Consider the following 57,671-nt stretch of genomic DNA (forward strand, 5'->3'; position numbering starts at 1 on the left):
CAAGTCAACCCTTGTGATGCTAGTAAGTGCGTTAGGTGGACGAGAAGCCATTTTACGCGCGTATGCACATGCGGTACAAGAGAATTATCGCTTTTTCAGCTTTGGCGATGCTATGCTGATTAAGTAACAAGAAAGGGATATGAGTATGTCTGCTATTAGGTATGAACACATCAAAACATGTAAGCAATCAGGAGCTAGACTTGGCCGAGTCCATACACCACACGGGACATTTGAGACACCAATGTTTATGCCCGTTGGAACGTTGGCTACGGTCAAAACGATGAGTCCTGAAGATCTTCATCGTATGGATGCTCAAATTATTTTAAGTAATACGTATCATTTATGGCTTCGTCCTGGACATGAGATTATTCGTGAAGCAGGTGGCCTACACAAGTTTATGAACTGGGATCGTCCGATTTTAACAGATTCTGGCGGCTTTCAGGTATTTAGTTTGAGTAATTTGCGTAAGATTACAGAAGAAGGCGTAGAATTCCGCAATCATCTTAATGGAGCAAAGCTTTTTCTAAAGCCTGAAGGTGCAATGGAAATTCAAAATGCACTCGGTTCAGATATTATGATGGCTTTTGATGAATGCCCTCCATTCCAAGCTGAGCATGACTACATGAAAAAATCCGTAGAACGCACAAGTCGTTGGGCAGAGCGGTGCTTAGAAGCTCACGCTCGTCCGCAGGATCAAGGCCTCTTCGGTATTGTTCAAGGTGGAGAGTACGAAGATTTACGTAAGCAAAGTGCTCGTGACCTTGTTTCATTAGACTTTCCAGGTTATGCAATTGGCGGTTTATCCGTGGGAGAACCTAAAGATGTGATGAATAGAGCATTAGAATTCACAACGCCACTCCTGCCATTTGATAAGCCACGTTATTTAATGGGAGTTGGTTCTCCAGATTCACTTATTGATGGTGCTATAAGGGGAATTGATATGTTTGACTGCGTGTTGCCTACAAGAATTGCTAGAAATGGGACATGTATGACAAGTAATGGACGTCTTGTCGTGCGTAATGCTAAGTATGCGCGCGATTTTGGACCACTTGATGAGAATTGTGACTGCCATGTATGTCAGAATTATTCAAGGGCTTACATCCGCCACCTAATCAAATGTGAAGAAACGTTCGGATTTAGACTTACTACTTATCATAATCTACATTTCCTGTTAAACTTAATGGTGGACGTTCGCCAGGCAATTATGGAGGACAGGTTGCTCGACTTTAAAGAAGAATTTTTTGAGCAGTATGGTTTCAATAAGGCGAATGCTAAAAACTTCTAATTGTAAATTTGTGAAACAGATGATAGCCATATCGACTTTTGATGAGAGCGATGCAAGCTGACAATCTGGTACACCAGAAAGGGGGGAATTATAAATGGAACTAGCACCACTACTATCCATAGTTCTGATGATTGTTGTCTTCTATTTCTTTTTAATTAGACCACAACAAAAACGTCAGAAACAAGTACGTGAAATGCATAGCTCATTGCAACGTGGAGATAAGATTGTGACAATCGGAGGGCTTCACGGTACGATTGATGCGATTGATGAGGATACGGTTATTCTTCTAGTGAATGACAACCGTAAGCTTACATTTGACCGCGCTTCAGTTCGTGATATCGTTAGAGACTAGTAATAAGAAAAAGCACAAACCGGATAAGATCTGGTTTGTGCTTTTTTCTAGTTATGATTTCATGAGGTTAACCCCGATCATCCCACCAACTGCGCCTGTGAGTAGATAGCCGCCATGTAGCATAAACTGAGAACTTGTGAAGGCAACATCATAACCTAACGTTGAGATTAAATAAGCAACAAGGCTAAATAGAATGGCGGTTAAACCTCCTGCTAGCCAGCCCTTTGTTTTTGCCTTCGCTCCTGATACAAATCCACCAATGAACAAGCAGAAAAAAGCTAAAAATGTGATTAACCATTTTATTGAGTGTTCCGTATAGCTTGTCAGACTTAAAAAGCTTGCTAACAACAAACTGGCCAAGATTGCTCCTGCCATAATGACAACTAACCCACTAAAAACCGCCGGAATAAATGGACGATCATTCATTTGAGAGCCTCCCTTTGCTACATAGCCTATTGGTACAACTATATTCAGGCTTGACCAAGCTTAGAATGATTTTATGTAAAATATGTTTTTGGAAGATGCTTCATCACATGCTTTTAAGTAAAGTGGGGGACATTAGGAGCAAGAGGAGGCGGATTATGATGATTCATGAACTAGCAAGAGCTATTGCTATATTTGGCACACTTAGCTTATTTCAACTGATTGCAAGTCGAAACCATAGACACCCCCTGTTAGTCCTCAGCTTCACTGTATTCATTTTAATGTCCGGCCCACTCTTAAATACACAGCAAAATAGTATCCTGATTATCCTACTAAGCCTCATCAGCATACTTTTTATATATATGATCAAACGAATACGAAAGCAAACGACTGTAGAATTAAAAGAAACCGTAACTCCTGAACCAATGCCTTTACCAGTTATCATGGATGGTGAAATTCAATATTCACAGCTAGAGCAACTGAAACAAAATGAATTTTGGTTACGTAGGCAAATTAAAGACCTCGGTTACAGAGACATCAAACGGATCTCTTATTGCAGTGTACGTGGGGATCAGTTGTACTATATAGATGAAATGGACAAGAAATAGGTATATGCAGGAGGAGATGTGCGTATACCATTAAGCTATAAGTCCCATATGCTACTCATGAACGCTGATAATGAGGAGGGGAAATATGGGATCATCACTATACCAACAATGCTGCAACTATAAAGGCAGATACGTTAACATTCAGCATAAGAATGGTCAAAGCTATTACGGACGAGTAGTAGAAGTAGATGACAGACACGTTTATGTAGACATGGGACGTAACGGTAACGGTGGACGTGGTTACGGATATGGAGGCGGATATGGCTACTACGGTGGTTACGGATCCAACGTCGTACCATTTGCATTCGGTGCAATCGCAGGCCTTGCGCTAGCAGGTGCTTTTTTCTTCTGGTAGAAGAGTAGGTTTAAAATGCCGTGAGAGCTGAGCTCTTGCGGTTTTTTTGTGCTTTGTTAAGGGAGAAGAGGATATGGGATGGTGTAGGTGCGGTTTTTGTAGGTGCCGGTAAAAGAAGGACAGTTAGATGACAAAAGGGAGTGAGCAAGCTGTGGAGATTCTATTTTTAAAAAATGTCGTAAGCTACGATTTGTGATTGTGGGCTCTATTAAAAGAAAATAATCCTCTAAGCTTTGGAAGTGAGCATTCTTTGAAGTTTTACCGCACGTATCACATATCCAGACTCTTCTTCCTTTTTTACGTTGCATGCTAAGTTGCAGGCATGATGGACAATTGACACCGCATTCTAATTCAGTTGGCCCGATCTCGTATTTGGATAAGACTTCTATACTAGATTCAATGTGATTCTTTATTAAGGTTAAGACAAGCTCGTTTAATTTTTGGCTTGGTATACTGTGTTCTGGTTGTTTTCTCAAAATCTTTGATATTGAGTCAGGCAATCTGGCAGCATGAATAACTTGGTTCATCAAATGTTGATTAGTTGAGTCAACGACAATTCGAGTAGTAGGATCGCTAACAACAATTAAGTCAACCAATTGCAATAGTGGCCACTGATGAGAAGCAAGCCATTCTTTCAATTGATTCTTTTGCATTTGTGTTTGTAGGAGTGGGTAGTGGAAGACTTCTTCAGTAGTACGCGTAGTGCGAATCATTTGTTGAGTAAGCGGATTTAAGTAGAGGGATCCAGCAATATTTTTAACTTCTAAGATAATGATTAAAGATGGATTTATGAGAATCGTATCTATTTGAAAAAAATGTCCATTCTCACCTCTTAATCGAAGGTCATGTAAAATTGTAAGCTCCTTTTGCATCGACAAACTGTCTAAGTAAAAATCAAGTGACTTTTCACCTCGATATCCAATTTGTCTTTTAAGCAAGTCCTGTTTGATTAACGTAGCTTTAGGGTGATTCTCAGGTAACCTTCTCAATAAAGCTTCTAACTTAGAAATATACAGTGGCTTCGCTCTTTTTTTAGCAATTCTCAATTAATAACCTCCTTTATTTATGTGAATTTCGATAAAAATAGCTGTACTCCTTTATAAATTTAAAAAACATTTTAGAAGATTTAATACATCAGAAGAGGAGCAGATACATCGGCTAGAGTGAAAATACATCAGAAGAGGAGCAGATACATCGGCTAGAGTGAAAATACATCAGAAGAGGAGCAGATACATCGGCTAGAGTGAAAATACATCAGAAGAGGAGCAGATACATCGGCTAGAGTGAAAATACATCAGAAGAGGAGCAGATACATCGGCTAGAGTGAAAATACATCAGAAGAGGAGCAGATACATCGGCTAGAGTGAAAATACATCAGAAGAGGAGCAGATACATCGGCTAGAGTGAAAATACATCAGAAGAGGAGCAGATACATCGGCTAGAGTGAAAATACATCAGAAGAGGAGCAGATACATCGGCTAGAGTGAAAATACATCAGAAGAGGAGCAGATACATCGGCTAGAGTGAAAATACATCAGAAGAGGAACAGATACATCGGCTAGAGTGAAAATACATCAGAAGAGGAACAGATACATCGGCTAGAGTGAACATACATCGAAAGAGGAGCAGATACATCGTTTAGAAGAAAAATACATCGAGAAATGAGCCAATATTACAGCTAATTCAATATTAATGCTCATTCTCCAACCTCCACAAAGGTTAGAGAACAAGCTCATTTTTTAATTACTTTCCCAAACACCGCAAACCTCTTCACCTCACTTGCCTTCAGCAAATTCAACACAAACATCAATACAATGTAAATGCTGCCGGTCAAAGAGAGCTGGATCATTAGCTCGAGCAATGGATTGATTGCGAAATGAGCATACTTCTCGATCATCGTGCTTGCGTAAATGGTTCCTCCAATTAATACGACGAGCTTACCAATCATTTTTAGCTCGATGCTGAAGCCAGCGTTTTTGGCGATGGTTGCTAGGTGGAGCAGGGTGACGAGAACGAAGCCGATGACAATGGCTAGTGCTGCTCCCATGATGCCGAATTCCGGGCGGGTGGCGAGTACAAAGATGGCAGCGGTTTTTATGATGGCGCCAAATAAGCTGTTGTACATCGCTGGCTTGGCAAGGTCGAGTGCCTGAAGGGCAGCTTGCAGTGGACCTTGAATGTATAAAAAGAGGCAAAATGGCGCCATAATTTTTAGGAAGCCGGATGCTTCTGGTGCGTGATACATAAATGACATGATTTGTTCTGGATAAACGAGTAGGACAACCATGGCGAGTCCGCCGGCAATAAAGGAGAGGCGCATGGCTTGTTCGAGTCTGGCATGAATTAAGTGCTGTTGATTCTTAGCCGCTGCTTCGCTGATAGAGGGAAGCAGGGAGGTTGAGAGTGAAAAAGTGATGAAGGTTGGTAATGTTAATAACGGGATAATAAAGCCAGCAAGTTCTCCATATTGTTTGGTTGCAACAATGGTTGCGACACCTGCGATGGCTAGGCTTTGTGCGACAATAATAGGTTCAAAGAAAAGTGAAACGGTTCCGATTAAGCGGCTTCCTGTGGTGGGTAGGGCAATTTTCAAAAGTTGTTTTGATGTTTGTTTGCCTTCGCCTAAATACGCGAAAAACTTTCGGCGTAGCTTGAAGCTTTTTTTTCGTTTGAATAAAAACAGCATGTAGATCAGTGAGACAAATTCACCTGCGATTACAGAGAGCATCGCTCCTGCAGCGGCGTATTCAATACCTAGAGGTAAAAAGGCAGTGGAAAGCACGGCGACCAGCGTGATTCGGACAATTTGCTCAAGCATTTGCGAGTAGGCAGTCGGTTTCATATTTTGTCTACCTTGGAAATAGCCTCGCAGAACAGCGGAGACAGCGACAATTGGAACAATTGGTGCAACAGCAATCAGAGCATAATAGGCTCTGGAATCAGTTAATAGGTGAGATGCTACGTATGGTGCGGTTAAGATCATCGTTGTTGTAAATACTGCGCCAAGGCTAATGGTTATGGCAAGTGAAACCACTAAGATTTGTTTAATCTTGCTTGTTTCACCTCGTGCCTCGGCTTCTGCAACAAGCTTAGAAATCGCAACAGGAAGGCCCATTTGTGTTAACGTTAATATGAGAAGCATGGTTGGTACCGCCATCATATAAAGGCCTACACCTTCAGAGCCCATGATGCGTGCCATTACCATACGATTAATAAATCCAAGAATTTTGGTGACAAATCCAAGCCAAAATTAAGATGATCGTTCCCTTTAAAAATGTTTGTTTAGACATTGGTCACCCTGCTCTCTTAAAAAAATGATGGAAATTTTGTTTGATTATTTATATGCTTAGAGAGTGGTCAAGCATGACAAGTCGTTTGATACCCAAGTCTATTTTCTTGAACAAGGTACAAATAGAAAGAAGGATGATCAAATGGGAGAAAAGCAGCAGTTTGAAGTTTGGAAAGATGATATGGAGCCCGTTCTAGTAAGTAAGGTAGAAGAGTTTCATATGCTTGGATATGATAAAGCGACAAAGGATGAGATTTGGCGGTGTGTAACTGAACGACTACACAAGAAAAAAAGCTATGTACCTTTTTATACATTTACGGATGAATTATTAAATTTAAAAGTAAGTGTGTACATGACTTGGTTGACTGTGAATTCATATAAGGAACCAGAGAATTGGTTTTCTGACTTTGAAGAAGTAGATCAAAACTAGTCAATTTTTCGATTTTAACAAGAATGTGGTAGGATAGACAGAACGGTGTTTTATACATAAGGAGGCAAAGAAAGAGATGGTTAAAAAAGGCCGCATCTTTGCTTTTTTTCTGATTGTACTTGTTTTTGCTGCGGTGATTTCAACCACAGTGATGAGTATAACTAAGGAAACAAAGCTAGGGCTTGATCTTCAAGGGGGCTTTGAGGTTCTTTATGAAGTCACTCCAATTGATGATACGGAAGAAATAACTGAACAAACCTTATCGGCTACAGTAACGGCTTTAAATCAACGGGTGAATGTACTTGGGGTTTCTGAGCCTGTTATTCAAATCGAAGGAGACGATCGAATTCGTGTGCAGCTTGCAGGCGTAGAAGATCAAGAAACGGCTAGACAGCTGCTTGCAACAGAGGCTGAATTAACGTTTCGAGACGTAGACGATAATGTTTTACTTGATGGAAGTGACCTTCAACAAAACGGGGCAGCTTGGACAATTTGATCAAAATAATCGTCCAATTGTTACATTAAAATTAAAGGATGCCGAGCGATTTGCTGAAGTAACAGGTGACCTTTTACAAAGACCACCAGGTGAAAATGTATTAGTTATTTGGTTGGACTTTGAAGAAGGTGATTCTTATATGGAAGAGGCTACACAAGCTGAGCCGAAGTATCTGTCGGCAGCAAGTGTAAGTCAGGTTATTAATAGTCAGGATGTTCAAATTACGGGGGACTTTACACCTGAAGAAACAAAACATATCTCTGAAATCTTAAATGCTTGGGTCACTCCCGGTTAAGCTTGATGAGATGTTTTCTAATTCCGTTGGGGCATCTTTAGGTGAAAAATCGATGACTCAGACCGTTTATGCAGGTCTAATTGGGATTGGATTAATCTTTATCTTTATGCTGGTTTATTACCGTTTCCCAGGTTTTATTGCGGTTATAACGCTTAGTGTATATACGTATTTGGTTCTACTCATTTTTAATTTAATGAATGCAGTGTTGACATTGCCTGGTATCGCAGCCCTTGTTCTTGGTGTAGGTATGGCGGTCGATGCCAATATTATTACCTATGAACGGATAAGAGAAGAGCTTCGAGCAGGAAAGTCTACGATGTCTGCATTTAAGGCTTGGAACTAGACGATCGTTATCGACGATTCTAGATGCAAATATAACGACCATTTTAGCTGCAAGTGTCATGTTTTATTTTGGGACAAGTTCAGTGCGTGGTTTTGCGATTGTGCTTATTATTAGTATCCTGACTAGCTTCTTGACAGCTGTTCTTGGTTCGCGTTTATTGCTTGGCATGTGGGTCAGCAGTAAATTCCTTAATAAGCGACCAGGTTGGTTTGGAGTAAAGGAGCGTGATATTGATGAGCTTTAATGATCGAAAGTGGAATCTAGATTTTATTACGCACCGAAATAAATTTTTTGCATTCTCTATTATTTTTGTTATTGCTGGTATCATTTCTTTGTTTACACTTGGTTTAAATCTTGGGGTCGACTTTGAAAGTGGTTCGAACATTACGATTGAAACAAATGAATCCTTAACCAATGAGCAGATTCAAGATGATTTTGCTGCTATAAATGAAGACTACTCACCAACGATTACGTTGGCAGGGGAAAATAATGAGATTGCTACAGCAAGGTTTATTGATGTTTTAAATAATGATGAAGTTGCTGAAGTACGGGCATACTTCCAAGAAACGTATGATGCTGAACCTACTGTTAGTACAGTATCACCTCAAGTGGGGAAAGAGCTTGCTCAAAATGCCATATATGCGGTTTTGATTGCGTCACTTGGTATTGTCATCTATTTGGCTATTCGCTATGAATTTTTATATGGCGCAGCTGCAATTGTTGCTCTTCTCTACGATGCATTTTTTATCATTGCACTGTTTAGTTTTCTGCAAGTCGAAGTGAATGTACCGTTTATTGCGGCTGTTTTAACGGTAGTCGGGTATTCAATAAATGATACAATCGTAACCTTCGATCGCATCAGAGAAAACGTGAAGAAGGCGAAAGTTATCAAAGGTTTTGATGACTTGGCGAAAATTGTTAACACTAGTTTAATTCAAACGATTTCTCGTTCCATTAACACGGTTTTAACTGTTGTGTTTGCTGCTCTTTCATTGCTACTATTTGGTGGAGATGCAATCTTCTCATTCTCATTAGCATTAGTAATTGGATTAGTAGCAGGAACGTATTCTTCTATGTTTCTTGCGGCTCAATTGTGGTTGGTATGGAAAGCTCGTTATATTAAGAAACAGCGTTTAAAACCAAAAAACCCTTCTGAGGAAGAACCGATTGTGTAGATTTATGTGGGCTGGTTGAATAAACCAGTCCATTAATTTTTATCTATTAGGTTTTAAAATTAAGGTATTAAGGGTATTTACTAAGAGTGTGAATGTGTTTGATAAATAAGGAGTGAGATAGATGAGAGGACAAAGTGCATTTATTATTGGTATTATTGCCGCTATTATTATTGCTGTGTTTGCCGTTATTAACGTTGACGCAGTGCCGGTAAATTATTTATTTGGTACGTCTGAATGGCCGCTTATCCTTGTAATACTAGGTTCTGTATTTTTAGGAGCAGCTGTAGCCGGTGCCATGGGTATGGTTCGAATCTTAAAACTTCAATCAGAAGTGAAACGACTTCGCGCAGGTAATAGCATTAGTGGAAGTAGTTCTGACACGACAACACCACCGCGTAGCACAAAGTCAAAGACACCAGCAACGGATTCTACGAAACAGTAAAACAGGTACACATTGTCACCCCTTGCTCCCTCTTGTATAATAGGAGGGTCAAGGGGTGAAGTTATGTTAAAGCCACGAGCAAGATGGCAGGTTCAAACTCAGGATCAGACCGAGATTGACGCTCTTGCACAGAGCTGCCAACTTCCGCCGTTAGTTGCTAAACTTTTGTTGAATCGTGGAATGAGAGAGCAAAAGGATGTGCAACGCTTTTTAGATAAAGATGGATTAGACTTTTATGATCCTTATTTAATGGACGGAATGAGAGAAACGGTCGATCGAATACATCAAGCAGTAGAACAACAAGAACATATTGTCGTTTTTGGAGACTATGACGCAGACGGGGTTAGTAGCACGGCTGTGTTAATGCATGCCCTTATAGAAATTGGAGCAAAAGTGGAATACTATGTTCCAAATCGTTTTACTGAAGGCTATGGACCAAATGAACCCGCGCTTAGACGAGCAAAGGAAGAAGGTTGCGGTCTAATGATTACGGTGGACACAGGAATTTCTGCCGTTCATGAAGCGGATGTTGCAAAAGAGATTGGGTTAGATTTTATTATTACTGATCACCATGAGCCTCCGCCTGTGTTACCGGATGCCTTAGTTATTTTAAATCCAAAAAAGCCGGGCTGCCCATATCCATTTAAATCTCTAGCAGGTGTAGGGGTTGCTTTTAAGCTTGCTCATGCCTTGTTAGGTCGTGTGCCTGTGGATTTACTTGATATCGCTGTGATTGGCACGATCGCAGATTTAGTTCCCTTAGTAGATGAGAACCGATTGATTGCTCGATTGGGGTTAGAAGCACTCCAGGGATCGGAAAAACCGGGTCTAATGGCAATTAAAAAAGTATGTGGCTTTGGTGCAGATGCAATGGAAGCGGATCATGTTGGATTTGGTATTGGTCCTAGGATGAATGCAGCAGGTCGTTTAGATTCTGCAGACCCGGCAGTTGACCTCTTGCTTGCAGAAGATGCAGAAACCGCGACAAGTCTTGCTGAAGGTATTGATCAGTTGAACAAAGAAAGACAGGCCATTGTCAATGAAATGACCAAGGATGCGATTGAGTTTGTTGATGAATCGTATCCAGTATCTGAGAATAATGTATTAATTGTCGGAAAAGAAGGTTGGAATGCCGGGGTCATTGGTATCGTTGCATCTCGTTTGGTGGAGCGTTATTATCGCCCAGTAATCGTGATGAGCTTTGATTCTGAAAAAGGAAAAGCCAAAGGTTCGGCAAGAAGTATTGAAGGGTTTAACATGTTCCAAGAGCTCTCAAAAAACCGTGATATTCTGCCGCACTTTGGTGGTCATCCAATGGCAGCTGGTTTAACAATGGACTTGGATCTGGTAGATGAGCTGCGAGATCGTTTGCATAAGCAAGCAGATGAAGTTTTAACTGAAGAGGATTATAGTCCAATTGCCAAAGTTGATGTATTGGCACGTGTGGATGAAGTGACACTATCTGTGGTGAAGCAGTTAGAGAAGCTGGCTCCATTTGGAGTTGGTAATCCGAAGCCGAAAATTATGTTTGAGAATGTTCATTTAGGACAAATTAGGCGTATAGGTAGTGATTCCTCGCATCTGAAGTTAAGCTTAACGGAGCACGGTGCCACGCTTGATGGCATAGGGTTTCGAATGGGGCATCTTCATGAAGAAATCACACGTGCGGCGGCTGTTCAAGCTTTAGGGACTCTGTCTGTGAATGAGTGGAACGGGACAGTTAAACCACAACTCATGCTTGAGGACCTTGCTGTTCCAGAGTGGCAGCTTTTTGACTGGAGAAGCTTAAAACCGCCGCGTATTGAAGAGCGAGTTCATGAACTTTCTTCAGATAACATGGTCTGTGTTGCTTTCCGTGGAGAGGAATCAGAGTCATTAGTATCTGGATTACCCATCGTTCACACAGAATCGTTTCAATGGACACAACATTCTTTAACAGACAAATACTTAGTTTTATTAGATGTTCCAAGAGAACAGAAACAGCTTAAGGAATTGTTTGAGAAAGCAGGAAAACCAAGTCGGGTTTACTCGATATTTTATCAAAAAGAAGATTCATTTTTCTCTTCTAATCCATCAAGAGACGATTTTAAATGGTTTTATGCGTTAATTCGCCAACGACAACAGCTGCCATTTAAAAAACAACAAAAACAAATTGAACATCATAAAGGTTGGTCTTCTGGCACCGTTCAATATATGGCGGATGTGTTTGAGGAACTTGGTTTTATCGAGTGTTCAAACGGGGTTGCAGTTGCTGCAGCACAGCCATCAAAAAAGGACTTAACGCAATCCTTGATTTACCGCAGTAAATTAGAGCAAGCAGATTTAGAAAATGAGTTTGTCTATTCATCGTATGATCAATTACGAAACTGGTTTGAGGCAGCATTCACTGTAGCCGATGAAGCCAACCATAATGTGAAGGAGCAAGTATAATGGACTTTAAACAATATATTACAATCGTAGAGGATTACCCAAAAGAAGGCATTCGTTTTAAGGATATTACAACATTAATGCAAGATGGACCTGCATATAAGGCAGCCATTCAAGAGCTTGGAAAATATGCTGCAGATCTTGATGCAGATGTCATTGTTGGGCCAGAGGCAAGAGGTTTTGTTGTAGGTTGTCCATTAGCGGTTGAAATGGAAAAAGGATTTGTTCCGGTACGTAAAGCTGGTAAGCTTCCTAGAGAAGTACTTTCGGTTGATTACGGTTTGGAATATGGAAAGGATAGCTTAACCATTCATAAAGATTCCATTACAAAAGGACAAAAGGTCTTAATCACTGATGATCTTCTTGCAACTGGTGGTACAATTGAGGCGACAATTAAAATGGTTGAAGAACTAGGTGGAGTGGTTGTAGGGATTGCCTTCCTTATTGAATTGTCATACTTAAACGGACGTGATCGTTTAGCAAACTACAATACATTCAGCTTAATGACTTATTAATTTATCAAGAGAATGACTTGCGATTCGTGCGAGTCATTCTTTTTTTACCCTATTCTGCCTTAAAATACAGAAAAAAGGGTGAATTCCAGTCTTAATGGACACATCCGCCAAAATTCTTCAGTATATGACTTTACAGAGGTGGTTGAAATCAAGGATAATAGGAGGAAATATTGTTTCGTGAATAAGGTGATGGAATGACCATAGATCAGGTGATTGAAAAGGCAAGTGAATATTTAGGTGAAGAGGACATAGCCTTTCTCCGGAGAGCCTATGAATATGCCGAGAAGCATCATGGCGGCCAATATAGGAAGTCTGGGGAGCCCTATATTCTTCATCCGATACAAGTAGCTGGAATTATAGTCGGCTTGCAACTGGATCCTAATACGGTAGCGGCGGCTTTTTTACATGATGTTGTAGAAGACACAGACGTAACCATTGAAGATATTACCTCGGAATTTAACGAGGAAGTTGCCATGCTTGTAGACGGAGTAACGAAGCTTAAGAAATTTAAGTACAAGTCTAAGGAAGAGCAGCAAGCAGAAAACCATCGTAAAATGCTTGTTGCAATGGCAAAGGATATTCGTGTCATTTTAATTAAACTTGCAGACCGTCTGCATAATATGCGCACGTTAAAATTTATGCCTCCAGCTAAACAGAGGGTAACCTCAAATGAAACGTTGGAGATTTTTGCGCCTTTAGCTCATCGTTTAGGAATATCTGCAATCAAGTGGGAGCTTGAAGATATCGCGCTCCGTTATCTTGATCCACAGCAGTATTATCGAATCGTAAACTTAATGAAAAAAAAGCGTGCAGAACGTGAGAGCTATTTAGATGAGGTCATTGAACGAATTAATGACCAGCTAAAAGATATGGACGTAACCTGTGAATTGTCTGGACGCCCAAAACATATCTACAGCATATACCGGAAAATGGTGATCCAAAATAAACAGTTTAATGAAATTTATGATTTATTAGCTGTTCGTATTATCGTCAAAAATATTAAGGACTGTTATGCCGTTCTTGGTGTTATTCACACCTGTTGGCGCCCAATGCCAGGACGATTCAAGGATTATATTGCGATGCCTAAGGCCAATATGTACCAATCCTTACACACAACGGTTGTAGGACCATATGGTGATCCACTAGAAGTTCAAATTCGTACGGATGAAATGCACCGAGTGGCTGAATTTGGGGTCGCCGCGCATTGGGCTTATAAAGAAGGTAAAGTCGTTGCAAACCAGACTAATTCATTTGAGGACAAACTGACATGGTTCCGTGATGTCATTGAATCTCAAGTTGATACAAACGATGCACAAGAATTTATGGAATCAATGAAAATGGATTTGTTCTCAGATATGGTTTTTGTCTTCACTCCAAAAGGGGATGTTGTAGAATTACCACGAGGATCCGTTCCGTTAGATTTTGCATACCGAATCCACAGTGAAATTGGCAATCGCTGTATTGGTGCGAAAGTAAACAGTAAGATGGTTCCATTGGATCACGAATTAAAGACCGGGGATATTGTAGAGGTCATGACCTCTAAGCACTCATATGGACCGAGTCAAGATTGGCTTAAGATTACTCAATCATCTCATGCTAAAAATAAAATCAAGCAATGGTTTAAAAAAGAGAAACGAGAAGAGAATGTTCAAAAAGGGCGAGAGATGCTTGAAAAGGAAGTCAGGCTACTTGAGTTTGACCCTAAGGAAGTACTCACCGCTGAAAATATCGCTGAGGCTGCATCTAAGTTTAGTTTTGCCGGTGAAGAAGATATGTTTGCAGCAACCGGATATGGTGGCATAAGTGCCAAACAGATTGTTAACAAGCTTACTGAAAAGGCGCGTAAGAAAAAGGATCAAGAACAAGAAGTGCAAACACTTGATGATGCTCTTTCAGATATGAAGTCTTTTACTCCTAAGAAAAAGACAAACTCTGGAGTGCGTGTAAAAGGAGTAGATAACCTTTTAATTCGAATCTCTCGCTGTTGTACACCTGTTCCTGGCGATGAGATTGTTGGCTTTATTACAAAAGGACGTGGAGTCTCGATTCACCGAGCAGATTGCCCTAATATTGTGTCAGAAGACGATAGCCGTTTTCTTGATGTAGAATGGGAAGGCGCTCAACAAGAGAACAAGGCCTATCAAGTTGATATTGAAATCACAGGTTTTGACCGTAATGGACTTTTAAATGAAGTTCTTCATACGATGACGGAATCTCGCACATCAATTAATGCTGTGACAGGACGATCTGATCCGAAAAACAAGATGGCAACGATTCACATGAGTATCTCCATTCAGAATCTTGCACATCTACAAAAAGTAGTTGAAAAAATTAAACAGCTAAAAGACATTTATTCTGTAAGAAGAATGATGCATTAAGAGGTGGGTTAGGTGCGAGTAGTACTTCAACGCTCAAAAAAAGCAAGTGTCATAATTAATGGAGAGCAAGTAGGAGCCATTTCTCGCGGTCTTGTTCTTCTAGTTGCCATTACACATGAAGATACAGAAACAGAAGTGGACTATATTGTTGAAAAAATTATTAATCTGCGGATCTTTGAGGATGATCAAGGGAAAATGAACCATTCTCTAGTAGATACAGGCGGTTCAATCCTTTCTGTTTCTCAATTCACGTTATATGGAGATACCCGGAAAGGTCGCCGCCCCAGTTTTACTGGAGCAGCAAAACCAGACCTAGCTGAGAAGCTGTATGATTTATTTAATCAAAAACTAGCGGACAAAGGTATTCAAGTTGCAACAGGCCAATTTGGAGCGGATATGGATGTTCAACTGATTAATGACGGACCCGTTACATTAATAGTTGAGAAATCAATCTAAGTTTCACTAGCATAAAAACCGAACCATTATGATGTGTATCTCACACATATGATGGTTTGGTTTTTTTGTTTAATAAAGATAAGAGGGAAAGGCTATAGTTTCTGACATATATATAGCACCCGCCAAGCGGTTAGAGTCTGCGTTAATGCGCTACGCCGGGAGCGGAATGATTACTGATTCTCTTTCTCTCATAAGTAACTTGAAACCAACCGATGAACGATCATCATCTGACAAGTAGGATCATTTGTCTTTATAAGTACTTCGTATCCTCCTTGTCTAAAGCTCTGTCTCATGTTTAAATATCAGAGCGCTTGTAAATAAATATTGATTTTTCCAAATCGACATAATACACTATATATGATAACGCTTTCAATTTAAAGAGGGGGGACGTGCTATTTGCCAACAATAAAAGATGTAGCTAAGCTATCTGGTATATCCAGATCAACTGTGTCCCGAGTTATAAATAACCACCCTTATGTGAATGAAGAAAAGCGGATGCGAGTTAAACAAGCGATGCTGGACCTCGGATATGTGCCTAATTCCTCAGCACAACGGTTGAGAGGCAGTAAGACAAAAACAATCGCAGTATTGATTTCACGCATTGTTAATCCCTTTTTTAGTGGATTAGTTGATGCGATGGATACTGTTGCAACAGAGGCTGGTTATAAACTGATTTTATGTAATACTCGTGGGAGCAAAGAACGAGAATTAAATTACTTGGATTTATTAAAAACAAAACAGGTTGATGGTGTTGTATTTGCTTCAATTGAAAATGATTGGAGTGACATCAAACCATATCTAGCCTATGGTCCAATGGTTTTATGTAATGAATATACAGATCAAACGGATATTCCTTCATTTCGTATTAATCATTTTCAAGCTACTATCGAGGCGGTTACGCACTTTATAAAAGAAGGGCGAACAAAAATCGCTTTTTGTCGTGGTGATGAAACCATTGGTTCAAATCTTGGTGTAGATCGAGAAAAAGGTTTTATTTCAGCATTAACTAGTCATCATTTATCTTTTAATAAGCAATGGTTATTTCGAAATGTCAGCAGTATAGAAGATGGCAGAAATGTGATGAAAAAAATTGAGCGAATGACAGATCGACCTGATGCGATCTTTACCGGAAGTGATGAAGTGGCAACTGGAATTATTGCAGAGGCCAAGATTTCCTCTATAAAGGTGCCGAAACATCTATCAGTCATTGGATTTGATGATCAGCAAATCGCCGGGGTTATAACACCAGGACTAACCACGATCCGTCAGCCAATTAACAAATTGGGCGAGCAAACCATGCAACATATGATTCACATACTTACTAATCGAATAAGCTTTTTAGGACACACAGAAGTGCTGACGACTGAATTTATCGTGCGAGATACGTGAGTTTTGTCACTCAGCACACAAATTATGAGAACGATACCACAAATAAAAATGTAAACGAAGGAGAGATCAAGATGAAAGTTACAGTATGGAATGAAAATCGTCATGAGCAAACAAATAAAAAGGTAAGAGAGGTTTATCCTGAAGGCATTCATGGCACGATCTCAGCTTTTCTAAAAGAGGCAGGTTATGAGACTGAAACAGCTACATTGGAGCAGCCAGAACATGGATTAACAGAAGAAGTATTAAATCAAACCGATGTACTGATATGGTGGGGGCACGTCGCTCATCATGAAGTAACAGATGAGATCGTTTCACGTGTACACCAAAGAGTGTTAGATGGTATGGGATTAATTGTTCTTCATTCGGGGCATTTTTCAAAGATCTTTAAATCATTGATGGGTACAACGTGTGATTTAAAGTGGAGAGAAGCAAATGAAAAAGAAAGGCTTTGGGTTGTAGCACCTGGACATCCAATTACAGAAGGTATTGGAGAATATATTGAGCTTGAAAAAGAAGAAATGTATGGAGAGCATTTTGATATTCCGACGCCTGATGAGCTTTTATTTGTTAGTTGGTTCCAGGGCGGAGAAGTATTCAGAAGTGGTTGTACTTTTAACCGTGGAAAAGGTAAGATCTTTTATTTCCGTCCAGGTCATGAGACCTATCCAACGTATTATAACGAGCAAATCCAACGAGTCATTGTTAATGGAGTGAAATGGGCAGCTCCAGTCGAACGTGAAAAGCCGGTATACGGAAATGCTAAGCCGTTAGAGGAAGTGCCGGGAGAATAAAATAGGGAGCGATGTTTATTCGCACACATATCTGGTCATCCTAATAGACAATTCAACTATTAAGGAGTTAGGAATATGCGTGTGAATAGCAAAGTATCACAAATTTTTGAGGTAACAAATCATGCCTCAATCTCACACTCAGATCAATCTCATACGGAAGAATATATGCAGTTAGCTTGTGTTCATGTTTCTGTGCATGGTTACGGTTCCATTGAAAAAAATCATGCAAAGATCAGAACCGAACGTAATTAAGTAGTTGACAGTCCGACTTTTCATTCGTATGATAGATAGCATTAGTAATTGTATATGAGTCCGATGAAAAGGCAGAGTAATTAAGAGACACAGATATCCAGAGAAGAGTGGCCTTGGCTGTAAGCCCTCCTGTCTGTCTTAATGAACGAACACCTTAGAGGAGCTTTCTGAACGGTACATGGTACTGAGTAGGAAAAGCCGTTTTGCAGACGATACCTGCGTAAAAGCGGAGACACGAAGTTTATTCTGTCTCAACTAGGGTGGTACCACGGGAATTTAACTCTCGTCCCTGATGAATTCGTTCATCAGAGACGGGAGTTTTTTATTTGAGCAAAAGCAGGGGGAGAAGAGAATGAACATACAAATTCCACGCGGAACCCAGGATATTTTGCCTGGGGAAAGTGAGATTTGGCAATTCATTGAGACGAAGGCACAAGATGTTTGTCGTCGCTATAATTTCAGAGAGATTCGCACGCCGATTTTTGAACACACAGAGCTGTTTACAAGAACGGTTGGAGATACAACGGATATTGTCCAAAAAGAGATGTACACATTTAAAGACCGTGGAGATCGTAATTTGACTCTTCGTCCCGAGGGTACAGCATCTGTCGCTCGTGCCTATGTTCAGAATAAATTATTTGGTTCAGCAACTCAGCCGAATAAATTGTATTACTATGGACCAATGTTCCGGTATGAACGCCCTCAATCAGGTAGAATGCGCCAGTTCGTACAGTTTGGTGTAGAGGCAATGGGCAGTGCGGATCCGGCTATTGATGCTGAGGTTCTAGCACTTGTCATGGATATTTACAAAGAAGTAGGGATTACAAATACAAAGCTTGTGTTAAATAGCTTAGGGGATAAAGAAAGTCGCGAGGCACACCGTCAAGCTTTGATTGATCACTTTAAACCAAGCATTCACGAGTTTTGCTCTGACTGCCAAATGCGTTTAGAGAAAAATCCATTACGAATTCTTGACTGTAAAAAAGACCGTGACAATCCATTAATGAAATCGGCTCCTTCCATTTTGGATTATTTAAATGATGAGTCACGTGAATATTTTGAACAAGTAAAGGTGCACCTTGACCGTATTGGTCTTCCATATGTAATTGATCCAACGCTTGTACGTGGATTGGACTATTACTATCACACAGCGTTTGAGGTGATGGCAGAAGGTGAAGGCTTTGGGGCTATCACAACATTATGCGGCGGCGGTCGTTATGATGGTTTGGTAGAAGAAGTGGGCGGACCAAGTACACCAGGCATAGGCTTTGCTTTTAGTATTGAGCGTTTAATTATGGCGCTTAAAGCTGAGAACTTGGTGAAAGAAGCAAGCCCATCCATTGATTGTTATCTTGTCGCGTTAGGTGATGAAGCAAAGGATAAGTCTGTTGAGCTCCTATATCTTTTAAGACAGGCAGGAATCAGTGCGGATAAGGATTATCTAGATAAAAAAATGAAGGGGCAATTTAAAGCCGCTGATCGTTTAAATGCTCGTTTCACAGCTGTACTCGGTGAGAATGAACTTGCTGAAGATCGAATTGAGATTAAAAACATGGCAACAGGCGAGCAAGTTTCACAGCCTTTAGCTGATTTTATTGAGTATATAAAGAAAGAGATTGAAGGAGGTCAAGTAGGATGAGTGGAAGAACGCATCAATGTGGAGAACTACATGCACAACTTGAAGGAGAAAAGGTAGAGTTAAAAGGGTGGGTCCAGCGTCGCCGTGATTTAGGGCAAGTTATTTTCTTGGACGTTCGTGATCGTTCTGGTTTGGTACAGGTTGTCTTTAGTCCAGACATTAACCAAGAAGCATTGGCAATAGCCGAGAAAATCAGAAACGAGTACGTTGTAGCTGTAACTGGAACCGTTGTGAAACGTAACGAAAAAACAATAAATGAAAAATTAGCAACAGGTGAAATTGAAGTACATGTTTCAGAAATTGAAATTTTAAATGCTTCAAAATCATTACCGTTCCAAATTGAAGCAAATACAGATGCATCTGAGGACGTAAGACTAAAATATCGCTATTTAGATCTACGCCGTCCGGATATGCAAGAAGTCTTTAAGCTTCGTCATCAGACAACTAAATTCATTCGTAATTTCCTAGATGATCAGACTTTCTACGAAATTGAAACACCGATGCTGACGAAGAGCACACCTGAAGGAGCACGTGATTATCTTGTACCAAGTCGCGTTCACCATGGCAGCTTCTATGCTTTGCCACAGTCGCCACAGATCTTCAAGCAACTTTTGATGGTGTCTGGTTTTGAACGTTACTATCAAATTGTTCGCTGCTTCCGTGACGAAGACTTACGAGCAGACCGTCAGCCAGAGTTCACTCAGGTGGATATTGAGACATCATTCATGGGAACAGAAGAGCTTCTTCTAATGACAGAGAAGATGATGTCTGGTTTATTAAAGCAAATTCATGGTATCGACATCCCAACTCCATTCAAGCGTATCTCATACGATGATGCGATGAATCGCTTTGGTTCTGATAAGCCAGATACACGTTTTGGCATGGAGCTAATTGACTTAGAGGAAGTTGCAAAAAATTCCGAGTTCAAAGTTTTCCAAAACGCACTGAATTCTGGTGGCATGGTTAAAGGATTGAATCTAAAAGGTGGAGCATCTAAGCTATCTCGTAAAGAAATTGATGCTTTAGGTGAATTTGTTAAACCTTATGGAGCAAAAGGGCTTGCTTGGTTAAAAGTTGAGGAAGATGGACTAAAAGGTCCAATTGCAAAATTCTTTGATGAAACAGCAGCTACTTCTCTTCAAACAGCACTTGATGCCGAAGCTGGAGACTTATTGTTCTTTGGTGCAGACAAAGCAAGTGTTGTTCAGAACAGCCTTGGTGCGTTAAGAATGAAGTTTGGTAAAGAGTTTGATTTAATTGATAAAGATGCATTTAACTTCTTATGGGTTATGAACTTCCCGCTACTTGAATATGACGAAGACGCTCATCGCTTTGTTGCAGCGCATCATCCATTTACAAGTCCTTTAAAAGAAGATCTTCATCTTTTAGAGACTGAACCAGAAAATGTTCGCGCTGAAGCATATGACCTTGTGCTAAATGGTTATGAGCTTGGTGGGGGATCACAACGTATCTACAAACGTGATGTACAGGAAAAAATGTTCAAAGCACTTGGATTCACAGAAGAAGCTGCACGTGAGGAATTTGGTTTCTTGATGGAAGCATTTGAGTATGGTACGCCTCCACATGGTGGAATTGCATTAGGATTGGATCGTATGGTTATGTTGCTAGCAGGTAAAAACAACCTTCGCGACACCATCGCCTTCCCTAAAACAGCAAGCGCAAGTGATTTGCTAACAAATGCACCTTCTCAAGTAAGTGTTGAACAGCTTATCGACTTAAACCTGTCTGTCATCGGGAAAAAACGAACAGAAGAAGTAAAGCTATAAGATGGACTAAAAAGACGCAGGCGACTGCGTCTTTTTTGTGCGCGGAAAAGGAAAGAGAGTGCGCGGGAAACTTGAAATAGGCACAAAAAAAAGCAGGGTGCGAACACACCTTGCTTTCATCTGAATTTCTCACGACCTACATGTTATATTTTGTAGAGGGCATAAGTACTTTAAATTCTTCTATAAGTTTGCTTGGGTCTTGTTTAATGAAATACGTACGGATTCCTCCTGTTGTGTGCAGATAAAGGAAGCCGATTTTATTCTCCTTTTCATCCAAGCGGTAGGAGATGTCGAGAACGTGTTTGATTGGGAAACTTGAGTCTTTAACATCGATACGGTCCTTGTAAAGATATAAATCAAAGGACGTCTCAACTGTGCGTTTTTCGATCCAAGCCAATTTCTTGTTTTACTTCAATACATCGGTGTGTAGCAAGTGGTTCCATAGAGTTTCCTCCATCGCTTTTAGTCTTGTGAATCATCATACCCTATTTGGGAAAAGAACTAAACTAAAGTAAGGTGAAAATGTGTAAATAGACATAATGCGTCGGAGAATTATTGCGCTAGTAAAGCTCTCATGGTATACTGATCACAACATAAAAACATAATCCTGAGATGCTCGTATTCTCTTGTTCTTTTTTGAGCCAACACTTTTTGATAGGGAGCCTGATCGTTGTTTATAGGATTACATGCCTTGAAAGCATTGAGGACGTAAAAGTATAAATACATGGCACCCACCTGCTTCGCAGGTTCAAAAACCATAGACCTACGGCATATTCGGGATTTATGTTTTAAAAAAGAGTACACACGTTTTTCGCCTTTTTAGAGGCGTTTTTTATTTGTCTAAAAATCCGTTTCACTTCTAGATAAGCTCGTGATATAGTTATCCGAGTATTATATATGTTCATGATAGAAAGAGATAGAAATGAAAGGAGAATTTTTTGATGTTGCACCAATTTTCACGCAATGAATTAGCAATTGGTCATGATGGATTGGATCAATTAAAAGGTAGTACAGTTGCCGTACTTGGTATAGGGGGAGTAGGTTCCTTTTCGGCAGAGGCATTGGCTCGTTCAGGAGTGGGGCGTCTGGTATTAGTTGATAAGGATGATGTCGATATTACAAACGTTAATCGTCAAATTCACGCCTTATTATCAACGGTAGGTAGACCTAAAGTTGAGTTAATGCAGGAACGAATTCAAGATATTAATCCTGAGTGTGACGTAATTGCTTTAAAAATGTTTTATACAGAGGAAACGTATGAACAGTTTTTTGCACATGGAATTGATTATGTGATTGATGCAAGTGATACTATTTCCTATAAGGTTCACCTTATGAAGGAATGTATTGCTCGTGACATTCCTATTATCTCGAGTATGGGTGTTGCCAATAAGATGGACCCAACTAAACTAAAGATTGAAGATATATCAAAGACTTCATATGATCCCATCGCTAGAGTTGTGCGTCGTAAGCTACGTGAGTCGAAAATTTATAAGGGTGTTGAGGTTGTATTTTCAGATGAACAACCGATTCGAATCCGAGAAGATATTCGAAAAGAAATTGTGCCAGAAAAAGCAGAGAATGGTCCCATTCGAAAAGCGAAAATGCCACCGTCTTCTAATGCGTTTGTGCCTTCAGTCTGTGGATTAATCATGGCCGGACATGTAATTACCAACTTACTAGATGGCATTCAGATTAATCGAACGTAATTACAAAAAAAGATGTTTACTTCACCTGCTTTGGTGAGAGCAAACATCTTTTTTTTATTTAGCTACTTTTTCTAAATTCCCGTTTTTGTCCATTTTGAAAGCTGCACTAGACATCACTTCTTCATCTTCTAAAATAGCCATACGTCTTGCACGATTCATAATCTGGATGAGTGATTGATAATCTTCTTCAATAATACTGTTGTCTTGTTTGATTTTTTGTAACTCTTGTTGCATTTTGTAGTTTTGTTGTTTTAATTGTTCATTTTCCTCAAAAAGAGAGTGAAGTTCTTCTCTATTATTATGTTGTTTTGCTGATTGAGCATATGATTGAAGAGACCGGATAATGTCGTCTAAACTTTTATCTTCGTAAACAGTGGGTTGACTAGGGCTTGGATACAATAATGAAGCTTGTGCCCATACTGGTTTGTTAGAAGAATAGTAGGTGAAGCCTGCCGATCTTTTTCGTTCTTTTCGTTCTCTTTTAGACTCCTCTATAGAATTTAGGTGCTTTTGACGAACAACAGCATTCCATCTAAATCCACAAGCTGCAGATGTACGATTTAATTTATCTCCAACTTCATCAAAGGCTCTTAACTGAGTGCTTCCATCTTTAATATGTGTAAGTACGGTTTCTGCCAATAAAACATCATCTTCGTGAGACCAGGCATCTTGTCTAATTTTCATGTGTATCATCCTTTCATTCTTCTACATTGATGGATTCTATTGCTTGTTAGGAAATGTGGTACTATTACTTTTTCCAAATCAAACAAGTTGTATACCAGTATCATAGAAAAAAAGTCTAACTGGATGAATGTCACGTACATTGATCGGATTTGTTGGAACGCTTTTGTTTTTGTCGAATAAAGTGTAAACTAAGACAATAGTCATAGTTTTATTCGATTTTAAACCATTTTGGGGTGCCTATGTTTAATACGTTACGGTCAAAACTTATCTTGTTTTTTTCTTGTGTAACATTTCTTCCACTTCTATTAGTAGGAACAATTATGTATCAATATCAAAGAGATGATATATCAACTCAAATGGAAGAAGGCCTTGTAAAGGTTTTGGAGAGTAGAGCTGATGGTCTGGAAGATTTTCTGACAGAAAGAAGATCTAATCTGGAGCATTTAGCAAAAAATCCTTTAATTAGAGACACTGATACCGAGACGTCTGAAATTCGTCAGGAATTAGAGTTGTTTCAAACATCATACCCGTATTTTCTCGATACGCAATTCATGAATAGCCAGGAAGTTGTTTCTTTACATAATCAAGAGCAAATGAATCAAATTGGACTCGAAAGGCCAGATTGGTATATTCAAACGGAGCAAACGGGTGGAGGTTTCACTAATTTATCGAGGGTTTTATATGACGAACCTACATTTGTGATAAGCCAAGCTGTTTATGACGAAAACAATATGTTTATGGGTAGTGTAGCTTCGTTTGTTGATTTAACTGAAATAAGAAGTCAGTTGAATCGTGTAAATAATAATCAATCAGAATATGCTTTTTTGATTAATAGCCAAGGAGATATTATTTCGCATCCTAATCGTAAGTTAGTGTTAAATCATAATTATTTTGAGATGAATGGGTTTGACGAATCATCCTTTACAGCTCTAGTACATTCCAAAGAACTGTACTTTAATCCTACAAATGAGATGATCCAAACGTTCCAAGCAGGTTTCCTCATTAGAAGGGCTGGATAGTGAGTGGTATGTTGCTGTTTCTGTTCCTCAAGATCAACTGTATGCCTCACAAAACCAATTGTTAATAACCTATCTTGTATTATTTAGCTGTGTGTTTGTACTAACATTGTTTGCTGTACTAAAGTTATCAAACTTTATAGTTAAGCCCTTAGAGCAATTAGTTGTCGCAACAGCAACGTTTACCTTTAGTAATAAAATAGACCCAATTACTCAAGGATTCTATCAAGAGGCTGACACGCTAACAAGAGCGTTTAAAATGATGACAACAAAATTACTAAATAGAGAACGGAATCATCAAAAGTCTAGTCTTATCCTTGAAACGACAGATAATGGTGTGTTTGCTTATACAAATAAGGATCAAATCATTACAACGTTTAACACAACCTGTGAACAGTTATTTCAGGAAAAGCGTGAAAATGTGTTAGGTCTCACACTGAAAGTTGCGGCTTTAAAAAATAACCGATTGCGCCGTTTTCTTGAAGCGGCAGAACTTGATACGAATTCAGCTCCTGAGATAGAGAACCGATATGAATTCAGCTGTACGTTCAATACTCAGGTTCATGCATTTTTTATAAGTGTATCAAAACTATCAGGAGATTCAGATTTATCTATTGAGCAGGATGCGTTAATTGTTTTTAATGATGTGACAGAAAAAAAAGAGATGCAGCAGCAGATTGTTCGTTCGGAAAAATCAAAAGTAGTTGGCGAATTGGCTGTTGGATTTGCTCACGAAATCAGAAATCCATTAAGCACTATTAAAGGGTTTTTGCAGTTATTCCAGAAGGAAGAACAAATAGAAAGCAAAAAAGATCAATTTAGGCTAATGGTGAATGAAATTGATCGAGTTAATAACATTATTAAAGATCTGCTTAACATGGCAAGACAAGCGCAAATTCAGCAGGAAAAAACGGATATCAAACAGCTCCTAGATCATACTAGACAAATGTTTTTAGCTGAAACAGATAAAAGAGGGATCGATTTCACTTTTCTCAACGATTCTGAACTGCCAGTGGCTTGGGTAGATTCGGATAAGGTTCAGCAAGTTATGATTAATCTGGTGAAAAATGCAATGGACTCTATGCCGAATGGAGGAGAATTAACGATTCATACCATCGAAAGTAAAACTGAGATGATTGGTATTATCGTTCAGGATTCTGGAGTTGGAATGAGTAGGGAGGTATTAGACCGTATAGGCACGCCATTTTTTACAACAAAATCTGATGGGACGGGTCTTGGTCTCATGACGTGCTTTCGAATAGCTGAGGAAATCAATGGATCATTAACGGTTGAAAGTAAAGAAGGAGAAGGAACCTGTTTTGCTTTTCAAATTCCAATCTATAAAAATCAGCCCGAATAATGTGATCGGGCTGATTTGTTATTTTACTTGCTTAAGTCGAGTGTATAGATCAGCTAGTGTAGATTCAAATTTGCCTGTTCGTTTAGGTGAATAATACTGACGGTCCAAAAGAGGTTTGGGTAGATATTGTTGTTTGACCCAAGCCATTCTCATAATCATGCGGATATTTGTAGGTAAGACCTCGGCCTAGATCTGCGGCTCCTTTATAATGTGCGTCTTTTAAATGCACTGGAACATCGCCAACTCCTCCATTTCGTAAATCAGAAAGAGCTTGATCAATGGCCGAAATAGCGCTGTTTGACTTTGGAGACAGACAAAGTTCAATCACAGCGTTTGCTAGAGGTATCCGTGCTTCAGGAAAGCCGAGACGTTCAGCTGCTTCAATGGCTGAGAGTGTACGCTCACCAGCTTGTGGGCTCGCAAGTCCTATATCTTCATATGAAATGACAAGCAAACGGCGTGCAATGCTGATTAAGTCTCCTGCTTCAATTAATCGTGCTAAATAATGAAGAGCTGCATCAACATCACTGCCCCGTATTGATTTTTGAAAAGCAGAAAGCACATCATAATAAGCATCGCCATCTTTGTCATGCTGGTAGCTCTTTTTTTGAATGCTTTTCTCTGCAATTTGTTTTGTAATATGTTTTTGTGCATCCTTTGGTTTAGGCGTTGAAAGAATGGCAACTTCTAATCCATTTAATGCAGATCGTGCATCGCCGCCACAGGCGAGAGACAAGTGGGTTAAGGCATCATCATCTACTTTTACATCATCCTTACCATAGCCATTAACCGGATCTTCGACAGCCCGGATTAAAGCCTTTTTAATATCTTCTGGTGATAGGGACATCAATTCGAAAATATGACAGCGACTGCGTATGGCGGGATTAATGGCATGATAGGGATTAGAGGTGGTAGCACCGATCATAATAATTAAGCCATTCTCAAGGTGAGGAAGCAGGAAATCCTGTTTGGTTTTGTCTAAGCGATGTACCTCATCCATAATCACAATCATTTGTCCGTGCATTTTTGCTTCAGCAACCAGCACTTCCATATCTTTTTTATTATGCATAACGGCGTTCATTAATTTAAAGGGAAGTCCCATTGTTCCGGCAATTGCTCTTGCAATAGACGTTTTGCCTGTGCCTGGTGGACCATACAGTATCATCGAGCTTAACTGATTGGCGTCAATCATTCTCCTAAGAAGTTCACCTTCGCCTAAAAGCTGCTGTTGCCCAATAACCTCTTCTATGGCTTGAGGCCTGATCCGATAAGCGAGTGGTTGCTTTTTCATCTAACTTCTCTCCTTTGATCGTCTAACAAAAAATTCATGTGATATTACGTCTAGCTTATCATTAAAGAGAAGCAACTTAAACGTTTCTGAATTGACATTGAATCATTACCATGTAAAAGGTGAATCATGATATAATAGCTAGGAATTATAGGGAAGAAGGGATATATTGCAAAATGTAAGTCAAGGACGTAGGTTCCAAACAATCGGCCTTAGATGGCTCTTTTTTCTTGTAGGATTAATGGTGATGTCTTTTGGAATTGCTTTGATGATTCGTGCAGAGTTAGGAATTGCTCCGTGGGAGGTACTGCATGTAGGGTTAATGCAACAAATTGGGTTTACCGTAGGAACGTGGTCAATTTTAACAGGATTAATTGTTCTTGTAGGATCTAGCTTACTTCTAAAGGAGTGGCCTAAACTAGGTGCAGTTATAAATATGATTTTGGTCGGAGTATTTATAGACTTGTTCTTATTTATTCTACCTCAGGTTCACCTTACTTCAGTTAGCTGGATGATGCTTATCGCCAGTATTTTAATAAATGGATATGGGATTGGCTTATATATTGCACCAGGACTTGGAGCAGGCCCCCGTGACAGCTTAATGCTTGCATTAAATAAGCGAACGGGCTGGAGTGTTCAACGTGTACGCATTTTGCTCGAAGTGACTGTATTAACTGTAGGGTGGTTATTAGGTGGCCCAGTATTTTTGGGTACACTATTATATTGTGTAGGGATAGGATACGTAGTTGGTATCACATTACCTCATGGTAGACGATTAGTTCAAACATTAATAGAAAGAGGGATACAACATGAAGATATCAACAAAGGGTCGGTACGGGTTAACGATTATGATGGCACTAGCAAAGAAATCGGGTGAAGGCCCTGTTTCATTAAAGTCTATTGCAAAGGAATACGATCTTTCTGAGCACTATCTTGAGCAACTAATTGCACCACTTCGAAATGCAATCCTGGTTAAAAGTGTGCGCGGTGCATATGGTGGGTACATGTTAGCAAAAGATGCAAAACAAATTACAGTTGGAGATATTATTCGAGTCTTGGAAGGGCCAATTAGTCCGGTTGAAGTACTAGAAGACGAAGAGCCTGCTAAGCGTGATTTGTGGATTAAAATTCGTGACGCTGTTAAGAATGTCTTAGATAATACAACATTGGATGATCTAGCGAATTTTAAAACAGAAGGCGAACAAGAATATTATATGTTCTATATCTAATTGGAACAGTTTCATTTAACAAAAAGTAGGTGATGATTTGGAACGGATTTATTTAGATCATGCAGCGACTTCTCCCATGCACCCCGATGTACTTGAAACGATGATGCCGTATTTAACAGAGGTGTTTGGCAATGCGTCGAGTATTCATCGGACTGGTAGGAGAGCAAGACAAGCATTAGATGAGGCTCGGGCAGTGATTGCAACGGAGCTAAATGTTCTTCCGAGTACAATTCTTTTTACAAGTGGGGGAACAGAAGCGGACAATATCGCCCTACTTGGGTATGCTCAAGCGAACCAGCACAAAGGGCGCCATATTATTACGACCAAGGTGGAGCACCATGCAGTTTTGCATACCTGTCGTCAGCTTGAGAAAGCGGGTTTTGACGTAACCTATCTTCCTGTGGATGAAACAGGATTAATTTCGCTTGAGGATTTTGATGCAGCGTTACGCCAAGATACGATTTTAGTATCAATGATGTATGGAAATAATGAGGTTGGAACGGTGCAACCCATTTCTGAAGTGGGTCAAAGGTTGCGAGAGCATCAGGCTGTTTTACACACAGACGCCGTTCAGGCTGCCGGTAGCTTAGATCTGTCCATTCACCAGTTACATGTTGATTTATTATCAGTTAGTGCTCATAAGCTAAATGGACCCAAAGGAGTTGGGTTTTTATATGTTGGTGAGGACATTCAGGTGATTCCACCATTTTTTGGTGGGGAGCAGGAGCGAAAAAGACGTGCTGGAACAGAGAATATTGCCTGGAATTATTGGTCTAGCAGAGAGCTTCAAATACGCGTGTGCAAATCAGGAAGAAAAACGCGAGCAATATCGTACCTACAAAGAGCATTTTTCTGCTATCCTTAAGCAGGAAGAAATTGAATTTGAGATAAATGGCCATCCTGAATTAACTCTTCCTCATATTTTAAACATTAGTTTTCCTCGAGTTAATGTTGAGTCAATGCTTGTGAATCTTGACCTAGCAGGAATAGAAGTATCTAGTGGGTCCGCATGTACAGCTGGTTCAATTGAGCCATCTCATGTGTTAACAGCGATGTTTGGTGAGAATAATGAACGGGCAAAAACGGCCATTCGTTATAGTTTTGGTTTAGGAAATACAGAATCTGAAATAGAAAGAGCTGCGCTGGAAACGGCAAAAATTGTGAAACGTTATCAAAAGCAGCAGCCTTTTATTGTGTAACAAACAGACAGGAAGGTGAGCAAGATGAGTAAGCGTCCTGAAGATACCCGGGTAGTGGTAGGGATGTCTGGAGGAGTGGATTCGTCTGTCACAGCGCTATTGTTAAAAGAACAAGGCTACGATGTGATTGGCATGTTCATGAAGAACTGGGATGATACAGATGAAACAGGATTCTGTACGGCAACTGAAGATTACAATGATGTGATTCGTGTATGTAATCAGTTAGATATCCCTTATTATGCAGTGAATTTTGAAAAGGAATATTGGGATAAGGTTTTCACTTATTTCCTTGATGAATATAAAGCAGGACGTACACCTAATCCAGACGTCATGTGTAATAAAGAAATTAAATTTAAAGCCTTTTTAAATCATGCCATGACACTTGGGGCTGACTATGTGGCAACTGGCCATTATGCACAAGTGGAGGAAGTTAATGGTGTATTTCAATTAATTCGTGGTGTTGATGATAATAAAGATCAAACCTACTTTTTAAATGCGTTAAGTCAACAACAATTAGAAAAAGTTATGTTTCCAATTGGAGACATGCCAAAGTCTGAAGTAAGAGAACGTGCTCATGCGGCAAATCTTGCAACAGCCTCTAAAAAAGACAGTACCGGTATTTGTTTTATTGGCGAACGAGATTTCAAAGAATTCTTAAGTACCTTTCTACCAAGCTACTCCTGGTGAAATGCGGACCCTTGAAACAGATGAAGTAAAAGGACATCACGATGGTTTGATGTACCATACATTAGGTCAACGTCAAGGGCTTGGCATTGGTGGCGCTGGAGAACCGTGGTTTGTTGTAGGTAAGGACTTAGAACGAAATGTATTGCTAGTTGGTCAAGGTTTTGATCATTATGGCTTGTTTTCAAAAGGACTTGAAGCGATCGGTATGAATTGGATTATGGACGATAGCCCAACGGAGCCATTTGCTTGTACTGCTAAATTCCGTTATCGTCAAACAGATCAAGCTGTTATGGTTTACCCACATGCTGATGGAACAGCTACAATCACATTTGAAGAAGACCAACGAGCCGTTACACCTGGACAAGCCGTTGTTTTATACGATGGAACTCGCTGTCTTGGTGGAGGAACGATTGACGTAGTAAAAACAAATTGGGAAAATGCCTGAGCGGTATTTTCCCTTTTTCAAGTGAGGAGAAATAAGATGACAACATTAAATGAAAAAGGCATTAAACACATGAGAGAGCAACAATATGAAGAGGCAGGAAAAGCATTCACAGAAGCAATAGAGCTTGATCCTAAAGACCCTGCTGCGTATATTAATTTCGGTAATTTGTTATCGTTGCTCGATGAAAATGAACGTGCTCTTGTATTTTTTGATCGTGCAATTGGTCTAGATGAGGAAGCCGTCACAGCTTATTATGGGGCGGGGACCATCTATTATAAGCAGGATCAATTTGAAGAGGCAGTCAAAATGTTTAAACAAGCATTGATCAAAAAGCTTGATGAGGCGGATCTTTATTTTATGCTAGGCATGAGCTATTATCAGCTCGGGTCCTTGCCGCATGCTTGTGCTAATTTTCAACGAGCAGTGGAAATGAATGAAACGGATGTGGATGCAAACTTCCAGCTAGGTTTGACATTTGCACAGCTTGGAGCAATTGGATGAGGCAATGCCTTATTTATTAAAAACAGTTGAGCTTGACCCCAAGCATGCAGATGCCTATTATAATTTAGGAGTAGCCTATGCAAGTATGGATCAAGCAGAACAAGCACTTGATTCTTTTGACAAAGCACTTGAGGCACAGCCTGATCATCTATTAGCTGGAAATGGAAAAAAGATTATTGAACAAGCCTTGAAGTGAGGTGAAACTGTGGAGCAAACCGAAGAGCGTCAAAGCGGCGTACAGCGAGGATATATAAAAGGGGAAATTCTTCATGTGGTGTTTCGAAATGAAGAAAATTTTTACACGGTAGCTGTCATTAGAGTTCGTGAAACAAATGAAGAAATTGATGAAAAAAAATTAACGATAGTTGGTGTTTTACCTCACGTTGAACCAGATGAAACTTTTTTATTTTTTGGTAGTATTGCCGATCATCCTAAATTTGGCATCCAATATAAAGTTGAGCAGAGCCGACGTGATTTGCCACAAAGTAAACAAGGTGTCGTCAAATATTTGGCGAGTGATAGATTCCCTGGAATTGGCACAAAAACCGCAGAAACAATTGTTGAGACGCTTGGTGAGACAGCCATATCAAGAATTGTTGAAAATCGTGATGTTTTACGTAATATTTCAGGCTTAAAAGAAGAAAAAGCAGCGATGCTATATGAAAATCTGTATGAACAGCAAGGTGTTGAGCAGGTTTTAATTGTGCTATCTGAGCACGGATTTGGTGTTGATCTTGCTCTTAAGGTATTTCAGGTATACAAAACGCAAGCCCTTGAAATCATAAAAAGCAATCCCTATCAACTGATACATGATGTAGATGGGATAGGATTCAGACGAGCTGATCAACTAGGTGCCTCTATTGGTTTAACGGGAAATCACCGCGATCGTTTACGAGCAGGTTGCTTATTTTTGGTCCATGAGCTTTGTATTCAAGAAGGCCATATGTATATAGAAGCTGAACCCCTAATTAATCAAGCGGTTGCTCTATTATCTTCACCTAATGTGAAGATTCAACGGGAAGAAATTCAACAACAGCTTGTCCAAATGCATGAAGAAGGAATGCTTGTTGTTGAAGAGACACGTGTGTATACAAAATCGCTATTTGGTGCTGAAAAAGGCATTGCCTCAAATATTCGGCGGCTACTTTCAACTGAAGTAAAAGAGGAATTTCCTGAGGCGGAATTTTTAAAAACGTTAGGTGAACTGGAAGAAGAGTGGGGCATTGAATATGCATCGTCTCAAAAACAGGCGATTCAAGAAGCGATTGCTAAGCCGCTTATGCTCTTAACAGGTGGACCGGGTACAGGTAAAACAACGGTCATTCGAGGGATTGTGGAAGTGTACGCAAGGCTTCACGGATTATCCTTGGATCCTCGTGCATATACAGCAAGTAATCCTTTTCCTATTTTGCTCACAGCTCCAACAGGTCGTGCTGCAAAGCGGATGTCAGAAGCAACAGGTCTACCATCCGCAACCATTCACAGTATGCTTGGCTTGGAAAGGTGGAGCTGGAGGGTTCGACAAAGGTGAGCATGAACCACTAAACGGTGAATTGCTTATTATTGATGAAATGTCTATGGTGGACAGCTGGGTAGCAAACTCGTTACTTAAGGCGATCCCAAAAGGCATGCAGGTTGTCATTGTGGGTGATGAGAATCAACTACCTTCAGTTGGACCTGGTCAAGTGCTCCGTGATTTTATCCAGTCTGATATCATTCCACTGGTTGCTTTAACTGATATTTATCGTCAGGCAGAAGGTTCTTCTATTATTGAACTAGCACATGCAATGAAGGATGGATTTGTACCACCTGACTTAACAAATGCTCAATCTGACCGACGTTTTTTCCCTTGCAAAGTAGACCAAGTGAAGGATGTTGTCTGGCAAATTTGCGAAAACGCAATAAAAAAGGGGTATGAAGCACGTGACATCCAAGTACTTGCTCCAATGTACAAAGGCGGTGCGGGTATAACGGAACTAAATGTCATGCTCCAAAATTTATTTAATCCCAAAAAAGAAAAAGTTAGAGAAATCATTTTTGGTGATTTGGTTTACCGAACGGGAGATGTCGTGCTTCAATTAGTTAATAATCCAGAAGAACGTGTTTTTAATGGGGACCGTGGTGAAATCGTAGCGATTTTCTATGCAAAAGAAAACACTGAACGCAAGGACCAAGTTGTCGTTTCATTTGATGGAACAGAGGTAACCTATAGCAAAACTGAGCTTAACAGCTAACACATGCATACTGCTGTTCTATTCACAAAGCTCAAGGAAGTGAGTTCCCAATTGTTGTGCTTCCAGTGGTACGAAGCTATAGTCGAATGCTACGAAGGAATTTATTATATACAGCTGTAACACGTGCTAAACAGTTTCTATTAATGTGCGGTGAAATACGAACCGTCGAATACACCATTACAAGTGGCGAGGACCTCGAAAGACAATCGCAGCTTGTGAACAGATTGCAGCAACTGATTACTCAGGCCGAGCCTAAGTCGTAGAAAGGATTTCCTTTCTACGGCTTATTTTTGTTTGGGGAGGAGAGAGGGACATTGGAAGAGGAGCAGATACATCGGATAAGAGGAAAATACATCAGAAGAGGAGCAGATACATCGGATAAGAGGAAAATACATCAGAAGAAGAGCGGATACATCAACTAAGTTGAAAAACACATCCAAAATGCACTCTCTTCTAATAAAAAACGTCATCGCTCATACCTGTGTTCGTTTTGGACAAACTAAGGTTGTTCGGAAGGAAGGTGACTCGTTGCGAACATTTGCGGTTATTCAAGGTCTACCTGTTATTGAGATGGAGGCAGGAAACGAGTGTGGAAGGGTCATTGATCTACTCATGTATAACAATCAAATCACCGGATTGTTAGTGGATATGCGCGGATGGTTAAATCGGCATCGTTTTTTATTACTTGAGAATGTCTCAAGTATTGGAGAACAAGCGGTTATGATCCGCTCAAAAGATGATCTTGAAGCCTGTCAGTCTCATGATGCTTTTGAAACGTCCATTTCGCTCACTGTTGGGCGCCAGAAGTTAAAAGGAATGGAGTTGCTATCAGAAACAGGTACGCTGCTTGGTCTAGTGGAAGATGTATATTTTCATGAAAATGTGGGCACGATTGTGGGGTATAAAGTGACGGACGGTTTGCTTGCCGATTTGACGACTGGACAACAGATGTATAGTGGTCAGCAATTGGTTATAGGCAAAGAGCGAGCTATCCTCTCTAATTAAAGGAGGCCCCGCAATGCGCTGCCCAAATTGTCGAAGTATAGATATTGGAAAGATCGGAACCAATCAATTCTACTGTTGGAGCTGCTTTGTTGAGATGAGTATTGTCCAAGGTAAGCTATCTCTTCATCAAGTAGAAGAAGATGGTTCGTTAAGCTCGTTGGATGATTTATTTGAAGATGAACAGCTTCGTATGGAGACATAACGAGGAGGTGGAGTGAATGCGTCGAACATTAAAGCCATTAATTATGATGGGTATTGGTGCGGCAGTTTATTCAATGAATCAAACCAAATCAAAAACGAGAAAAATGGATTGGATACGCAAGATCGAAAAATATGATTTTGACCAGTTAATCTCTAAAAAACAATGGAGAAAAACGAGAAAAAAAGTCATGAAAGCCATTCGATAATGACAAACATACCGGAACAGTAAAATAATGTTCCGGTTTTCTTTTTGAAGGAGGGGTTTTATGGACAAAAAGCATTCGATTTCGTTGATCCTTCGAGCTCTTCATTTGTTTATTTGGCTTTTAACTATCTGGGTCCTTTTTATGCTGTGGCCGTTCATTCAACCAATTGTACATAAAATCATAACGATACTGACTCCTGTTTTAATATCAGCTCTTTTTGCATATATATTGCATCCTTTTATTGAAGGTTTGCATCAATGGAAGCTACCTAGATTAGCTGCAATTCTGCTTGTTTTTGCGGTTTTTATTGGGGGGGTTGTTCTAGCTATTATTTATGGAGTTCCTGTATTCGCTCGTCAAGTACAAGAAGCGATGCAGGTTTTACCGAGTCAAATTGAACGAGTGGTTGTGTTTGTTCACTCTTGGGAGCATTCAATTGAACAGATGCCAACTTTTTTAAAAGGACATGTAGATGATTGGTCCGGCGAGCTTTTGATTGTGACGGAGAGAATTCTGGATCAAGTGGAACTAGTAATCATTGCAGTAGCAAGATCCCTACCTTCATTAGTCGTTATTCCATTTTTAATTTTTTACTTCTTAAAAGACGTGACTTTAATTAAGAAATCAGTGTGGTATTTGACACCTGCTAAATGGAGACGGAGCCTCAGCTATTATGCAAAGGATGTGGATCATACTTTTGGAAGCTATATTCGCGGGCAGCTTTTAGTGGCGGCGGTTGTAGCTATCTTATCAATGATTGGCCTTTGGTTCATTGGAGTACCATATGCAGTTTTGTTTGGGTTATTTATTGGGGCAACCGACATTATTCCTTATTTCGGTGCGATCATTGGAGCCGCTCCAGCATTAATTGCAGCTCTTTTGATTTCGTGGGATAAAGGCCTTTATACGTTGATTTTGCTTGTTGTTATCCAAGCAAATAGAAGGAAATCTACTCTCTCCTTTAATCGTAGGAAAAACACTTCATTTACATCCAATGTTGATCGTGCTCGCATTGCTAGTAGGAGTAGAACTTGGTGGTATTCTTGGCCTTCTGATTGCAGTCCCGGTGTTAGCTGTCTTAAAAGTAACCTTACTTCATGTGCGACAACACTTTCAGAATGATTGACTTTTATAAAAATGGTTTTTATAATTGTAATGACACAAACATATCGCAAAATCATTGATGGAACGAGTAGGCGACAGTCCGTTTAAAGAGAGAACCTCCTTTGGTTGGAAGAGGTTTAACGAAGGGTCGATGAACGCTATTCCTGAGTGCTACTGACAAACAGTTGCCGTATACCGCGTTAAGGTACTTAAGAGATGAACAGAGGACTGTTCATAACTAGGGTGGTACCGCGTGATAATCTCGTCCCTTTTTTAGAGGGAGGAGTTTTTTTGTTGTGCTGGAATCGATTGAATTTTTTTAAGGGAGATGAGTAGAATGAAGCATTTAACTTCTGCTGAAGTACGGCAGATGTTCCTAGACTTTTTTAAGGAGAAGGGACATGATATCGAACCGAGTGCACCACTTGTACCATTTGAAGATCCAACCTTACTTTGGATAAACAGTGGAGTGGCCACACTTAAGAAATATTTTGATGGTCGCGTGATTCCTGAGAATCCGCGCTTGGCGAATGCACAAAAATCGATTCGCACAAATGACATTGAAAATGTAGGGAAAACAGCTCGTCACCACACGTTTTTTGAGATGCTTGGTAATTTCTCAATCGGGGATTATTTCAAAAAAGAAGCAATTGAATGGGCTTGGGAATTCCTGACGAGTGAGAATTGGATCGGTTTTGATGCGGAGAAGCTATCTGTAACCATTCATCCAGAAGATGAGGAAGCCTATGAGCTTTGGATAAAAGAGATTGGATTACCAAATGAACGAATCATTCGCCTTGAAGGGAACTTCTGGGATATTGGGGAAGGACCAAGTGGACCAAACACTGAAATTTTCTATGATCGTGGACCAGAGTACGGTAATGATCCGTCTGACCCTGAGCTATATCCAGGTGGAGAGAACGAACGTTATCTAGAGGTTTGGAATTTGGTGTTCTCGCAATTTAACCATAATCCTGATGGAACCTACACACCTCTTCCAAAGAAAAATATTGATACAGGTATGGGACTTGAGCGTATGGTATCTGTTATTCAAAATGTACCTACTAACTTTGAGACAGATTTGTTTATGCCAATTATTCAAGCTGTTGAAAAGTTAACTCCAGTTAAATATGGTGATAAAACAGACACAGACGTGGCATTTAAAGTGATTGCTGACCACATTCGAACTGTAGCTTTTGCTATTGGAGATGGCGCGCTACCATCAAATGAAGGGCGCGGTTATGTCTTAAGACGTCTGTTACGTAGAGCTGTTCGATTTGCAAAACAAATCGACATTGATCGTCCATTTATGTTTGAACTGGTTCCCGTTGTAGGAGACGTTATGAAAGCTTTCTATCCAGACGTGAATGAAAAAGCAGCATTTATTCAGCGTGTGATTCGTACGGAAGAAGAACGATTCCATGAAACGTTAAATGAAGGACTAACGATTCTTGATAAGATTGTAGCTGAAACCAAAGCGGCTTCTGAGGCGATTATTAAGGGTGAGGATGTATTCCGTTTATACGATACGTACGGCTTCCCTGTTGATTTGACAGAAGAATATGTGGAAGATGCTGGACTAGTTATTGACCGTCCTGGATTTGAAGAAGAAATGAATAAACAGCGTGAGCGTGCTCGTTCAGCAAGACAAGATACTGGCTCTATGCAAGTTCAAAGCGATCTATTAAGCAAATTAACAGCATCTAGTGATTTTGTAGGATATGAATCACTTTCTACAGAGTCCACAATTCATGCGTTGATTGTTAATCAAGAGCTTGTAGAAGAAGCACAAGCTGGAGATGAAGCACAGTTACTGCTTGATCGAACACCTTTTTATGCAGAAAGTGGTGGACAAGTTGCTGATGGAGGTATCATTCGCAGCGAATTAGGTGTTGCACGAGTAATTGATGTAAAAAAAGCTCCAAATGGTCAGCACCTTCATACGGTTCAAGTTGAAGAAGGTACACTAACAAATCAAGCTAAGGTAGAAGCCATTGTTGAAAACTCAGAGCGAAGTGGTACGATTAAAAATCATACTGCCACTCACCTGTTGCATCAGGCTTTAAAAGATGTTTTAGGGGCACATGTTAATCAGGCGGGGTCATTAGTGTCTGAGAATCGATTACGTTTTGACTTCTCTCATTTTGGTCAAGTGACCCAAGAAGAGCTTACTAAGATCGAAACGATTGTAAATGAAAAGATTTGGTCTGCTCTTGCAGTCGATATTTCCGTAAAAAATTTAGAAGAAGCTAAACAAATGGGAGCTATGGCTCTATTTGGTGAAAAATACGGAGAAACCGTTCGAGTTGTGCAAGTGGGAGACTACAGCTTAGAATTGTGTGGCGGTATTCATGTTCGTAATACAGCTGAAATTGGTCAATTTAAAATCGTTTCTGAAACTGGAATCGGCGCTGGAGTAAGACGAATAGAAGCACTTACTGGAAAAGCTGCTTACTTATATGTGCAAGATCAGTTGGACATACTGCAAGAATCAGCTACTTTAATTAAAGCGAAAAATGTCAGGGATGTTCCAGCACGTATCGAGGCTGTGTTGCAGCAAGTGAAAACGGTGCAGCGTGAGAACGAATCACTCTCTGCAAAAGTAGGAAATATGGAAGCATCGAACCTAACTGATTCAGTTGAAGATGTAGATGGAATTGCTGTATTAGCTAAAAAAGTGAATGCTCGCGATATGGATGCATTAAGAGCCATTTTAGACAAGCTTAAGCAGGACACGGAATCGGGTATTATTGTACTCGGAGCAGAAACAGATGGAAAAGTCTCTATCGTTGCAGGCGTAACAAAAGATTTAATTGAGCAAGGGTTTCATGCAGGGAAAATAGTGAAGGAAGTGGCATCACGCTGTGGTGGAGGCGGTGGTGGCCGTCCAGATATGGCTCAAGCTGGCGGGAAAAATCCAGCTCAACTAGATGAAGCACTTCAATTTGTTCCTGAATACGTAAAATCGATTTCCTAATTAGATGTTTTTGATGTACAATAAACAGAACAAGCTCATTTTATTCTGAGCTAAGTCCGGAACTTTTAAGAAAGAGGTGCATGTGATGAGCTCTATGGACAAAACAATGCAGTTTGATTTCCATGACGACTCTGTTAATGTGGATGTCCAGGAGGTACTGCTGACGGTTTATGCTGCCCTTGAAGAAAAAGGGTATAATCCGATTAATCAGATTGTCGGGTACTTACTTTCTGGAGATCCAAGCGTACATTCCAAGACACCAAGAGGCTCGAACGTTAATTCGCAAATTGGAACGAGATGAATTAATCGAGGCACTTGTGAAGTCTTATTTAACACATCACCGTAAGGAGAACGAATGAAATCATTAGGTCTTGATGTAGGTTCAAAAACGATTGGAGTCGCACTAAGCGATGCATTTGGTTGGACGGCGCAGGGAGTCGAAACTCTGCGCCGAACAGAAGGACAAGCCGAACTAGATTATCAGGCGATTGCCAAGCTTGTTCAGGAAAATGAAGTAAGTACTGTTGTTGTTGGACTTCCTAAAAATATGGATGGTACAATCGGTGGCAATGGTGAGCATTGCCAAGCCTTTGCCAAAGACCTATCATCTTACATTGATGCTGAGATCGTTATGTGGGATGAAAGGCTAACGACAATGGCCGCAAAACGAGTACTCGTGGAAGCGGACGTTAGCCGAAAGAAACGCAAGCAGGTCATTGATAAAATGGCAGCAACCCTTATCCTGCAGGGTTATCTCGATCGCGCAGGAAAAACTTTGTAAATAGAGAGGTGTCCATCACATGGCACAAGAAGAAAAAGAACGTATTATCATTCCAGACGAAAACGGTAACGAGCATCTATTTGATGAGTTATTCCGTTTCACAGTAGACACAACAGGAAACTCGTACCTACTCGTTGTACCAGTTGGAGAAAATGAAGAAGATACAGATGAAGAAGACGACGAAGAGCAAGAAGTTTTTGCATTCCGTTACGAAGACCGTGAAGGCGAAGAAAATGACATCGCCCTATTCCCAGTCGAAACAGACGAAGAATGGTCTGTTATTGAAGAAATGCTGAACACTTTTTCTGAAGAAGACGAAGAAGAAGAGTAAACGATCTTAGCCCCCAAGAATTTGGGGGCTTTTTTTGTTTGTATATGAATTTGCTTGAGCGTCTCGCATGTAGAAAAGTGGATCTTGCAGGAGCCGCCGCATGTAGCCCGAGCGCCTCGCATGTAGAAAAGCGGGTCTTGCGTGTAAAGAAGGAACCGCCGCATGTAGCCTGAGCGCCTCGCATGTAGAAAAGTGGATCTTGCGTGTGAAGAAGGAACCGCCGCATGTAGCCTGAGCGCCTCGCATGTAGAAAAGTGGATCTTGCATGTGAAAAAGGAGCCGCCGCATCTAGCCCGAGAGCCTCGCATGTAGAAAAGCGGGTCTTGCATGTAAAGAAGGAACCGCCGCATGTAGCCCGAGCGCCTTGAATGTCAAAAAGTGGGTCTTCCGTCTAAGAAAGAGCCGCTCACGTTCCAATTATACAGATGTAGAAGTCTTCTTTCCTTCAATCCATGTGCTAATTAGCATATATGTCATAATACCTCCATACGTGATACACACACCGACGATTAATTGAGTAGATTCTTGCAGGCTTGAGAATTGCAGTAAATAATCAGGTAAAACAAGGAATACCATACAAACGACTAAAATCCACGTTTTTGACCAAATTGAGAAAACGATAATAAATAATGAGGTAATAATTCCTAAAATAGTCATGGCAATCGTATTAAAAACGATGACTGGAGAAGAAACAAATGAATCTGTGAAAATTACAACAAAGAATAATGATAATGGTGTAATACTAACCAATGTTAGGATTAAGAATTCCTTTTTCTTTGATAGTGTATTAGCAGCAATATATTTAAAAGATATAGATAAAAGAATCAACCATAACAGAGTGATCGTAATGTGAGAAACAATTGTATATAATGAATACGCCATATACCCTGAGACAAGATCCATCATGATTTGAAATGAAAATGCCCCACTTACGATTAACGCTGCGTACTTCATCCATGTCCGCACATCCACCTTCATCTCACTTGAAAGAGATTCCATATAAGCTTTTGGTGAATCTCCAACTATTTTTTCAATTGGTTTTCCTGCTTTCTCGGCTTCAAGCAAATGAACCTCAAGCTCTGTTAAAATGTCATCAATTTCATCAGATTGTTTACCGCTTGAGAAAAGATACAAACGAAGGTTCTCGAGGAACGTTTTGCTTTCCTTTGACAATGATGAGTTTAAAATAGTCGTCATCTCCTTATTGATCCATTTTTTGATGTGACAGCACCAGGTTCACATTTGCTTCGAGTACATTCCATCTTTCTTTAAATAAAGTAAGTTCCTCTTCCCCTTTTTCAGTTAAGGAGTAATACTTTCGTTTTGGCCCTGCCGTAGATTTTCGGAGGGTGGAGGTCACTAATTTTTCTTTTTGCATACGTAATAACATGGGATAAATGGTTCCTTCGCTAAAGGCTTCAAATCCATAAGCTTCAAGTCGCTCTGCTAACTCGTAACCGTAAACTTCCTTTTCATCTATAATAGATAAAAGGCAGCCGTCTATAATGCCTTTCATCATTTGAGTAGTAGACAAGTCAAACCTCCTTCCTTTATCTTGTATTGCAAGGTATATTCGTAGTATATTACCTACTACCTTGTTATGCAAGAGTTATTTATCTTGTTATACAAGTTACCGAGTAAAAGAGTACAATCATCAAATCAGGAAATGCTAATATATGTGCTATTTCACAATTTGTACTGATACATTTTGAATTCTATACTGACATTTCCCACGTGTATTAGTATAATGGGAACGGCGGAGGGAGGAGAACAATGTCTGATTCCAATGAAAAGCCACGAAATACGTTGTACGAAGATCGTGTTTCTCAGGCAAAGATCGTACGCAAATGGGTGTTTATCTCTTTAATTGCCATTATAATAATTGGTGCTATAATAGCTGTAAGTGGATACGCTTATTTAAAAGGTTCTATTGAGCCGGTAGATCAAGAAAATGGTGAAGAGGTTGAAATTACCGTTCCAATTGGTTCTACACCTGGTGGGATTGGTGAGATTCTAGAAAATGCAGGCTTGATTGCAAATGGAACGATTTTTAAATATTATGTTCGTTATTTGAATGAGTCAAACTTCCAAGCTGGTGACTATACGTTATCTACGGAAATGTCGATGGAAGATATCATTCACGCTTTGAAGGATGGAAAGGTCATGCAAGAGCCAGTCTTTTCATTTACAATACCTGAAGGCTATTGGCTAGAAGATATTGTCGCAAAAATAGCTGAAGTAACAGATTATAGTGAAGATGAAATCATGGAAAAAATGCAGGATCGCGAATACATAGAATCACTAATGGAGAAATTTCCACTACTCGGAAATCAAGTCTTAAATGATGAGGTTCGCTATCCACTTGAAGGATATTTGTTCCCTGCACGATATGATTTTACGGATGAGAATACATCGATAGAAACCATAATTGAAACAATGCTTGCAAGAACAGAATCAGTTTTGGACAAGTATACAGAGCAAATTGGTAATAGTAATTACACGCTACATGAGTTGATGACACTCGCTTCAATTATTGAACGTGAGGCACAGAAACCAGAGGATCGTTACTTAATTTCAGGTGTCTTGTATAATCGTCTTGATCAGGATATGAAGTTGCAGGTTGATCCTACCGTTGCCTATGCGGCTGGTTCGCATCTTTATATGACCTCGTTTGATGATTTAGAGGTGGATTCTCCTTATAACACATATATGTATGAAGGAATTCCAATTGGGCCAATTGCAAGCCCAGGTGAAGACTCAATTAAGGCCGCACTTGAGCCTAGAGTCACCGACTATGTGTTTTTCTATGCTCGAGTCACTGGCGAAGTGATCTATAATAGCTCCTATGAAGATCATCAGGAAGTTGTAGAAGAGTATCGTCAAGAATGGATCGATGCAGGAGAAGAAGCAGAGGATTAAAATTAATAGAGGATGGAAGGAATGGAATGATCATTCCTTCCTCTTTTTAATCATGAGGAGATAGATGGTCATGTTTGATCAAGAGACCCTTGACTATTTAGTAGCACTTACACCAAAGCGCTCTAAACTAGTAGAGGAAATGGAAGCTGATGCAAAAGAACACGACGTTCCCATTATGGATTTAGTTGGCATGGAGAGTTTACTGCAATTATTACAGTTACGTGCACCCAAAAGAATTCTTGAAATTGGAACGGCTATAGGATATTCAGCTATTCGTATGGCGGAGGTTCTACCAGATACAGAAATTGTCACTATTGAACGAGATCCAGAGCGTGCGGAGAAGGCGAAATTCTACATAGAACAAGCAGGGCTAAGTAATCGTATTCATCTTATTGAAGGCGATGCGTTAAATGTGGTGGAAATACTTGAAAAAATGCCATTGTTTCATGTATTATTTATTGATGCAGCTAAAGGACAATATCAACGTTTCTTTGATTTATATACGCCCTTAATAGCTCTTGGTGGCATTGTGTTCTCTGATAATGTATTATTCAGAGGGTTGGTTGCCAAGCAAGATGTTGAGAGCAAGCGACTTTCAAAGCTAGCTGGAAAAATTAATACCTACAATCAATATCTAATGGAACATCCTAATTTTCACACACGGATCCTTCCAATAGGAGATGGACTTGCTGTGAGTTTTAAGAAATAAAGGATTTTAGTTCATGAAGCTAGAAATATTGATATAGATCTAATTATTGAAAAGAGGACTGTAACATGAATCACAAGCCTATCATCATTGGCGTAGCAGGCGGTACAGGATCAGGAAAAACAACCGTTGCTAAAGAAATATTTCGTCAGTTTAATGAACAGTCCATCGTATTAATTGAACAGGATGCATATTATAAAGATCAAAGTCATTTAAGTATGGAAGAGCGGTTGCTCACGAACTACGATCACCCGCTTGCATTTGATAATGAGTTGCTCCTACATCAATTAGAACAATTGACAAATCAAAAAGCTGTTCGGAAACCTGTTTACGATTATGCAAATCATACACGTTCAGAGGAAATTATTCCGATTGAACCTAAGGACGTTATCATTCTTGAAGGCATTTTAATTCTTGAGGACGAGAAGCTACGCAATATGATGGATATTAAATTATTTGTAGATACAGATGCTGATATTCGAATTATTCGTAGACTATCACGAGATATCAAGGACCGCGGTCGTTCTATTGATTCAGTTATTGAACAATATACAAATGTTGTTCGACCGATGCATCTTCAATTTATTGAACCAACAAAACGTTATGCTGATTTAATTGTACCAGAGGGTGGTCAAAACAAAGTTGCTATTGATCTTATGGTGACAAAAATCCGTGCAATTATTGAGGCGAAGTCATTGCTAACTTAATGAGAGGGACAAATGTCTACTCTTATCTAGTATAGGAACTAATATAACTTGTATCTTATGAGGAGTGAGTCAAGTGGCAGAAGAGAAAAAGCACTATATGACATTGGATGGTAAGAAGAAACTAGAAGAGGAATTAGATTATTTGAAATCTGAACGACGTAAGGAAGTCGTTGAACGTATAAAAGTTGCTCGTAGTTTTGGAGATCTTTCAGAGAACTCTGAGTATGATTCAGCTAAGGAAGAACAAGCCTTTGTTGAGGGACGAATCCTACAAGTTGAAAAAATGATTCGCGATGCAATTATTATTGAAGAAGAGAGTGCACCAGGTAATATCGTTTCTCTTGGAAAAACCGTTCGTTTCATAGAACTTCCAGATGGTGATGAAGAAGAGTATATCATCGTGGGTAGTGCTGAATCGAACCCAACAGAAGGCAAGATCTCAAATGATTCACCATTAGCTCAAAGTCTTCTTGGTCGGACTATTAAAGATCGTGTAACAGTTAGCACGCCAGGTGGAGATATGCAAATCGAAATTCTGGAAATTAGATAACTAGCTAAAAGGCGAATCCTATTTTATTAAGGTTCGCCTTTTTGTTTCACAAGCTAGTTCTTTTGAGCTAGTTACGGTATCATTTATCGGTTGAACTTCCAATTGGAGACGATATAATGATAAGGAAGGTTACTTTAAATTATAAGGATACTATGTATAATAGAGAAAGATGATTAGCATGAAGGGATGATCTGAGAATGGCAGTAAATCGTTACGAAACTCGTAGACGTAAAAAAATGAGTCGTTTTTTAAATATAGCAATAGGTGTTGTTGTTCTACTCATCTTAGGTGTTGGAGCTCAAATTCTTTTATCTGGAGACGATGAGCCAGCAAACACCGCTTCACAAGAAGAAACAGACAACGATACGTCTGGCGGTACTTCTTCTGGATCTGGCATATCTGATCCAGCATCAACCAACGAGGATGATGAAGCTGTAGAAGAGGATGAAGACGATTCAACGACAACGGCTGATGGTCGTGTAGAAGATGATGAAGACCAGGCAACAGAAGATGACGATCAGGCAGAAGAAGACGACGCTAACGAAGATGCTGATAATGAAGAAGAATCACAAGAAGATGGAGAATGGGAACCTGTAGGTACAGAGCAAACAGGAGAATTCACACCAAACTTCGACCAAGGTAGTCAAAACTGGAATGAGATGGTGGCGGCTCTTCAGTCAGCAACTGGCATAAGCTCAAGTGATATGACTCTTTGGAGACTAGAGAATGGTGGTTCTCCAACAGCCGCAGTTGGTACGCTGAGCGACAGCGATAGCATGAGTAACCCTTATCGTGTCCGGATTGAATGGCAAGACGGTCAAGGTTGGCAAGCTGTATCAAGTGAACAACTAGACAGCAACCCATATAGATAAACTAAAAAAGCTTGTTCAACGGTTAAACCCGTCGGACGAGCTTTTTTAGTTTGAAATGGTTTGCTTTTCGATTTTTTTTAAGACCTCTGTAAAAGGCTGTTCTGTGCGGCTGAGATGATAATCCCTAAAAGGATCTTTCTGTTTTTCAAGACGTTCTAAAACAGTCCAGATCGTAAATTGAGAAGGGTGTAACGAGTGATCATCTAGCTCTTCCCATTCTAGTGGAGTGGCAATATAACCAGTCTCTCCTCGTGCTGAATAGGGAGCAATCATTGTTTTCCCTTCGTCATGCTGTAGGTAATCAAGATAGAGTCTGCCAGCTCGTTTCTTTTTGAGTCGTTCAAGCGTGAATAGCTCAGGCTGCTGCTCACAGAGGAACTGACAAAGAAACAAAGTAAATGAACGAGTTTCCTTGTAGGAATACCGGTTTAGGGGAAGTGGGATATAAAGCTGTAGCCCTTTGCCTCCTGAGGTTTTTACAAAAGCCTTTAATTGAAAATAATCAAGTGCAGCTTTGGCAAGTTTTGCTGCGTGTACAGCTAAATGGAATTCATCAATTGAGGGAGGATCTAAATCAATCACAATTTCACCTGGTCCACTCTCGTTATATTTCTGAAAGGGAACGTGGAATTCTAACGCAAGCTGGTTTCCAAGCCAAAGCAGAGTATCTACTTGATTACAAAGTATATAATCGGAATCCTCCTGAACAACCGATTCAACATAGTCTGGTGCAGAAGTCGGTCGATTTTTTTGATAAAATCTTTCTTTTCCCCCACCGTGAGGGTAACGGATGACTGTTAACAATCTGTCCTGTAAAAAAGGTAAAAGATAAGCGGCGACACATTGTAAATAATAGATGTAGTCACTCTTGTTTACATCCTTCCATATCGGTTTATCTGGATGTGTGAGATCCATGTAATCAGCTGGGAAGATTAATTGTTTGCGTATTTGGTTTAGGGTACAAGCCGATGGTTCAACGTCGAAATTAAAATCATGGAACTTCGGCTCACGCATTTTTAGATCATCTAAACCAATACTTATTATATCCGCACAAATGCCAGGAGGTAGCTCCCATTGATTTGTCGTCAGCTTCTTCCCCTTTTCTTTAAACATTTGAATGAGTGTCTTTCGTTTTTCCTCTGAGAAGCCATGAGAGACACTCACAATCGGGAGTAAGGAGCCTTTGTGATAAATTTGACCGGTAAAATAGTCATTGGATGATTGATAGTGAGTAAGAATAACGGTTCCGAGCTTTGGCAGTTTCCATTTTAACCATTCAGGCGAGCGTTTGCCGGCTTGCCAAGAGCTAGAAGACCTTTTAGCCACAACACCTTCTCCTCGCTCAAAGGTAAGCTGTCTGATCAGAGGTTCTGGTTCCAGAAACGTGTTAATGATTTGAAACGGAATAATCGATTGTTTAAACGACTGAAAAAAAGACTCAAGGTATTGCTTTCGCTTTTTTAAAGTGAGGTTCATTAATTCTTTTTGATTTTGTAAAAGCATATCAAACACCATTAATGTACATGGAAATTCTCTAGCATAGTTGTTAATCGTTTGTTTTGTCCGTAGCTTTGCTCGTTTTTGTACTTTAGAGAAATCACTTCGATTAGTTGAGGTAAGGTAAACAAGTTCACAATCTAAGATAAATGAATCTAATGGGATGTTATGTGGTAACAGTTCATTTATAATTTCTGGAAATTGAGCCGATAGGTCTTTGCCATTGCGACTTTGTAAGGTATAGGTATTTTTAGACGCAATCAATAAGCATCGAAAGCCATCATACTTTGGCTCATATATCCAGTTGTCTCCTTTAGGTAGCTCGTGTATATGTGTCGTGAGCATCGGTTTTATCTGCATATTTATCCCTCCTCAATCACTCTTATTTTTAATGATCGAAGCGATTCTATACATAAAAAGAGCAACATAACCTCACATTAAAAAGAAAAAAGGGATGAATAAAAGATGCATACAGTATGGAAAGGTAGTATAAGCTTTGGGCTTGTAAGTATCCCTGTGAAGTTACACACTGCAACAGAAAATAAAGACATTAAGCTAAGACAACTCCACAAGAAATGTCACACACCGATTTCTTATCAGAAGCAGTGTCCAAATTGCGAACAAGAAGTAAAACAAGAAGATATTGTAAAAGCATATGAATACAGTAAGAACAAATTTGTAGTGCTTGATGAAGAGGATTTACAGGAGCTTAAAAAAGAGAATGAAGACAAAGCTGTTGAAATTTTAGATTTTGTGAAGCTTGAAGAGATAGATCCAATTTATTTTGAACGAAGTTATTTTCTTGCACCAGGAGATGGTGGGAATAAAGCCTATTCACTTCTTCACAAAGCATTAGAGCAATCTGGAAAAATTGGTGTGGCTAAGATTATCATTCGTTCTAAGGAACAATTGGCAATCGTTCGTGTGTATCAGCAAAGTTTGCTTATGGAGACGATTCATTTTCCTGATGAAGTACGTAAGGTAGAGGATGTTCCATCGCTTCCTGAGGAGAAAGACGTAGATGAAAAGCAATTAAAAACTGCCTTACTTCTAATTGATCAGCTTACCACTACATTTGATCCAGCTAGCTACCATGATGAGTATCGCGAGGACTTAATGAAACTAATTGAAAAGAAACAATCTGGAGAAGAAACGGTGACAGCATCAACCAAAAAACAAACTTCAACAAATGTAACCGATTTAACAGAAGCACTACAGTTATCGCTTGAAAGAACAAAACCAAAACGAAAAGCAGCCGTAAAACGAAAAACAACTTCACGTAAAAAAGCGTAATCGTCCTGATCAAAAAATGGTGTATACTATACGTATAGTTTATACATAGAGAGAAAGGGCGTTTGATCGTGGTTATAGGAATTATTGGAGCGATGGAAGAGGAAGTAGTACTACTGAGAAGTAAGTTAGAAAACAGACAAGACCGTGTTATTGCAGGCTGTGAGTTTCATGAAGGTACAATAAATGGAGAAAAAATTGTGCTGTTAAAGTCAGGCATAGGAAAGGTAAACGCAGCAATTGGCACAACGTTATTGATACAGTTATTTTCACCTGACCGAATTATCAATACTGGTTCGGCAGGTGGTTTTTATCAGTCACTTTCAGTAGGTGATATTGTCATCTCAACTGAATTGCGTTATCACGATGTCGACGCTACTGTTTTTGGCTATGAATATGGACAGGTTCCACAAATGCCAGCTTTCTATCAACCCGATGCTCATTTGATCGAAGTAGCTGAGCAAGCTGCCCAAAAAGTTGGCATTCATTCTGAAAAAGGACTGATTGTATCAGGTGATTCCTTTATGAGTGATGAAGCTAGAGTAGAAGAAATCAAAACTCTATTCCATGAGCCGTATTGCGCGGAGATGGAGGCAGGAGCGATCGCACAGGTGTGCCAGCAATTTGAGGTTCCATTTGTAATTATTCGTGCATTATCCGATATTGCCGGTAGCGATGCCAAGATGTCGTATGATCAATTTTTGGAGAAGGCATCTGTGAATTCGGCAAAACAAGTGTTGCTAATGGTAGATGCTTTATCAAATAAATAGGATAAATGTTCCTGCATACCCTGCTATTACATCATTTTTTTCATTCAAAGGATGATAGAATGATTGATAGATAGGGGAGGCTGAATATCTTGGAAAACAACAGAGAGAAGATTCTTCTTGGCAAACAGGAGGACTATCATCGTTTTGGTTTTGTTCTTTGGTCATTAGCCGCTTTTTTGTACGTGGGACTTGTTATACCTGAAGACTGGGCAGCAACTACACGCCCGCCTGAACTAATGATTCCAGCAATTTCTGTAGCATTGGTAGGTGCAGTAGTCTGTAATCGATTAGCTGTAAGAGCATCCAAGCAACTTTATGAAGACTAAGAGGAAAAAATAAAAACAACGAGGCTGGACAAAACCCAGTAAAGTGACTAAATGAAATAGACAGGCATCTTCGGATTTTCCGAAGATGCCTGTCTACTTTTTATAGATAAATCATTGGTTTTTAGAAGCAAAATAAGGACCCCTCTGATAGAATTAAGTTACCACACAAAACCCAAAGGGGGATCCTTATGTTTAAACAGTATACCATGCATGATGTCATTTTACCGCTTGATTTAGAAAGAAAATTACCGAAAAATGATATTGCTTTCACCGTGAACACTCTAGTTGAAAGTATCCCAGACGAAGCCTTCGACGCTTTCCTCCGGAAAACGGGACATCCTGCTTATCATCCTCGTATGATGATGAAAATTATTTTGTGCGCCTACACTCAATCGGTCTTTTCAGGTCGTAAGATTGCAGCCCTTCTTCAAGACAGTATTCGTATGATGTGGTTAGCCCAAGAGTATCAACCTAGCTATCGCACCATCAATCGCTTCCGAGTGAACCCCGATGTTCAAGACCTTTTGCGCCAGTGTTTTGTCCAATTCCGCTGTCAGTTGGTCCAGGAAAAGGTCATCGAAGAAGAAGCGATCTTTATTGATGGGACTAAAATCGAAGCGAATGCCAATAAGTTTACCTTCGTGTGGCGGAAGTCTACAGAAAAATATAGTGCTCAGTTGATGGAAAAGTCGAATCGGATGTACGAAGAACTTGTCGAACAGGAGATTATCCCTGCCATTGAAAGAGAAAACCCAGAAGCCCTCACGGACGAGGAGTTAACACAGGTAGCAGAGAAACTTGACGACACCGTGCAGGGATACGATCGCCGTATTGAGGCAAGTGAAGATGTGGCCGAACGAAAGCAGCTACGCTCAGCACGTAAAGCACCGAAACAGTACCGTAAGCAGTATAACGACTTCATTACACGCAACCAAAAATATAAGAGGGATATGGAAATCTTCGGAGATCGTAACAGCTATTCGAAGACAGATCCCGATGCCACATTTATGCGCATGAAAGACGATTATATGAAAAATGGACAGCTTAAACCTGGGTACAATGTGCAGTTGGCGACCGAAGGTCAGTATGCCTTGGCTTATGATGTGTTCCCAAATCCTACAGATACGCGAACCTTTATTCCTTTTTTAGATAAGATCGAACAGGATTTCTTTGCGTTACCCAAATATATTGTCGGAGATGCCGGGTATGGCAGTGAGCAAAATTACGACGATGTCGTCAGCCATCGGAAACGTATTCCTTTGATCACGTATAATCAATACCGAAAAGAGAAGAAAAAGAACTATAAACAAGACCCCTTCCAAATGTCTAACTGGCCATATGATGCCGAAGAGGATGCGTTCACTTGTCCAAATAATCGGAAACTAGCTTTTCACTATCATTCCGAAAAGCGTGATAAAGCGGGTTTTATGCGAAAGTACCGTGTGTATGAATGTGAGGATTGTTCGTCTTGTCCCTTCCGAGCTCAATGTACAAAAGCAAAAGAAGGAAATCAGAGAAGGATCTATTACAACGAACGTTGGGAAGAACAAAAAGCCTATACGAGACAGCTGCTTGCCGAAAAAGAAACAGGTGAAATCTATGGCAAACGCAAAATCGATGTGGAACCAGTCTTCGGATTTCTGAAGGCTAATTTGCGTTTCACTCGAGTCTCTGTACGAAGTAAAGAGAAAGTGAAAAATGAATTAGGATTCGCGTTCATGGCGGTGAACATAAGGAAGTTCACCGCTAGAGCCGTTAGGTTTTCAAGATATTTTAAGAATCGAGTATCAAAAAAGATCTCCTTCACCAAGAAAATGGTGATGGAGATCTTTTTTTGTATCTGAGACTAGTTATGTCCAGCCTCGTTGTTTTTGTCTTCTATGGGAAAATGTCCAAGCGCTATTTTTAATATAGAGCTCTGTTTACTGATATGGAGTTCTCGCGGCTGATTGAGCACTCTCATTGTTGACACGTCTCGCACAACGTTGATTCCACGCCATTTCACACTGCAAAATCTCCTGCTTTTAGCATAGAAGTAAAGGCTACTATCATTCGTGCTGTGAGTCCCCAGATAATGTGCCCGTCATATTGGATTACATATTCAGTGTAGGTTTGTTTTCGATTCTGATAAGCGGATTGATTGGCAATACGCTCGAAAGGAAAACTCTTTGCAAATGAAAATTCAAATGAAGTTTGATGTTCTTCTGCAGGATTCTCTAACAGATACTTTAAAGGAATGCGAAAAGTAGATGAAACCTCTGCTGCATTAGGCTTAATTGTATCTGGGTTTTGAATGTAACAAAGAAACGGATGAATTGTGCCACGTCTAGGACTCATAATTGGCTCAAGAGCAGATGGAGAGAGTACATGGATATCATTCAGGGTCAATCCAAGCTCTTCACACAATTCACGAGAGGCAGCAGAAACGGGATTCGCATCATCTGAGTCGATCCGTCCACCAGGAAAACAGACTTCACCTGGCTGACTACGTAATGAAAGGGCACGAATTTCAAATAAAAGTGACAAGCTCTGATCGGCCTCTCGAACAAGTGGCAACATCACAGCAGCATCATGACTAGAATTTGGAATATGGTTGGTTAAAATTGTCTGAATCATTTGAATATCTTCCATGACAATCCTTTCATCAAGCAAAATGTAGTACATAATTAGAAAATGTGTGAGGATATATGACAAATTTACTGTATCTTCGTTGCAGTTGATTTAAAGTAGGACTTAGGAAAGGTCACTGACCTAGCTTCCAAAATGTTCTCTCTACTCTCCCCCATTGCGGCGGTTCGCTAAGCGGACCGCCACTTTTTTATTTAATATAGAAGATCAAGAAATTCTTCTTTTGTTACCTTCCCAAAGAAAGTAGAGACATCGACTTGTTCAAGTGTCTTTGCAAGTGATCCTGCTTCAAATTTAGTTCCAATTAACAAATCCTCTAATTCACTGACATCTGTTACGCCAAAGAAATCCCCATAAACCTTGCATGCTTCAATATAACCTCGACGAACATTTAATCGGACATCTACATTTCCACCAAGCAAAACGCTTTGAACGTTGGATATCAAAAGCAGGCGATTTTCCGTAATTCCAATCCCAGTTTTGATATCGCTCTTTTGAGAGCTTATGAATAGCTTCCCAATCCGCATCTGTTAATTCGTAGGTAGGAATGTCACCATCGGTATCAAAGATATAGCGTAACAATATTTGTTTGAATTCCTCCATTTTAATTGGTGTATCAAGGAATTCACTAACATTTGCTACACGGCTACGAATGGATTTAATCCCTTTTGAACGTATTTTTTCATCCTTCACATTAAGAGCTGAAACAACGTTTTCAACCTCAGAATCCAGCATCAACGTTCCGTGGCTAAACATTCTTCCTTTTGTCGTGAATTGTGCATTCCCGGAGATTTTTCTCTCTCCAACATGAATGTCATTTCGACCACTTAATTCTGCTGTAACACCTAACTTAGCTAAGGCTTGCACCACAGGTTCAGTGAACTTTTTGAAGTTATGAAAAGAATGGCCATCATCCTCTGCAATAAAACTGAAATTTAGGTTCCCCTCGTCATGATATACAGCCCCGCCACCAGAAAGACGTCTTACAACATATAAATTCTTTTCTTTAACGTAATTAAGATTGATTTCTTCGTATGTATTCTGATTTTTTCCAATAATGATGGATGGACGATTCACATAAAAAAGCAAATAGGTATCTTTTGGATCGAGGTTCTTTAGTGCATATTCCTCGATTGCTAAATTAATCTCAGGATCTGTAATTCCAGTGTTATCAATAAATTTCATCATGTGTAGTATCTCCTTTTTTTCATTTACCTTTACTAATAGTATAGCCATATTTGCGATTAGGGTCGAGTTGAACAACTTCAAACAATGCATATTGCATTATTTTAACAAAACACTGTAACCATGCGCCAAGATGTCCGTATAAATAATAGAGGAGGAGAGGCGCTTGAATCAAAATCAAATAAAAGATGCTGCAGCTCATTATCAAGCAGAATACATGATGTGTTTAGGCGGATTCTTTAATCAAGTGTTTCTAATACGAGATAAAGAGAGAGAATATGTACTAAAAGCATACAATGCCAAACAAGCTTCATTTAGACAGCTCCAATCTGAGTTGATATGGATGCAATCATTACGGGAAAGTGGGGTAGCTGTACCTGAAAATGTGAAGACCCTTGCTTGGGAGCAAATCTTAACAATAAGATATGAAGAAGATATCTATTTTTATATTGCTTTTCATAAGATGGAGGGGACGATTGTTCAGCCGGCAGAGTGGAATAATGAATTCTATCATTTGTGGGGCAAAGCCCTTGGAAAAATGCACCGAGCTGCTTCTACATTTGACGAACCAGATGAGGAGTTTGATTTGCCTCATTGGAGCACAAGTCCGCATTATTTAGCCATCCATGAATCCTTTGATGATAAAATGTTTAACATATATCAAGATATGATTACATACTCAACGACATTGCCTATTTCGAATGAGACATTTGGAATTATTCATCATGACTTCCACCATGAGAATTTTTTTATTCATCAAAAGGAAGTACGTCCATTTGATTTTGGTGATACGCAATACAATTATTTTTTCTATGACTTGGTCGTTACGATTTATCATGCTGTTCAATCTATCAATGTTCAGGATCGAGCCTCATTTTTAGAAACTTTTATGACAAACTTGTTTAGAGGCTATCAATCAGAGTATATTAGTGTGAATCGTTTTGGTGATTGGGTGGAGCAATTACCGTGTTTTCTAGCGTATAGAAGAATGTACTCATACGGGTATTTGCAGCTTTATTTACCGGAGCATAAAAAGGCAAAGCTAGAACCCACTTTTAATAAAATGAAACAAGATATACTTACCGAAACGCCTGTAGTGGAGATGCCGAGCTCTCTAATTAAACAAGTCCAGAGTAATCTATTGGTAAGGTAATACAAACAGCCACCCTTCATGAAAGGGTGGCTGGACCATTTTATGAAATGCCAAACCAAACAGCTGCAAGCAATCCAAGTATTGCAATGATAATCCATGCAACAACTAGTTTCCAAATATATTTAACCCAACGTGTGTATGGAATACCAGCAAGCGCTAAACAAGCCATTAAAACACCATTAGTAGGGTTAATTGTACTCATGACACCATCACCATATTGATAGGCAAGTACGGCAACCTGGCGCTGAATGTCTAACAAATCAGCTAAAGGGGTCATGATCGGCATGGTTGTGGCTGCCTGACCACTACCAGAAGGGATAAAGAAGTTAATAATAAGTTGTACTAAAAACATACCAATCACAGCAAACGATCCTGGAATTTTACTAATTAATTCTGAAACCTGATAAACAATTGTATCTAACACCTGACCTTGTTCCATGACAACAAGGATAGCACGAGCAAATCCAACGATTAACGCTCCATATGCCACATCTTTCATTCCGTTTGTGAATGCCTCGAAGGTTCCGTTTATACGTAAACCACCCACAATTCCGGCAATTAATCCTATTGCGAGGAATGTTCCAGTCATTTCTGTTAAATACCATTCCCATTTAAAAATACCGTACATATTTAAAGCAAATCCGATGATTACACTAATTAGGACAAATGCATGCTTACGAGTGAAAGGTATCTGTTCAGTGTTTGTCGCTGCAATGGTATCCTGCTGAGGTAAATCAGCCAAATAGCTTGCAGATGGATCTTTTTTTACTTTAGCTGCATATCGCATGACAAGTGTGATAGCTGTTAGTAAGAAAAGAACGTAAACGATCAGGCGAAATCCAAGTCCACTAAATAAGGGAACTTCTGCGATCGTTTGAGCCACTCCTACTGTAAAAGGATTCAACATTCCTCCAACAAAACCACAGACTGCGCCAAGATTCAACATGGACATCCCGGTAATAGAGTCATAGCCTAGTGCTTTTGCAACAGCAATACCGATCGGTACGAAAATAATAACTTCTTCTGAAAGGCCAATAGTTGCTCCTGGAATGGAGAATGCAATCATAATCACAGGGAGCAATAGGGCACCATTATTTTTTAATCGATTTACAAGGCCATAAACAGCAGCATCAATGGCTCCGGTTTTTGTGATAACACCAAACGTACCACCAATCAGGAAGATATAAAAAATAATTTGAGCAGAATCTTCCATACCAAGTGGAATGGCTTGGAGAATTTCAAATGGACTAATAGGATTTGATTCAACTGTCTGATAGCTTCCCTCGACTAAAACTGTTCTTTCGCCATCATCAATTCTTTCAAATGTTCCAACTGATAGAAAATAGGTTGATAAAGCTGCTAATACAATCATAAATGATAAGAGTGCATAGGTATGCGGTAGCTCCCATTTGCGTTTCTTGTTGTTAATTTGTTTCTCTTGTTGTCCCACTTTTAACACCTTGCCATTCTAGTATAATTATACAACGCATTGTATTTTGTCTTTTACTAGAATAAAGGATACAATAAAAAAGTCAAGTTAGTATTGGTTATTACGGAGGGATTTAAGTGAAAGAACAAATGAAAGAACAGATTGAAAGTCAAAGAGAAAGCTATCACCGCATCAGTCAGTATATTGGTCATAACCCTGAATTAGGCCATCAAGAATTTAAGGCAGCTAAAGCGTTAACGGATGAATTAACAAAGGAAGGGTTTAACGTCACACTAGGCACTTGTGGCCTTGATACAGCATTTGAAGCGGTGTTTGATAGTGGCAAACCAGGGGCAAAAATTGGATATATGGCAGAGTATGATGCATTACCAGACTTAGGTCATGCTTGTGGTCATAATTTAATTGGAACCATGGCTGTTGCAGCGGGTGTTGCTCTTAGTAAAGTGGTTTCTGAGACTGGAGGAGCCGTTTATGTGTATGGGACGCAGCGGAGGAAACGACTGGTGGTAAAGTGAATATGTCCGATGAGGGAGTTCTTTCGCATTTAGATGCAGCGATGATGGTGCATCCTTCTGCAGAGCATATGGCGAGTGGATCTTCACTTGCAATGGATGCGATTCAGTTTGAGTTTTTTGGACGTGCATCTCATGCAGCTAATTCCCCTCACAAAGGTATTAATGCACTAGATGCTGTTATTCAAACCTTTAATAGTATTAATGCACTTCGGGAGCATCTAACGTCAGATGTTCGCATACATGGAATTATTACCGACGGTGGAAGTGCTGCCAATATTGTTCCTGATTATGCAAAAGCTCAATTTTATGTGCGTTCAGCGAAGCGTTCGGATTTGACGCCGATCTTAGAAAAGGTGAAGAATTGCGCAAAAGGAGCAGCATTAGCAACAGGTGCTCGATTAGAATCTTCCTTTTATGAATTTTCATATGATGACATGAATACGAATGATGCTTTGTCTAAACTGTATACAGCAAATACGCTAGATCTTGGTGTAAGTAAGGTGCAAATAAAAAAGGAGGAGGATGGAGGTTCCCTAGATATGGGTAACGTTAGTCAAGTTGTCCCGTCTATTCATCCTTATGTGAAAATTGCAGATAACGGCTGTGATTATCATACTCATGAATTTAGAGAAGCCGCACTTAGTGAAGAAGGATTTGAAGGGTTAATCCTTGGAGCAAAATCCATGGCATTAACTGGATATGATCTTTTAACAAAACCAGAGCTTCTAAACGAAATTAAAGCTGAATTTAAATCATGGAAAAAGCAACAGTGATAGATGGTAAAAAATCCCGGTGAATGATCGTTCTCCGGGATTTTCCTATGAATTAGATCTGTTTATATTTTGAAAATCTCTTTTCAAAATAGTTTTGAGGAATCGTTAAGATTGTGCACAGTCCCCAATAAATAAAGGCGAGTAGGACATACATCGTAAAATAGTCATATTCACGTCCGCCAACAATTTTAGCCATCTGCATTAGTTCAGGCACCGTAATCATCGCTGCAAGAGAAGTGGCCTTTACTA

At 39.8% G+C, this 57,671-nt stretch carries 57 protein-coding genes, 1 other RNA gene, 8 pseudogenes and 2 other annotated features (1 of these 68 running past the window's edge); of the genes and pseudogenes, 53 read left to right on the forward strand and 13 right to left on the reverse strand.

The window, feature by feature from the left end:
• The 3 genes from NDM98_RS14325 to yajC form a co-directional block, all read left to right on the forward strand.
• Window positions 1-127: S-adenosylmethionine:tRNA ribosyltransferase-isomerase (locus tag NDM98_RS14325; RefSeq protein WP_251610374.1), on the forward strand; the 127-nt coding region annotated here is incomplete at its 5' end.
• A gap of 18 nt (window positions 128-145) precedes the next feature.
• A complete protein-coding gene (gene tgt / locus NDM98_RS14330) occupies window positions 146-1,285 on the forward strand; it encodes a tRNA guanosine(34) transglycosylase Tgt (RefSeq protein WP_251609187.1) in 1,140 nt (379 codons plus the stop codon).
• A 94-nt stretch (window positions 1,286-1,379) separates the two neighbouring features.
• Window positions 1,380-1,637, forward strand: coding sequence for a preprotein translocase subunit YajC (yajC, locus tag NDM98_RS14335; RefSeq protein ID WP_251609189.1), 258 nt, complete (start codon window positions 1,380-1,382; stop codon window positions 1,635-1,637).
• Between the two features lie 51 nt (window positions 1,638-1,688).
• Here yajC and NDM98_RS14340 read toward each other — a convergent pair whose 3' ends face one another.
• Entirely contained in the window at window positions 1,689-2,063 is a 375-nt protein-coding gene (locus tag NDM98_RS14340; protein ID WP_251609191.1) for a TIGR04086 family membrane protein, read from the reverse strand.
• A 155-nt stretch (window positions 2,064-2,218) separates the two neighbouring features.
• Between NDM98_RS14340 and NDM98_RS14345 the strand changes: the two genes are divergently transcribed.
• Both NDM98_RS14345 and NDM98_RS14350 read left to right on the forward strand, forming a co-directional pair.
• Window positions 2,219-2,668, forward strand: a complete 450-nt coding sequence (locus NDM98_RS14345) for a YetF domain-containing protein (RefSeq protein ID WP_251609193.1) — start codon at window positions 2,219-2,221, stop codon at window positions 2,666-2,668.
• Between the two features lie 85 nt (window positions 2,669-2,753).
• On the forward strand, window positions 2,754-3,023 hold the full coding sequence (locus NDM98_RS14350) for a peptidylprolyl isomerase (RefSeq protein WP_251609195.1): 270 nt from the start codon (window positions 2,754-2,756) through the stop codon (window positions 3,021-3,023).
• 56 nt (window positions 3,024-3,079) lie between these two features.
• On the opposite strand, the gene NDM98_RS14355 is transcribed toward NDM98_RS14350, so the two are convergent.
• Complete coding sequence (locus tag NDM98_RS14355) at window positions 3,080-4,069, reverse strand: nuclease-related domain-containing protein (protein WP_251609197.1); 990 nt, start codon at window positions 4,067-4,069, stop codon at window positions 3,080-3,082.
• A gap of 686 nt (window positions 4,070-4,755) precedes the next feature.
• Complete coding sequence (gene spoVB, locus NDM98_RS14360) at window positions 4,756-6,228, reverse strand: stage V sporulation protein B (RefSeq protein WP_373370415.1); 1,473 nt, start codon at window positions 6,226-6,228, stop codon at window positions 4,756-4,758.
• Window positions 6,229-6,454: 226 nt separating this feature from the next.
• Here spoVB and NDM98_RS14365 point away from each other — a divergent pair, with 226 nt between their 5' ends.
• The 16 genes from NDM98_RS14365 (at window position 6,455) to aspS (ending at window position 21,127) form a co-directional block, all read left to right on the forward strand.
• Window positions 6,455-6,742: a post-transcriptional regulator gene (locus NDM98_RS14365; protein ID WP_251609200.1), complete on the forward strand. Its 288-nt coding sequence runs from the start codon at window positions 6,455-6,457 to the stop codon at window positions 6,740-6,742.
• 76 nt (window positions 6,743-6,818) lie between these two features.
• Entirely contained in the window at window positions 6,819-7,238 is a 420-nt protein-coding gene (locus NDM98_RS24150) for a hypothetical protein (protein ID WP_307728844.1), read from the forward strand.
• Entirely contained in the window at window positions 7,183-7,533 is a 351-nt protein-coding gene (locus NDM98_RS24155) for a SecDF P1 head subdomain-containing protein (protein ID WP_307728845.1), read from the forward strand. The genes NDM98_RS24150 and NDM98_RS24155 overlap by 56 nt, the downstream gene beginning before the upstream one ends.
• A 52-nt stretch (window positions 7,534-7,585) precedes the next feature.
• A complete protein-coding gene (locus NDM98_RS24160) occupies window positions 7,586-7,876 on the forward strand; it encodes a hypothetical protein (RefSeq protein ID WP_307728846.1) in 291 nt (96 codons plus the stop codon).
• A 58-nt stretch (window positions 7,877-7,934) separates the two neighbouring features.
• The gene (locus NDM98_RS24165) at window positions 7,935-8,120 is read left to right on the forward strand and encodes a hypothetical protein (RefSeq protein ID WP_307728847.1); all 186 of its coding nucleotides are present in this window, start codon (window positions 7,935-7,937) and stop codon (window positions 8,118-8,120) included.
• A complete protein-coding gene (gene secF, locus NDM98_RS14375) occupies window positions 8,110-9,051 on the forward strand; it encodes a protein translocase subunit SecF (protein ID WP_251609203.1) in 942 nt (313 codons plus the stop codon). The genes NDM98_RS24165 and secF overlap by 11 nt, the downstream gene beginning before the upstream one ends.
• 121 nt (window positions 9,052-9,172) lie before the next feature.
• Window positions 9,173-9,493 (forward strand): LapA family protein, encoded by a 321-nt coding sequence (locus tag NDM98_RS14380; RefSeq protein ID WP_251609206.1) that lies wholly within the window; start codon window positions 9,173-9,175, stop codon window positions 9,491-9,493.
• Between the two features lie 63 nt (window positions 9,494-9,556).
• Window positions 9,557-11,923: a single-stranded-DNA-specific exonuclease RecJ gene (gene recJ, locus NDM98_RS14385; protein ID WP_251609208.1), complete on the forward strand. Its 2,367-nt coding sequence runs from the start codon at window positions 9,557-9,559 to the stop codon at window positions 11,921-11,923.
• Window positions 11,923-12,435 (forward strand): adenine phosphoribosyltransferase, encoded by a 513-nt coding sequence (locus NDM98_RS14390; protein ID WP_251609210.1) that lies wholly within the window; start codon window positions 11,923-11,925, stop codon window positions 12,433-12,435. The genes recJ and NDM98_RS14390 overlap by 1 nt, the downstream gene beginning before the upstream one ends.
• A gap of 194 nt (window positions 12,436-12,629) precedes the next feature.
• Window positions 12,630-14,813: a RelA/SpoT family protein gene (locus NDM98_RS14395; RefSeq protein WP_251609212.1), complete on the forward strand. Its 2,184-nt coding sequence runs from the start codon at window positions 12,630-12,632 to the stop codon at window positions 14,811-14,813.
• A gap of 12 nt (window positions 14,814-14,825) precedes the next feature.
• Complete coding sequence (gene dtd, locus NDM98_RS14400) at window positions 14,826-15,269, forward strand: D-aminoacyl-tRNA deacylase (RefSeq protein ID WP_251609214.1); 444 nt, start codon at window positions 14,826-14,828, stop codon at window positions 15,267-15,269.
• 396 nt (window positions 15,270-15,665) lie between these two features.
• Window positions 15,666-16,658, forward strand: coding sequence for a LacI family DNA-binding transcriptional regulator (locus NDM98_RS14405; RefSeq protein ID WP_251609216.1), 993 nt, complete (start codon window positions 15,666-15,668; stop codon window positions 16,656-16,658).
• A gap of 71 nt (window positions 16,659-16,729) precedes the next feature.
• Window positions 16,730-17,449 (forward strand): ThuA domain-containing protein, encoded by a 720-nt coding sequence (locus NDM98_RS14410; protein ID WP_251609218.1) that lies wholly within the window; start codon window positions 16,730-16,732, stop codon window positions 17,447-17,449.
• Between the two features lie 75 nt (window positions 17,450-17,524).
• Window positions 17,525-17,701 (forward strand): hypothetical protein, encoded by a 177-nt coding sequence (locus tag NDM98_RS14415; RefSeq protein ID WP_251609221.1) that lies wholly within the window; start codon window positions 17,525-17,527, stop codon window positions 17,699-17,701.
• A gap of 54 nt (window positions 17,702-17,755) precedes the next feature.
• Window positions 17,756-17,995: a binding site (T-box leader), on the forward strand.
• A 58-nt stretch (window positions 17,996-18,053) separates the two neighbouring features.
• Complete coding sequence (gene hisS / locus NDM98_RS14420; protein ID WP_251609223.1) at window positions 18,054-19,340, forward strand: histidine--tRNA ligase; 1,287 nt, start codon at window positions 18,054-18,056, stop codon at window positions 19,338-19,340.
• Window positions 19,337-21,127, forward strand: coding sequence for an aspartate--tRNA ligase (gene aspS / locus NDM98_RS14425; RefSeq protein ID WP_251609226.1), 1,791 nt, complete (start codon window positions 19,337-19,339; stop codon window positions 21,125-21,127). Before hisS ends, aspS begins: the two co-directional genes overlap by 4 nt.
• Window positions 21,128-21,263: 136 nt before the next feature.
• On the opposite strand, the gene NDM98_RS14430 is transcribed toward aspS, so the two are convergent.
• Window positions 21,264-21,524, reverse strand: a complete 261-nt coding sequence (locus tag NDM98_RS14430; RefSeq protein ID WP_251609229.1) for a hypothetical protein — start codon at window positions 21,522-21,524, stop codon at window positions 21,264-21,266.
• A 204-nt stretch (window positions 21,525-21,728) separates the two neighbouring features.
• Here NDM98_RS14430 and ssrS point away from each other — a divergent pair.
• Together ssrS and NDM98_RS14440 are read left to right on the forward strand one after the other, a co-directional pair.
• Window positions 21,729-21,912, forward strand: a non-coding RNA gene (gene ssrS, locus NDM98_RS14435) — 6S RNA.
• Window positions 21,913-22,068: 156 nt separating this feature from the next.
• Window positions 22,069-22,833, forward strand: a complete 765-nt coding sequence (locus tag NDM98_RS14440; RefSeq protein ID WP_251609232.1) for a tRNA threonylcarbamoyladenosine dehydratase — start codon at window positions 22,069-22,071, stop codon at window positions 22,831-22,833.
• 54 nt (window positions 22,834-22,887) lie between these two features.
• Here NDM98_RS14440 and NDM98_RS14445 read toward each other — a convergent pair whose 3' ends face one another.
• Entirely contained in the window at window positions 22,888-23,517 is a 630-nt protein-coding gene (locus NDM98_RS14445; RefSeq protein ID WP_251609235.1) for an RsfA family transcriptional regulator, read from the reverse strand.
• Window positions 23,518-23,837: 320 nt separating this feature from the next.
• Between NDM98_RS14445 and NDM98_RS14450 the strand changes: the two genes are divergently transcribed.
• Window positions 23,838-24,536: a cache domain-containing protein gene (locus NDM98_RS14450; RefSeq protein ID WP_251609237.1), complete on the forward strand. Its 699-nt coding sequence runs from the start codon at window positions 23,838-23,840 to the stop codon at window positions 24,534-24,536.
• A 91-nt stretch (window positions 24,537-24,627) separates the two neighbouring features.
• Window positions 24,628-25,893 carry a two-component system sensor histidine kinase NtrB gene (locus tag NDM98_RS24480; RefSeq protein WP_251609239.1) on the forward strand — a complete coding sequence of 422 codons (1,266 nt, stop codon included), beginning with the start codon at window positions 24,628-24,630 and terminating at the stop codon, window positions 25,891-25,893.
• Between the two features lie 18 nt (window positions 25,894-25,911).
• Here NDM98_RS24480 and NDM98_RS14460 read toward each other — a convergent pair.
• Window positions 25,912-27,184: pseudogene (locus NDM98_RS14460) on the reverse strand (replication-associated recombination protein A).
• A 166-nt stretch (window positions 27,185-27,350) separates the two neighbouring features.
• On the opposite strand from NDM98_RS14460, the gene NDM98_RS14465 reads away from it, so the two are divergent.
• The 17 genes and pseudogenes from NDM98_RS14465 to NDM98_RS14545 all read left to right on the forward strand — a co-directional run bounded on the left by NDM98_RS14465 (window position 27,351) and on the right by NDM98_RS14545 (window position 40,081).
• Window positions 27,351-28,058 (forward strand): YczE/YyaS/YitT family protein, encoded by a 708-nt coding sequence (locus NDM98_RS14465; protein WP_251609241.1) that lies wholly within the window; start codon window positions 27,351-27,353, stop codon window positions 28,056-28,058.
• Window positions 27,991-28,410 carry a cysteine metabolism transcriptional regulator CymR gene (gene cymR / locus NDM98_RS14470; RefSeq protein ID WP_251609242.1) on the forward strand — a complete coding sequence of 140 codons (420 nt, stop codon included), beginning with the start codon at window positions 27,991-27,993 and terminating at the stop codon, window positions 28,408-28,410. Before NDM98_RS14465 ends, cymR begins: the two co-directional genes overlap by 68 nt.
• A 37-nt stretch (window positions 28,411-28,447) precedes the next feature.
• Window positions 28,448-29,609, forward strand: a pseudogene (locus NDM98_RS14475) (cysteine desulfurase family protein).
• A gap of 24 nt (window positions 29,610-29,633) precedes the next feature.
• Window positions 29,634-30,741, forward strand: a pseudogene (mnmA, locus tag NDM98_RS14480) (tRNA 2-thiouridine(34) synthase MnmA).
• A gap of 36 nt (window positions 30,742-30,777) precedes the next feature.
• Window positions 30,778-31,438 (forward strand): annotated as a pseudogene (locus NDM98_RS14485) (tetratricopeptide repeat protein).
• Between the two features lie 9 nt (window positions 31,439-31,447).
• A complete protein-coding gene (locus NDM98_RS14490; RefSeq protein ID WP_251609244.1) occupies window positions 31,448-32,773 on the forward strand; it encodes a helix-hairpin-helix domain-containing protein in 1,326 nt (441 codons plus the stop codon).
• On the forward strand, window positions 32,733-33,476 hold the full coding sequence (locus NDM98_RS14495; protein WP_251609246.1) for an AAA family ATPase: 744 nt from the start codon (window positions 32,733-32,735) through the stop codon (window positions 33,474-33,476). The genes NDM98_RS14490 and NDM98_RS14495 overlap by 41 nt, the downstream gene beginning before the upstream one ends.
• A 56-nt stretch (window positions 33,477-33,532) precedes the next feature.
• Window positions 33,533-33,739, forward strand: a complete 207-nt coding sequence (locus NDM98_RS14500; RefSeq protein ID WP_251609252.1) for an ATP-binding domain-containing protein — start codon at window positions 33,533-33,535, stop codon at window positions 33,737-33,739.
• A 265-nt stretch (window positions 33,740-34,004) separates the two neighbouring features.
• A complete protein-coding gene (locus NDM98_RS14505) occupies window positions 34,005-34,481 on the forward strand; it encodes a PRC-barrel domain-containing protein (RefSeq protein WP_251609255.1) in 477 nt (158 codons plus the stop codon).
• A 13-nt stretch (window positions 34,482-34,494) separates the two neighbouring features.
• Window positions 34,495-34,683, forward strand: a complete 189-nt coding sequence (locus tag NDM98_RS14510) for a YrzR-like zinc ribbon domain (RefSeq protein WP_251609258.1) — start codon at window positions 34,495-34,497, stop codon at window positions 34,681-34,683.
• A 16-nt stretch (window positions 34,684-34,699) separates the two neighbouring features.
• The gene (locus NDM98_RS14515) at window positions 34,700-34,888 is read left to right on the forward strand and encodes a DUF3918 family protein (protein ID WP_251609260.1); all 189 of its coding nucleotides are present in this window, start codon (window positions 34,700-34,702) and stop codon (window positions 34,886-34,888) included.
• Window positions 34,889-35,029: 141 nt separating this feature from the next.
• Window positions 35,030-35,749: pseudogene (locus NDM98_RS14520) on the forward strand (AI-2E family transporter); the annotation flags it as partial.
• A 61-nt stretch (window positions 35,750-35,810) separates the two neighbouring features.
• Window positions 35,811-36,014, forward strand: coding sequence for an AI-2E family transporter (locus NDM98_RS14525; protein ID WP_251609262.1), 204 nt, complete (start codon window positions 35,811-35,813; stop codon window positions 36,012-36,014).
• A 45-nt stretch (window positions 36,015-36,059) separates the two neighbouring features.
• Window positions 36,060-36,265, forward strand: a binding site (T-box leader).
• Window positions 36,266-36,329: 64 nt separating this feature from the next.
• Complete coding sequence (gene alaS / locus NDM98_RS14530; RefSeq protein ID WP_251609264.1) at window positions 36,330-38,969, forward strand: alanine--tRNA ligase; 2,640 nt, start codon at window positions 36,330-36,332, stop codon at window positions 38,967-38,969.
• Window positions 38,970-39,139: 170 nt separating this feature from the next.
• On the forward strand, window positions 39,140-39,328 hold the full coding sequence (locus NDM98_RS14535) for an IreB family regulatory phosphoprotein (RefSeq protein ID WP_506324403.1): 189 nt from the start codon (window positions 39,140-39,142) through the stop codon (window positions 39,326-39,328).
• Window positions 39,325-39,750 (forward strand): Holliday junction resolvase RuvX, encoded by a 426-nt coding sequence (gene ruvX, locus NDM98_RS14540; protein WP_251609266.1) that lies wholly within the window; start codon window positions 39,325-39,327, stop codon window positions 39,748-39,750. The genes NDM98_RS14535 and ruvX overlap by 4 nt, the downstream gene beginning before the upstream one ends.
• Window positions 39,751-39,769: 19 nt before the next feature.
• A complete protein-coding gene (locus NDM98_RS14545) occupies window positions 39,770-40,081 on the forward strand; it encodes a DUF1292 domain-containing protein (protein WP_251609268.1) in 312 nt (103 codons plus the stop codon).
• Window positions 40,082-40,498: 417 nt separating this feature from the next.
• On the opposite strand, the gene NDM98_RS14550 is transcribed toward NDM98_RS14545, so the two are convergent.
• Both NDM98_RS14550 and NDM98_RS14555 read right to left on the reverse strand, forming a co-directional pair.
• Window positions 40,499-41,278: a DUF1129 family protein gene (locus NDM98_RS14550; protein ID WP_251609270.1), complete on the reverse strand. Its 780-nt coding sequence runs from the start codon at window positions 41,276-41,278 to the stop codon at window positions 40,499-40,501.
• Between the two features lie 4 nt (window positions 41,279-41,282).
• Window positions 41,283-41,600, reverse strand: coding sequence for a PadR family transcriptional regulator (locus tag NDM98_RS14555; protein WP_251610376.1), 318 nt, complete (start codon window positions 41,598-41,600; stop codon window positions 41,283-41,285).
• A gap of 254 nt (window positions 41,601-41,854) precedes the next feature.
• Here NDM98_RS14555 and mltG point away from each other — a divergent pair, with 254 nt between their 5' ends.
• From mltG to NDM98_RS14580, 5 genes are all read left to right on the forward strand, one after another.
• Complete coding sequence (gene mltG / locus NDM98_RS14560) at window positions 41,855-43,000, forward strand: endolytic transglycosylase MltG (protein ID WP_251609272.1); 1,146 nt, start codon at window positions 41,855-41,857, stop codon at window positions 42,998-43,000.
• A gap of 70 nt (window positions 43,001-43,070) precedes the next feature.
• Window positions 43,071-43,709, forward strand: a complete 639-nt coding sequence (locus NDM98_RS14565) for an O-methyltransferase (RefSeq protein WP_251609275.1) — start codon at window positions 43,071-43,073, stop codon at window positions 43,707-43,709.
• 65 nt (window positions 43,710-43,774) lie between these two features.
• Window positions 43,775-44,413 (forward strand): uridine kinase, encoded by a 639-nt coding sequence (gene udk / locus NDM98_RS14570; protein WP_251609277.1) that lies wholly within the window; start codon window positions 43,775-43,777, stop codon window positions 44,411-44,413.
• Window positions 44,414-44,486: 73 nt separating this feature from the next.
• Window positions 44,487-44,963 (forward strand): transcription elongation factor GreA, encoded by a 477-nt coding sequence (greA, locus tag NDM98_RS14575; RefSeq protein ID WP_251609279.1) that lies wholly within the window; start codon window positions 44,487-44,489, stop codon window positions 44,961-44,963.
• A 197-nt stretch (window positions 44,964-45,160) separates the two neighbouring features.
• A complete protein-coding gene (locus NDM98_RS14580) occupies window positions 45,161-45,835 on the forward strand; it encodes a DUF1510 family protein (protein WP_251609281.1) in 675 nt (224 codons plus the stop codon).
• 45 nt (window positions 45,836-45,880) lie between these two features.
• Here the strand turns inward: NDM98_RS14580 and ligD are convergent, their stop codons facing one another.
• Window positions 45,881-47,692 (reverse strand): DNA ligase D, encoded by a 1,812-nt coding sequence (gene ligD, locus NDM98_RS14585; protein ID WP_251609283.1) that lies wholly within the window; start codon window positions 47,690-47,692, stop codon window positions 45,881-45,883.
• Between the two features lie 105 nt (window positions 47,693-47,797).
• Between ligD and ku the strand changes: the two genes are divergently transcribed.
• From ku to NDM98_RS14605, 4 genes are all read left to right on the forward strand, one after another.
• Window positions 47,798-48,625: a non-homologous end joining protein Ku gene (gene ku / locus NDM98_RS14590; protein ID WP_251609285.1), complete on the forward strand. Its 828-nt coding sequence runs from the start codon at window positions 47,798-47,800 to the stop codon at window positions 48,623-48,625.
• A gap of 68 nt (window positions 48,626-48,693) precedes the next feature.
• The gene (mtnN, locus tag NDM98_RS14595; protein WP_251609287.1) at window positions 48,694-49,392 is read left to right on the forward strand and encodes a 5'-methylthioadenosine/S-adenosylhomocysteine nucleosidase; all 699 of its coding nucleotides are present in this window, start codon (window positions 48,694-48,696) and stop codon (window positions 49,390-49,392) included.
• 89 nt (window positions 49,393-49,481) lie between these two features.
• Entirely contained in the window at window positions 49,482-49,718 is a 237-nt protein-coding gene (locus NDM98_RS14600) for a YrhC family protein (RefSeq protein ID WP_251609290.1), read from the forward strand.
• A 188-nt stretch (window positions 49,719-49,906) separates the two neighbouring features.
• Entirely contained in the window at window positions 49,907-51,562 is a 1,656-nt protein-coding gene (locus NDM98_RS14605; RefSeq protein WP_251609293.1) for an IS1182 family transposase, read from the forward strand.
• A gap of 157 nt (window positions 51,563-51,719) precedes the next feature.
• Here NDM98_RS14605 and NDM98_RS14610 read toward each other — a convergent pair whose 3' ends face one another.
• On the reverse strand, window positions 51,720-52,334 hold the full coding sequence (locus tag NDM98_RS14610) for an NUDIX hydrolase (RefSeq protein ID WP_251609296.1): 615 nt from the start codon (window positions 52,332-52,334) through the stop codon (window positions 51,720-51,722).
• 206 nt (window positions 52,335-52,540) lie between these two features.
• A pseudogene (gene lplA / locus NDM98_RS14615) lies at window positions 52,541-53,531 on the reverse strand (lipoate--protein ligase).
• Between the two features lie 166 nt (window positions 53,532-53,697).
• Between lplA and NDM98_RS14620 the strand changes: the two are divergent.
• Window positions 53,698-54,684, forward strand: a complete 987-nt coding sequence (locus tag NDM98_RS14620; RefSeq protein ID WP_251609300.1) for a phosphotransferase enzyme family protein — start codon at window positions 53,698-53,700, stop codon at window positions 54,682-54,684.
• Between the two features lie 40 nt (window positions 54,685-54,724).
• Here the strand turns inward: NDM98_RS14620 and NDM98_RS14625 are convergent, their stop codons facing one another.
• Window positions 54,725-56,134: a YfcC family protein gene (locus tag NDM98_RS14625; protein ID WP_308807750.1), complete on the reverse strand. Its 1,410-nt coding sequence runs from the start codon at window positions 56,132-56,134 to the stop codon at window positions 54,725-54,727.
• 116 nt (window positions 56,135-56,250) lie between these two features.
• Here NDM98_RS14625 and NDM98_RS14630 point away from each other — a divergent pair.
• Window positions 56,251-57,422 (forward strand): annotated as a pseudogene (locus NDM98_RS14630) (M20 family metallopeptidase).
• A 52-nt stretch (window positions 57,423-57,474) separates the two neighbouring features.
• On the opposite strand, the pseudogene NDM98_RS14635 reads toward NDM98_RS14630, so the two are convergent.
• Window positions 57,475-57,671: pseudogene (locus tag NDM98_RS14635) on the reverse strand (amino acid ABC transporter permease) (it continues 462 nt past the right edge of the window).

The sequence above is a fragment of the Alkalicoccobacillus plakortidis genome, assembly GCF_023703085.1.
GTDB classification, from domain to species: domain Bacteria; phylum Bacillota; class Bacilli; order Bacillales; family Bacillaceae_D; genus Alkalicoccobacillus; species Alkalicoccobacillus plakortidis.

Coding starts and splice junctions, on each gene's coding strand:
- spoVB (WP_373370415.1), bottom strand. CDS start 6,228: ATGGTAATGGCACGCATCATGGGCTCTGAAGGTGTAGGCCTTTATATG.
- tgt (WP_251609187.1), top strand. CDS start 146: ATGTCTGCTATTAGGTATGAACACATCAAAACATGTAAGCAATCAGGA.
- yajC (WP_251609189.1), top strand. CDS start 1,380: ATGGAACTAGCACCACTACTATCCATAGTTCTGATGATTGTTGTCTTC.
- NDM98_RS14510 (WP_251609258.1), top strand. CDS start 34,495: ATGCGCTGCCCAAATTGTCGAAGTATAGATATTGGAAAGATCGGAACC.
- NDM98_RS14550 (WP_251609270.1), bottom strand. CDS start 41,278: ATGACGACTATTTTAAACTCATCATTGTCAAAGGAAAGCAAAACGTTC.
- hisS (WP_251609223.1), top strand. CDS start 18,054: ATGAACATACAAATTCCACGCGGAACCCAGGATATTTTGCCTGGGGAA.
- ruvX (WP_251609266.1), top strand. CDS start 39,325: ATGAAATCATTAGGTCTTGATGTAGGTTCAAAAACGATTGGAGTCGCA.
- recJ (WP_251609208.1), top strand. CDS start 9,557: ATGTTAAAGCCACGAGCAAGATGGCAGGTTCAAACTCAGGATCAGACC.
- NDM98_RS14380 (WP_251609206.1), top strand. CDS start 9,173: ATGAGAGGACAAAGTGCATTTATTATTGGTATTATTGCCGCTATTATT.
- ku (WP_251609285.1), top strand. CDS start 47,798: ATGCATACAGTATGGAAAGGTAGTATAAGCTTTGGGCTTGTAAGTATC.
- NDM98_RS14345 (WP_251609193.1), top strand. CDS start 2,219: ATGATGATTCATGAACTAGCAAGAGCTATTGCTATATTTGGCACACTT.
- NDM98_RS14515 (WP_251609260.1), top strand. CDS start 34,700: ATGCGTCGAACATTAAAGCCATTAATTATGATGGGTATTGGTGCGGCA.
- ligD (WP_251609283.1), bottom strand. CDS start 47,692: ATGCAGATAAAACCGATGCTCACGACACATATACACGAGCTACCTAAA.
- udk (WP_251609277.1), top strand. CDS start 43,775: ATGAATCACAAGCCTATCATCATTGGCGTAGCAGGCGGTACAGGATCA.
- aspS (WP_251609226.1), top strand. CDS start 19,337: ATGAGTGGAAGAACGCATCAATGTGGAGAACTACATGCACAACTTGAA.
- NDM98_RS14580 (WP_251609281.1), top strand. CDS start 45,161: ATGGCAGTAAATCGTTACGAAACTCGTAGACGTAAAAAAATGAGTCGT.
- NDM98_RS14440 (WP_251609232.1), top strand. CDS start 22,069: ATGTTGCACCAATTTTCACGCAATGAATTAGCAATTGGTCATGATGGA.
- NDM98_RS14555 (WP_251610376.1), bottom strand. CDS start 41,600: ATGATGAAAGGCATTATAGACGGCTGCCTTTTATCTATTATAGATGAA.
- NDM98_RS14605 (WP_251609293.1), top strand. CDS start 49,907: ATGTTTAAACAGTATACCATGCATGATGTCATTTTACCGCTTGATTTA.
- NDM98_RS14535 (WP_506324403.1), top strand. CDS start 39,140: ATGCTGCCCTTGAAGAAAAAGGGTATAATCCGATTAATCAGATTGTCG.
- NDM98_RS24165 (WP_307728847.1), top strand. CDS start 7,935: ATGTTTTATTTTGGGACAAGTTCAGTGCGTGGTTTTGCGATTGTGCTT.
- secF (WP_251609203.1), top strand. CDS start 8,110: ATGAGCTTTAATGATCGAAAGTGGAATCTAGATTTTATTACGCACCGA.
- NDM98_RS14545 (WP_251609268.1), top strand. CDS start 39,770: ATGGCACAAGAAGAAAAAGAACGTATTATCATTCCAGACGAAAACGGT.
- cymR (WP_251609242.1), top strand. CDS start 27,991: ATGAAGATATCAACAAAGGGTCGGTACGGGTTAACGATTATGATGGCA.
- NDM98_RS14450 (WP_251609237.1), top strand. CDS start 23,838: ATGTATCAATATCAAAGAGATGATATATCAACTCAAATGGAAGAAGGC.
- NDM98_RS24160 (WP_307728846.1), top strand. CDS start 7,586: ATGACTCAGACCGTTTATGCAGGTCTAATTGGGATTGGATTAATCTTT.
- NDM98_RS14390 (WP_251609210.1), top strand. CDS start 11,923: ATGGACTTTAAACAATATATTACAATCGTAGAGGATTACCCAAAAGAA.
- NDM98_RS14365 (WP_251609200.1), top strand. CDS start 6,455: ATGGGAGAAAAGCAGCAGTTTGAAGTTTGGAAAGATGATATGGAGCCC.
- NDM98_RS14415 (WP_251609221.1), top strand. CDS start 17,525: ATGCGTGTGAATAGCAAAGTATCACAAATTTTTGAGGTAACAAATCAT.
- NDM98_RS14350 (WP_251609195.1), top strand. CDS start 2,754: ATGGGATCATCACTATACCAACAATGCTGCAACTATAAAGGCAGATAC.
- NDM98_RS24150 (WP_307728844.1), top strand. CDS start 6,819: ATGGTTAAAAAAGGCCGCATCTTTGCTTTTTTTCTGATTGTACTTGTT.
- NDM98_RS14445 (WP_251609235.1), bottom strand. CDS start 23,517: ATGAAAATTAGACAAGATGCCTGGTCTCACGAAGATGATGTTTTATTG.
- NDM98_RS14610 (WP_251609296.1), bottom strand. CDS start 52,334: ATGATTCAGACAATTTTAACCAACCATATTCCAAATTCTAGTCATGAT.
- NDM98_RS14340 (WP_251609191.1), bottom strand. CDS start 2,063: ATGAATGATCGTCCATTTATTCCGGCGGTTTTTAGTGGGTTAGTTGTC.
- NDM98_RS14395 (WP_251609212.1), top strand. CDS start 12,630: ATGACCATAGATCAGGTGATTGAAAAGGCAAGTGAATATTTAGGTGAA.
- NDM98_RS14565 (WP_251609275.1), top strand. CDS start 43,071: ATGTTTGATCAAGAGACCCTTGACTATTTAGTAGCACTTACACCAAAG.
- alaS (WP_251609264.1), top strand. CDS start 36,330: ATGAAGCATTTAACTTCTGCTGAAGTACGGCAGATGTTCCTAGACTTT.
- NDM98_RS14410 (WP_251609218.1), top strand. CDS start 16,730: ATGAAAGTTACAGTATGGAATGAAAATCGTCATGAGCAAACAAATAAA.
- NDM98_RS24155 (WP_307728845.1), top strand. CDS start 7,183: ATGTTTTACTTGATGGAAGTGACCTTCAACAAAACGGGGCAGCTTGGA.
- mltG (WP_251609272.1), top strand. CDS start 41,855: ATGTCTGATTCCAATGAAAAGCCACGAAATACGTTGTACGAAGATCGT.